This window comes from Starkeya nomas, assembly GCF_902703545.1.
Classification (GTDB): domain Bacteria; phylum Pseudomonadota; class Alphaproteobacteria; order Rhizobiales; family Xanthobacteraceae; genus Ancylobacter; species Ancylobacter moscoviensis.
Genome location: NZ_CACSAS010000001.1, coordinates 1 through 54,418 on the forward strand (window position 1 = coordinate 1; position 54,418 = coordinate 54,418).

General features: G+C 68.1%; 57 protein-coding genes (1 of these 57 cut by a window edge). 36 read left to right on the top strand and 21 right to left on the bottom strand.

Going from position 1 to position 54,418, the window contains the following annotated elements:
• Positions 1 to 55 precede the first annotated feature (55 nt).
• Positions 56 to 589 carry a sulfotransferase family 2 domain-containing protein gene (locus tag STARVERO_RS00005; protein ID WP_159597462.1) on the top strand — a complete coding sequence of 178 codons (534 nt, stop codon included), beginning with the start codon at positions 56 to 58 and terminating at the stop codon, positions 587 to 589.
• Between the two features lie 48 nt (positions 590 to 637).
• On the opposite strand, the gene STARVERO_RS00010 is transcribed toward STARVERO_RS00005, so the two are convergent.
• Positions 638 to 1,252 (bottom strand): carbonic anhydrase, encoded by a 615-nt coding sequence (locus STARVERO_RS00010; RefSeq protein WP_159597463.1) that lies wholly within the window; start codon positions 1,250 to 1,252, stop codon positions 638 to 640.
• 175 nt (positions 1,253 to 1,427) lie between these two features.
• Here STARVERO_RS00010 and STARVERO_RS00015 point away from each other — a divergent pair, with 175 nt between their 5' ends.
• On the top strand, positions 1,428 to 2,339 hold the full coding sequence (locus STARVERO_RS00015) for an MBL fold metallo-hydrolase (RefSeq protein WP_159597464.1): 912 nt from the start codon (positions 1,428 to 1,430) through the stop codon (positions 2,337 to 2,339).
• Positions 2,340 to 2,342: 3 nt separating this feature from the next.
• Here STARVERO_RS00015 and STARVERO_RS00020 read toward each other — a convergent pair whose 3' ends face one another.
• Positions 2,343 to 3,128: a DUF1499 domain-containing protein gene (locus tag STARVERO_RS00020; protein WP_159597465.1), complete on the bottom strand. Its 786-nt coding sequence runs from the start codon at positions 3,126 to 3,128 to the stop codon at positions 2,343 to 2,345.
• 25 nt (positions 3,129 to 3,153) lie between these two features.
• Entirely contained in the window at positions 3,154 to 3,885 is a 732-nt protein-coding gene (locus tag STARVERO_RS00025; protein ID WP_159597466.1) for an HAD family hydrolase, read from the bottom strand.
• Between the two features lie 109 nt (positions 3,886 to 3,994).
• On the opposite strand from STARVERO_RS00025, the gene STARVERO_RS00030 reads away from it, so the two are divergent.
• A complete protein-coding gene (locus STARVERO_RS00030) occupies positions 3,995 to 5,287 on the top strand; it encodes an extensin family protein (RefSeq protein ID WP_244616445.1) in 1,293 nt (430 codons plus the stop codon).
• A 91-nt stretch (positions 5,288 to 5,378) separates the two neighbouring features.
• The gene (locus STARVERO_RS00035; protein WP_159597468.1) at positions 5,379 to 6,761 is read left to right on the top strand and encodes an aminotransferase; all 1,383 of its coding nucleotides are present in this window, start codon (positions 5,379 to 5,381) and stop codon (positions 6,759 to 6,761) included.
• Between the two features lie 201 nt (positions 6,762 to 6,962).
• On the opposite strand, the gene STARVERO_RS00040 is transcribed toward STARVERO_RS00035, so the two are convergent.
• Entirely contained in the window at positions 6,963 to 7,565 is a 603-nt protein-coding gene (locus STARVERO_RS00040; protein WP_186291983.1) for a L,D-transpeptidase, read from the bottom strand.
• A 291-nt stretch (positions 7,566 to 7,856) separates the two neighbouring features.
• On the opposite strand from STARVERO_RS00040, the gene STARVERO_RS00045 reads away from it, so the two are divergent.
• Both STARVERO_RS00045 and STARVERO_RS00050 read left to right on the top strand, forming a co-directional pair.
• A complete protein-coding gene (locus tag STARVERO_RS00045; protein ID WP_144343803.1) occupies positions 7,857 to 8,090 on the top strand; it encodes a hypothetical protein in 234 nt (77 codons plus the stop codon).
• A gap of 232 nt (positions 8,091 to 8,322) precedes the next feature.
• Positions 8,323 to 9,300, top strand: a complete 978-nt coding sequence (locus STARVERO_RS00050; protein ID WP_144343802.1) for a magnesium transporter CorA family protein — start codon at positions 8,323 to 8,325, stop codon at positions 9,298 to 9,300.
• 137 nt (positions 9,301 to 9,437) lie between these two features.
• Here the strand turns inward: STARVERO_RS00050 and STARVERO_RS00055 are convergent, their stop codons facing one another.
• Positions 9,438 to 10,178 carry an SDR family NAD(P)-dependent oxidoreductase gene (locus tag STARVERO_RS00055; RefSeq protein WP_159597469.1) on the bottom strand — a complete coding sequence of 247 codons (741 nt, stop codon included), beginning with the start codon at positions 10,176 to 10,178 and terminating at the stop codon, positions 9,438 to 9,440.
• Positions 10,179 to 10,245: 67 nt separating this feature from the next.
• The gene (pdxH, locus tag STARVERO_RS00060; RefSeq protein ID WP_159597470.1) at positions 10,246 to 10,872 is read right to left on the bottom strand and encodes a pyridoxamine 5'-phosphate oxidase; all 627 of its coding nucleotides are present in this window, start codon (positions 10,870 to 10,872) and stop codon (positions 10,246 to 10,248) included.
• 63 nt (positions 10,873 to 10,935) lie between these two features.
• Between pdxH and STARVERO_RS00065 the strand changes: the two genes are divergently transcribed.
• The 8 genes from STARVERO_RS00065 to STARVERO_RS00100 all read left to right on the top strand — a co-directional run bounded on the left by STARVERO_RS00065 (position 10,936) and on the right by STARVERO_RS00100 (position 17,526).
• Positions 10,936 to 11,433 carry an RT0821/Lpp0805 family surface protein gene (locus STARVERO_RS00065; protein ID WP_244616446.1) on the top strand — a complete coding sequence of 166 codons (498 nt, stop codon included), beginning with the start codon at positions 10,936 to 10,938 and terminating at the stop codon, positions 11,431 to 11,433.
• 168 nt (positions 11,434 to 11,601) lie between these two features.
• A complete protein-coding gene (locus STARVERO_RS00070; protein ID WP_159597471.1) occupies positions 11,602 to 12,564 on the top strand; it encodes a DnaJ C-terminal domain-containing protein in 963 nt (320 codons plus the stop codon).
• A gap of 111 nt (positions 12,565 to 12,675) precedes the next feature.
• Positions 12,676 to 13,491: an enoyl-ACP reductase FabI gene (fabI, locus tag STARVERO_RS00075; protein ID WP_186291997.1), complete on the top strand. Its 816-nt coding sequence runs from the start codon at positions 12,676 to 12,678 to the stop codon at positions 13,489 to 13,491.
• Between the two features lie 26 nt (positions 13,492 to 13,517).
• Positions 13,518 to 14,135 carry a hypothetical protein gene (locus tag STARVERO_RS00080; protein WP_159597472.1) on the top strand — a complete coding sequence of 206 codons (618 nt, stop codon included), beginning with the start codon at positions 13,518 to 13,520 and terminating at the stop codon, positions 14,133 to 14,135.
• Positions 14,132 to 14,722: a histidine phosphatase family protein gene (locus tag STARVERO_RS00085; RefSeq protein WP_144343796.1), complete on the top strand. Its 591-nt coding sequence runs from the start codon at positions 14,132 to 14,134 to the stop codon at positions 14,720 to 14,722. The genes STARVERO_RS00080 and STARVERO_RS00085 overlap by 4 nt, the downstream gene beginning before the upstream one ends.
• A 21-nt stretch (positions 14,723 to 14,743) precedes the next feature.
• Positions 14,744 to 16,123: a leucyl aminopeptidase family protein gene (locus tag STARVERO_RS00090; RefSeq protein WP_159597473.1), complete on the top strand. Its 1,380-nt coding sequence runs from the start codon at positions 14,744 to 14,746 to the stop codon at positions 16,121 to 16,123.
• Between the two features lie 119 nt (positions 16,124 to 16,242).
• Positions 16,243 to 16,593 (top strand): MarR family transcriptional regulator, encoded by a 351-nt coding sequence (locus STARVERO_RS00095; RefSeq protein ID WP_144343794.1) that lies wholly within the window; start codon positions 16,243 to 16,245, stop codon positions 16,591 to 16,593.
• A 66-nt stretch (positions 16,594 to 16,659) separates the two neighbouring features.
• Positions 16,660 to 17,526 carry a C40 family peptidase gene (locus STARVERO_RS00100; protein WP_159597474.1) on the top strand — a complete coding sequence of 289 codons (867 nt, stop codon included), beginning with the start codon at positions 16,660 to 16,662 and terminating at the stop codon, positions 17,524 to 17,526.
• Positions 17,527 to 17,553: 27 nt separating this feature from the next.
• Here STARVERO_RS00100 and STARVERO_RS00105 read toward each other — a convergent pair whose 3' ends face one another.
• Positions 17,554 to 18,414 carry a DMT family transporter gene (locus tag STARVERO_RS00105; protein ID WP_159597475.1) on the bottom strand — a complete coding sequence of 287 codons (861 nt, stop codon included), beginning with the start codon at positions 18,412 to 18,414 and terminating at the stop codon, positions 17,554 to 17,556.
• Positions 18,415 to 18,547: 133 nt separating this feature from the next.
• Between STARVERO_RS00105 and STARVERO_RS00110 the strand changes: the two genes are divergently transcribed.
• Entirely contained in the window at positions 18,548 to 19,918 is a 1,371-nt protein-coding gene (locus STARVERO_RS00110) for an aminotransferase-like domain-containing protein (protein ID WP_244616448.1), read from the top strand.
• Positions 19,919 to 20,162: 244 nt separating this feature from the next.
• Here the strand turns inward: STARVERO_RS00110 and STARVERO_RS00115 are convergent, their stop codons facing one another.
• A complete protein-coding gene (locus tag STARVERO_RS00115; RefSeq protein ID WP_159597476.1) occupies positions 20,163 to 21,119 on the bottom strand; it encodes a LysR family transcriptional regulator in 957 nt (318 codons plus the stop codon).
• 310 nt (positions 21,120 to 21,429) lie between these two features.
• Here STARVERO_RS00115 and STARVERO_RS00120 point away from each other — a divergent pair, with 310 nt between their 5' ends.
• Entirely contained in the window at positions 21,430 to 22,464 is a 1,035-nt protein-coding gene (locus STARVERO_RS00120; protein ID WP_159597477.1) for a helix-turn-helix domain-containing protein, read from the top strand.
• 55 nt (positions 22,465 to 22,519) lie between these two features.
• Here the strand turns inward: STARVERO_RS00120 and STARVERO_RS00125 are convergent, their stop codons facing one another.
• From STARVERO_RS00125 to STARVERO_RS00145, 5 genes are read right to left on the bottom strand one after another with little or no spacing between them, the layout of a single operon-like run.
• Entirely contained in the window at positions 22,520 to 23,407 is an 888-nt protein-coding gene (locus STARVERO_RS00125) for a 2-hydroxy-3-oxopropionate reductase (RefSeq protein WP_159597478.1), read from the bottom strand.
• 29 nt (positions 23,408 to 23,436) lie between these two features.
• Entirely contained in the window at positions 23,437 to 24,201 is a 765-nt protein-coding gene (locus STARVERO_RS00130; RefSeq protein WP_159597479.1) for an aldolase/citrate lyase family protein, read from the bottom strand.
• A 56-nt stretch (positions 24,202 to 24,257) separates the two neighbouring features.
• Positions 24,258 to 25,757 (bottom strand): tripartite tricarboxylate transporter permease, encoded by a 1,500-nt coding sequence (locus STARVERO_RS00135; RefSeq protein ID WP_159597480.1) that lies wholly within the window; start codon positions 25,755 to 25,757, stop codon positions 24,258 to 24,260.
• A 16-nt stretch (positions 25,758 to 25,773) separates the two neighbouring features.
• Positions 25,774 to 26,223, bottom strand: a complete 450-nt coding sequence (locus tag STARVERO_RS00140; RefSeq protein WP_244616450.1) for a tripartite tricarboxylate transporter TctB family protein — start codon at positions 26,221 to 26,223, stop codon at positions 25,774 to 25,776.
• Positions 26,224 to 26,242: 19 nt separating this feature from the next.
• Positions 26,243 to 27,220: a Bug family tripartite tricarboxylate transporter substrate binding protein gene (locus STARVERO_RS00145; protein WP_159597482.1), complete on the bottom strand. Its 978-nt coding sequence runs from the start codon at positions 27,218 to 27,220 to the stop codon at positions 26,243 to 26,245.
• A gap of 164 nt (positions 27,221 to 27,384) precedes the next feature.
• Here STARVERO_RS00145 and STARVERO_RS00150 point away from each other — a divergent pair, with 164 nt between their 5' ends.
• Positions 27,385 to 28,278: a LysR family transcriptional regulator gene (locus tag STARVERO_RS00150; protein ID WP_159597483.1), complete on the top strand. Its 894-nt coding sequence runs from the start codon at positions 27,385 to 27,387 to the stop codon at positions 28,276 to 28,278.
• 133 nt (positions 28,279 to 28,411) lie between these two features.
• Positions 28,412 to 28,804: a (R)-mandelonitrile lyase gene (locus STARVERO_RS00155; protein ID WP_159597484.1), complete on the top strand. Its 393-nt coding sequence runs from the start codon at positions 28,412 to 28,414 to the stop codon at positions 28,802 to 28,804.
• Positions 28,805 to 28,936: 132 nt separating this feature from the next.
• On the opposite strand, the gene STARVERO_RS00160 is transcribed toward STARVERO_RS00155, so the two are convergent.
• Positions 28,937 to 29,977 carry a GlxA family transcriptional regulator gene (locus STARVERO_RS00160; protein ID WP_159597485.1) on the bottom strand — a complete coding sequence of 347 codons (1,041 nt, stop codon included), beginning with the start codon at positions 29,975 to 29,977 and terminating at the stop codon, positions 28,937 to 28,939.
• Between the two features lie 94 nt (positions 29,978 to 30,071).
• Here STARVERO_RS00160 and STARVERO_RS00165 point away from each other — a divergent pair, with 94 nt between their 5' ends.
• The 5 genes from STARVERO_RS00165 (at position 30,072) to STARVERO_RS00185 (ending at position 34,904) form a co-directional block, all read left to right on the top strand.
• Positions 30,072 to 31,124 (top strand): ABC transporter substrate-binding protein, encoded by a 1,053-nt coding sequence (locus STARVERO_RS00165; RefSeq protein WP_159597486.1) that lies wholly within the window; start codon positions 30,072 to 30,074, stop codon positions 31,122 to 31,124.
• A gap of 67 nt (positions 31,125 to 31,191) precedes the next feature.
• Positions 31,192 to 32,235 (top strand): ABC transporter ATP-binding protein, encoded by a 1,044-nt coding sequence (locus STARVERO_RS00170; protein WP_244616451.1) that lies wholly within the window; start codon positions 31,192 to 31,194, stop codon positions 32,233 to 32,235.
• 5 nt (positions 32,236 to 32,240) lie between these two features.
• Complete coding sequence (locus STARVERO_RS00175; protein WP_244616456.1) at positions 32,241 to 33,080, top strand: ABC transporter permease; 840 nt, start codon at positions 32,241 to 32,243, stop codon at positions 33,078 to 33,080.
• Entirely contained in the window at positions 33,077 to 33,871 is a 795-nt protein-coding gene (locus STARVERO_RS00180) for an ABC transporter permease (protein WP_159597489.1), read from the top strand. The genes STARVERO_RS00175 and STARVERO_RS00180 overlap by 4 nt, the downstream gene beginning before the upstream one ends.
• A 19-nt stretch (positions 33,872 to 33,890) precedes the next feature.
• Positions 33,891 to 34,904 (top strand): proline racemase family protein, encoded by a 1,014-nt coding sequence (locus STARVERO_RS00185; protein WP_159597490.1) that lies wholly within the window; start codon positions 33,891 to 33,893, stop codon positions 34,902 to 34,904.
• Between the two features lie 131 nt (positions 34,905 to 35,035).
• Here STARVERO_RS00185 and STARVERO_RS00190 read toward each other — a convergent pair whose 3' ends face one another.
• Positions 35,036 to 36,355 (bottom strand): MFS transporter, encoded by a 1,320-nt coding sequence (locus STARVERO_RS00190; RefSeq protein WP_159597491.1) that lies wholly within the window; start codon positions 36,353 to 36,355, stop codon positions 35,036 to 35,038.
• Between the two features lie 197 nt (positions 36,356 to 36,552).
• Between STARVERO_RS00190 and cyoA the strand changes: the two genes are divergently transcribed.
• Genes cyoA through STARVERO_RS00215 form a run of 5 tightly spaced genes read left to right on the top strand, consistent with a single transcriptional unit; the run spans position 36,553 to position 41,534 of the window.
• Positions 36,553 to 37,755 carry a ubiquinol oxidase subunit II gene (gene cyoA / locus STARVERO_RS00195; RefSeq protein ID WP_159597492.1) on the top strand — a complete coding sequence of 401 codons (1,203 nt, stop codon included), beginning with the start codon at positions 36,553 to 36,555 and terminating at the stop codon, positions 37,753 to 37,755.
• An 8-nt stretch (positions 37,756 to 37,763) separates the two neighbouring features.
• Complete coding sequence (cyoB, locus tag STARVERO_RS00200; RefSeq protein WP_159597493.1) at positions 37,764 to 39,776, top strand: cytochrome o ubiquinol oxidase subunit I; 2,013 nt, start codon at positions 37,764 to 37,766, stop codon at positions 39,774 to 39,776.
• Positions 39,773 to 40,399, top strand: a complete 627-nt coding sequence (cyoC, locus tag STARVERO_RS00205; protein ID WP_159597494.1) for a cytochrome o ubiquinol oxidase subunit III — start codon at positions 39,773 to 39,775, stop codon at positions 40,397 to 40,399. The genes cyoB and cyoC overlap by 4 nt, the downstream gene beginning before the upstream one ends.
• Positions 40,396 to 40,773, top strand: a complete 378-nt coding sequence (gene cyoD / locus STARVERO_RS00210; protein ID WP_159597495.1) for a cytochrome o ubiquinol oxidase subunit IV — start codon at positions 40,396 to 40,398, stop codon at positions 40,771 to 40,773. The genes cyoC and cyoD overlap by 4 nt, the downstream gene beginning before the upstream one ends.
• Before the next feature lie 59 nt (positions 40,774 to 40,832).
• Entirely contained in the window at positions 40,833 to 41,534 is a 702-nt protein-coding gene (locus tag STARVERO_RS00215) for an SURF1 family protein (protein WP_159597496.1), read from the top strand.
• Positions 41,535 to 41,657: 123 nt separating this feature from the next.
• On the opposite strand, the gene katG is transcribed toward STARVERO_RS00215, so the two are convergent.
• Positions 41,658 to 43,835, bottom strand: coding sequence for a catalase/peroxidase HPI (gene katG / locus STARVERO_RS00220; protein ID WP_159597497.1), 2,178 nt, complete (start codon positions 43,833 to 43,835; stop codon positions 41,658 to 41,660).
• A 220-nt stretch (positions 43,836 to 44,055) separates the two neighbouring features.
• On the opposite strand from katG, the gene STARVERO_RS00225 reads away from it, so the two are divergent.
• Together STARVERO_RS00225 and STARVERO_RS00230 are read left to right on the top strand one after the other, a co-directional pair.
• Positions 44,056 to 44,997: a hydrogen peroxide-inducible genes activator gene (locus STARVERO_RS00225; RefSeq protein ID WP_159597498.1), complete on the top strand. Its 942-nt coding sequence runs from the start codon at positions 44,056 to 44,058 to the stop codon at positions 44,995 to 44,997.
• 248 nt (positions 44,998 to 45,245) lie between these two features.
• On the top strand, positions 45,246 to 45,659 hold the full coding sequence (locus STARVERO_RS00230; protein ID WP_144343769.1) for a group III truncated hemoglobin: 414 nt from the start codon (positions 45,246 to 45,248) through the stop codon (positions 45,657 to 45,659).
• A gap of 37 nt (positions 45,660 to 45,696) precedes the next feature.
• Here STARVERO_RS00230 and STARVERO_RS00235 read toward each other — a convergent pair whose 3' ends face one another.
• From STARVERO_RS00235 to STARVERO_RS00245, 3 genes are all read right to left on the bottom strand, one after another.
• Positions 45,697 to 45,894, bottom strand: coding sequence for a hypothetical protein (locus tag STARVERO_RS00235; protein WP_144343768.1), 198 nt, complete (start codon positions 45,892 to 45,894; stop codon positions 45,697 to 45,699).
• A gap of 82 nt (positions 45,895 to 45,976) precedes the next feature.
• Entirely contained in the window at positions 45,977 to 46,372 is a 396-nt protein-coding gene (locus STARVERO_RS00240) for a hypothetical protein (protein WP_144343767.1), read from the bottom strand.
• A 35-nt stretch (positions 46,373 to 46,407) separates the two neighbouring features.
• Positions 46,408 to 47,211 (bottom strand): sterol desaturase family protein, encoded by an 804-nt coding sequence (locus tag STARVERO_RS00245; protein ID WP_159597499.1) that lies wholly within the window; start codon positions 47,209 to 47,211, stop codon positions 46,408 to 46,410.
• Positions 47,212 to 47,398: 187 nt separating this feature from the next.
• On the opposite strand from STARVERO_RS00245, the gene STARVERO_RS00250 reads away from it, so the two are divergent.
• Positions 47,399 to 48,508, top strand: a complete 1,110-nt coding sequence (locus STARVERO_RS00250) for a Zn-dependent alcohol dehydrogenase (protein WP_159597500.1) — start codon at positions 47,399 to 47,401, stop codon at positions 48,506 to 48,508.
• Positions 48,509 to 48,514: 6 nt separating this feature from the next.
• On the opposite strand, the gene STARVERO_RS00255 is transcribed toward STARVERO_RS00250, so the two are convergent.
• Positions 48,515 to 48,877, bottom strand: a complete 363-nt coding sequence (locus STARVERO_RS00255; protein WP_144343764.1) for an antibiotic biosynthesis monooxygenase family protein — start codon at positions 48,875 to 48,877, stop codon at positions 48,515 to 48,517.
• A 306-nt stretch (positions 48,878 to 49,183) separates the two neighbouring features.
• Here STARVERO_RS00255 and STARVERO_RS00260 point away from each other — a divergent pair, with 306 nt between their 5' ends.
• From STARVERO_RS00260 to STARVERO_RS00280, 5 genes are read left to right on the top strand one after another with little or no spacing between them, the layout of a single operon-like run.
• Positions 49,184 to 50,458, top strand: coding sequence for an ABC transporter substrate-binding protein (locus STARVERO_RS00260; RefSeq protein ID WP_159597501.1), 1,275 nt, complete (start codon positions 49,184 to 49,186; stop codon positions 50,456 to 50,458).
• A gap of 9 nt (positions 50,459 to 50,467) precedes the next feature.
• Positions 50,468 to 51,349 (top strand): branched-chain amino acid ABC transporter permease, encoded by an 882-nt coding sequence (locus tag STARVERO_RS00265; protein WP_144343762.1) that lies wholly within the window; start codon positions 50,468 to 50,470, stop codon positions 51,347 to 51,349.
• Positions 51,346 to 52,362: a branched-chain amino acid ABC transporter permease gene (locus STARVERO_RS00270; RefSeq protein ID WP_159597502.1), complete on the top strand. Its 1,017-nt coding sequence runs from the start codon at positions 51,346 to 51,348 to the stop codon at positions 52,360 to 52,362. Before STARVERO_RS00265 ends, STARVERO_RS00270 begins: the two co-directional genes overlap by 4 nt.
• Positions 52,363 to 52,365: 3 nt before the next feature.
• Complete coding sequence (locus STARVERO_RS00275; protein ID WP_159597503.1) at positions 52,366 to 53,193, top strand: ABC transporter ATP-binding protein; 828 nt, start codon at positions 52,366 to 52,368, stop codon at positions 53,191 to 53,193.
• On the top strand, positions 53,187 to 53,909 hold the full coding sequence (locus tag STARVERO_RS00280; RefSeq protein ID WP_159597504.1) for an ABC transporter ATP-binding protein: 723 nt from the start codon (positions 53,187 to 53,189) through the stop codon (positions 53,907 to 53,909). The genes STARVERO_RS00275 and STARVERO_RS00280 overlap by 7 nt, the downstream gene beginning before the upstream one ends.
• Before the next feature lie 66 nt (positions 53,910 to 53,975).
• Here the strand turns inward: STARVERO_RS00280 and STARVERO_RS00285 are convergent, their stop codons facing one another.
• A protein-coding gene (locus tag STARVERO_RS00285) for a GntR family transcriptional regulator (RefSeq protein ID WP_159597505.1) crosses the window boundary here: on the bottom strand, positions 53,976 to 54,418 show its 3' portion. The gene runs 286 nt beyond the window's last position; 443 of the gene's 729 nt are visible here — the last part of the coding sequence; the start codon falls outside the window, past its right edge; it ends in the stop codon at positions 53,976 to 53,978.

Below are 54,418 nucleotides of genomic sequence, written 5' to 3' on the forward strand. Positions count from 1 at the left end.
GCACCGGTCTCCTGCTCCTTCAGTAGTCCGATAATCTGCTCTTCCGTGAACCGCGATGGTCGCATCGTCCGTCTCCGTAATCGACGGACTCTACCCAAATCTGGAGGAAGTTCAGGGTCTCAGGTCATATCTCGGAGACGGCACCGCACCGGCGGCCGGCCAGCCGGCGCTGGTCACCATCTTACGGGATCCCTTCAGCCGCCTGGTTTCGCATTACGACTTCTGGAAAACCCAGATCCAGGACACCGGCCATTATCTCTGGCGGAAAATGCACGAACAGGACTGGAGCCTCGAGCAGTTCGCGCTCAGCCCTGAAATGCAGAATTTCTACTCCCAGCACTTCTCGCAGATCTCGATAGGCCGATTTGCTTATATCGGCATATCCGAAAATATAGATGAATCGATCAGGAACTGCTTCGACGTCATCGGCCTTCGGTCGGCCATGCAAACCCGTCACGACAACCGGAAGGCCGGCAAGGACGAGCGGACGATCGATCCAGGGCTTCGCCGGGCCGTGGAGGAATTCCACGCACAGGACTACCTGATCTACAATTACGCGGTCGCGCGCTTCCATTCCGGAGCGGCTTGACCGCTCGGAACGTCCTTTCCAAGAAATGGCAGCGGAAGAACGCCCCGCTCACGCCGGCGCGAAGGTGCCGTCGGGGCCGAGGTGCTCCAGCACGCCGGTGGCCACGGCGAAATAGGCGCCGTGGAGCACGAGACGCCCCTCGTCCAGCCGCTCGCGGACCCACGGAAAGGTCTCGAGATTGCGCAGCGAGAGCTTCACGCACTGATGCTCGAGAATGGTGCGCCGCTCGGCCGGGTCCGAGCTGAGATTGAGCGCGATGTCGCGCGCCGGGCCGGCGATCTTGATCCAGTCCGGCAGGAAGTCCTGCGCCTGCGGGGGCGCGCCGTCGATGAGCGCCCCCGCGCCCCCGCACAGCGCGTGGCCAAGCACCACGATCTCGCTCACCTCCAGCACCCGAACGGCGAACTCGATGGCGGCGCTGGTGCCGTGATGGGCGTGGTCCGGTGCCGTGTAGGGCGGCACGAGATTGGCGACGTTGCGCACGACGAAGAGCTCGCCCGGGCCGGCATCGAAGATCATGGAGGGGTCGACGCGGCTGTCGGAGCAGGCGATGATCAGTGTCTGCGGGCGCTGCCCGCGCGCAGCGAGGCGTTCGAAGAGCGCCTTGCGCTCCGGCCATGAGGTAGCGCGAAAGCGGCGATAGCCGTCGAGCAGTTTGTCCATCCGTCACCCTTGCGATAGGCAGGCCGCGCCACAGCTGAATAACGATGCTGCGCCCGGCGCGCAAACGGGTCGTGCCCGATCCGGGCGCACGGGAGGCATACTGTCGCGGCGAGGCATACGCCGGCCGCATGGCATAGATTGCCGTACGGTATTCGGAAGCCGGAAGGAGACGCGCATGGCAGAGGACATTCCCTTCGAACGGCGCTTCGACGCCGTGCCGGGCGTCGCCGACGAGGTCGCGCCCGGCGTGCGGCGCGTGCTGGCGCCCAATTCCGGCCCGTTCACCTTCACCGGCACCTGCAGCTATATCGTCGGCGAAGGCGAGGTGGCGATCATCGATCCGGGTCCCGACGATCCCTCCCATCTCGCCGCGCTGCTCGAGGCGGTGCAGGGCGAGCGGGTGACGCACATCTTCCTCACCCACACCCATCGCGACCACAGCGGCGCGCTGGCGGCGCTGAAGGAGGCGACGGGCGCGCCGGCCTATGCCGAAGGTCCGCATCGCGCCGCGCGGGCGCTGCACGCGGAGGAGACCAACACGCTCGACGCGGCCGGCGACCGCTCCTTCCTGCCGGACGTGGCGCTCGCCGACGGGGCACGGGTGGCGGGCGCCGGCTGGGAGTTGACCGCGTTGGCGACGCCCGGTCATACCGCCAACCACATGGCCTTCGTGCTCGAAAAGGAAGGGCTGATCTTCGTCGGCGATCATGTGATGGGCTGGTCGACCTCCATCGTCGCGCCGCCGGACGGCTCGATGAACGCCTACATGGAATCGCTGCGCCGGCTCGGCGAGCGGCCGGAGACGCTCTATCTGCCCGGCCATGGCGGGCCGGTGCGGCAGGGACCCGCCTTCGTCGAGCGCTATCTGCGCCACCGCCACGCGCGCGAGACGGCGATCCTGCGGGCGCTGGAGCGCGGGCCGATGGCGATCCCGGAGATCGTGCGGGCGATCTATATCGGCATCGACCCGCGCCTTTATGGCGCCGCCGGCCTCTCGACGCTGGCGCATATGGAGGATCTGGTCGAACGCGGCGACGTGCTCACCGAAGGCCCCGCCCTGCTTGCCGGCATCTACCGCCTGCCGTGACCCTCACTGGCGGCGGGGGCGGCCCTGCTGGTCGGCGAGATCGGTGAAGAGTTGATCGATGCGCCGGGCGTTCGAGCCAAAGTCGCGGTCGCCGCTGCGGGCCACCGAGCGCATGTCCACCCGCGAGCCGTCGGGCGTGCGGCGCACGCGGATCACCACATCGTCGCGCAGGCCGAAGGGCAGGCTGCGCACCACCGCCTCGATCCGCCCGTCGCGGTTCCCGCGCGGGGCCACCGCGTCGACGACGAGCCATTTCTGCCGCGTCACCAGCGACAGCACCACCCGGTAGATTTCCTCCGGCGGGGTGTCGAAGGAGATCGGCTTGATGCCGGGGTAGAGGTCGAGCTGCCGCTCGGCCAGCTTCTCGCCGGGATAGACGAGGCTGTTGGCGGCACGCGAACGCACCGTGCCGAGCGTGACGAATTCGGGCGGATCGTCCGGGTCGGTGGTCACGTCGGCAAGGCTGGGCAGGCCGACGCTGAGTGCCGCGATGGTCGCGGTAGGCGTGATCAGCATGAGTGCCAGCGCCGCGGCGCCGATGACGCGCCCGAGACCCTTCAGCCCCTCGTTCCAGATGACGACGAAGCCCGCGAGGGCGAGCAGCAGGGCGAGCACCGCCACCCCGACACCCGCCAGCACGGTGTAGAGCGCGCTGCGGAAATCGAGCGTCTCGGTGGCGTAGAACATCACGCCGATGAAGGTGACGGGGAAGGCGAAGATGGCGGCGCGCAGGCTCCAGACCGCGAGCCGCGACATGCGCTCCTCGACATAGAGCCGACGGCGGATCATTGCCGCGTCCTCCCGCCCCCGCCCGTCACGCCAGCTCTCCGGCGACCGGCGCGCGGGTGCCGGCGAAGAGATCAGCGAGATCTTCCACCGAATTGACCACGAGATCGGCCTCGTGCGCGAAGGGGTCGACCGGCGTCGGCCCGCAGCGGACGAGGATCGCCATCGCGCCGGCGGCGCGGGCGGTGTCGAGGTCGTGGCGGGTGTCGCCGACCAGCGCGATGGCCTGCGTCGGCAGGCCCGTCAGCAGGCTGAACGCCTGGATCATGCCGGGCGCCGGCTTCGAGCCATAGCCCGAATCATGGCCGTAAATGGCGCTGAGATAGGGATCGAGGCCGAGCCGGGCCGCCTGCAGCCGGGCGCTGGGTTCGGCGTCGTTGGTGGCGATGCCGAGCAGCAGGCCCTGGGCATGCAGCCGCCCCAGCGTCTCGGCGGGACGGCCGATGGGCGTGAGGCAGCGCGTGCCTTCCTCGCGGAAGAGTTCGTCCATCTCCTCGAAGAAGGCGGCGTCGGCCGGACGGGCGAGAACCTCGGCCCAGAGCGGCCCGTACTGGCGCGAGGAACCGGCGATCAGCGGCGAGGTCTGGAGAAAACGGCCTTGATCGGGCAAATAGTGACTAACGAGGTGGAGACGCTCCAGCACCGCGTCGTCGTCGCCCGCGAAGTGGCGCATGACGGCGCCAGCGGCCGGTCCCCAGGTACGGTCGAAGTCGACCAGGGTTCCGTCCTTGTCGAAGAGAATGGCGTGGGGTGCGTTCACTGTCGGTCGCGAAACGGTTGATAGGGGCACGAGGGGGCCTGATAGCATGGAATTCCGTCGCCTCCCATCGTGGCGCACATCCCGGCACCGTCGCCGGAACGGATTGGCCGTGAAAGGAGGCCCGCTGCCGGTCGCCATCCTCGCGCTGCTCCTCACCGGTGGCCCGCTCGCGGCACAGTCGACGCGAGAGCTGAAGCAGAGCATCGACCAGGCGGGCAACGCCATCAACCGCCAGCTCGGCGAATGGATCGGCGTGGCGCAGGAGCCGCCGCCGGAACGCCCGGCCCGCCCTTCCGCGCCCCGGACCAAGCCGAAGACCGCCCGCGCCGCGCCCGCCTCCATGCCGGCCTCCGCTCCCCTGCCGCCCCGGCGCCCGTTCGAGGCCGACCAACAGGCCGCCCTCGAACCGGACGAGACGCCGGCCGGGAACGACGCCGCGCCGGAGATGCCGGAGGCGGCTCCCGCTCCCCCGCCCTCCCCGCCGCCAGCCGGCAGGGCGGCCAAGCCGGCTCCCGAGGTCGCGCCGACGGGAACGACGGAAGAACCGGCGGAAGCTCCCGCAAAGGGGCGGGCGACGGCTCCCGTGCCACTGCCCCCGCCGGGGCCGAACCGCCAGTTGGCGGCGCTGCCGCCGCCGGAACCGGCCGTCACCACCGGCGCCGCGCCGGAGCCCCCGGCGGACGATGACGGTTCCCAAGGCGCCCAGCCGGCGCCGACTATCTGCCCGGAGCTTTCCAACGAGAATCTCGGTGTGTTCACGCCGGTGTCGGTCGCCGCGAACAACGCCGCCTGCACGGTCGACCGCGGGGTGAGCCTCTCCGCCGTGCGGATGAAGGACGGGCGCATGGTGACGCTGGAGCCGCCGGCGGTGCTGCGCTGCGCGATGGCCGCTGCCGTCGCCCGCTGGCTGCGCGAGGGCGTCGACCCGGCGATCGCCACGCTCGGCGCGCCGCTCGGCACCGTGCTGGTCGCCGCCTCCCAGCAATGCCGGCCGCGCAACCGCGTCCCCGGCGCCAAGATCAGCGAGCACGGACGGGGCAACGCCATCGACACGCGCGGCTATGTGCTGGCCGACGGGCGCCGCTTCGTCATCGGCACGCCCGCCAAGGGCAGCGCGGAGCGGGCGATGCCGCTCGCCTTCCAGGAACGGCTGAAGGCGAGCGCCTGCGCCGACTTCACCACCATCCTCGGCCCCGGCTCGGACGGCTATCACGAGCTTCACCTGCACGTGGACCGGGCCGAGCGCCGAAACAACCTCGTGCTCTGCCGCTGGGCCACCGCCGAGATCCGGGCGGGCGGCGCAGCAGCGAAACCGGCACCAAAGCCGTCATCCAAACCGGATGCGAAGCCCGCCGCGCAGCCGGCGGAAGACGCGCCGGACGACGAAGAAACAAGTCAATAGCGCACCGCTCAGACCAAGGGCGCGCTTCCGGCGCGCCGCGCGCCGATCTAGGGTGAGCGCCGGTTCCACCATCGGCCGGCGGAGTTCTGCCATGCTCACCAATCTTCAGGCTCGCGATGTCGAGACCCTGGTCCACCCCTACACCAATCTCGTCGCGGTGCGCGAGACGGGACCGCTCATCCTCGAGCGCGGCAAGGGCGTGTGGGTGCACGATGTCGACGGCAAGCCCTATCTGGAAGGCATGGCCGGCCTGTGGTGCACGGCGCTGGGCTATGGCAACGAGGAACTGGTCGAGGCGGCGGCGGCGCAGATGCGCAAGCTCCCCTTCACCCACATCTTCGGCGGCAAGAGCCACGATCCCGCGATCGAGCTCGCCGAGAAGCTGAAGGAGATGGCGCCGGTGCCGATCTCCAAGGTGTTCTTCACCTCGTCCGGCTCGGAAGCCAACGACACCCAGATGAAGCTCGTCTGGTACATGAACAATGCGCTGGGGCGGCCGAAGAAGAAAAAGATCATCTCCCGCATGCGCGCCTATCACGGCGTGACCATCGCCTCGGCCTCGCTCACGGGCCTCGCCGGCAACCACAATGACTTCGACCTGCCGATCGCGGGCGTGCGGCACACCACCTGCCCGCACTATTACCGCCTCGCGGAGGCCGGCGAGACCGAGGAGGATTTCGCCACCCGCCTCGCCGCCGACCTCGAAGCCCTCATCATCGCCGAGGGGCCGGAGACGGTGGCCGCCTTCATCGCCGAGCCGGTGCTCGGCGCGGGCGGCGTCATCGTGCCGCCGAAGAGCTACTATCCGAAGATCGAGGCGGTGCTGAAGAAGTACGACGTCTTCTTCATCGGCGACGAGGTGATCACCGGCTTCGGTCGTCTCGGCACCGCCTTCGGCTGCGAGGCGCTGGAGATGAAGCCGAACTCCATCTCCATCGCCAAGGCGCTGTCCTCCGCCTATCAGCCGATCGGCGGCGTGATGATCCCGGAGGACATGTACCAGGCCATGCTGCAGGAGAGCAGCAAGCTCGGCAGCTTCGGCCATGGCTACACCTATTCCGGCCATCCGGTGGCGGCCGCCGTGGCGGTGAAGACGCTGGAGATCTACGAGCGCGAGAGCATCTTCGAGCGGGTGCGGGCGAAAATCCCCCAGTTCGACGCCCGCCGCGCCGCGCTGGAGGACCATCCGCTGGTCGGCGAGGCGCGCGGGGCGGGCCTCGTCGGCGCCGTCGAGCTGGTGGCCGACAAGAAGACCAAGCAGCAGTTCGACCCCAAGCTGGGCCTCGCCGCCAAGTGCGTCGCCTTCTGCCAGGAGGAAGGGCTGATCCTGCGCAACGTCTTCGGCGACGCCATCACCATCTGCCCGCCGCTGGTCATCTCGCCGGCGGAGATCGACGAATTGTTCGACCGTCTCACCCGCGCCCTCGACAAGACGCTGGACTGGGCGGTGCGCGAGAAGCTGCTGGCGGCCTGAACGCCCCCCAACACGGGGAAGACGACATCATCCCCGGGGTTCGCCCCGGGGATTTTCGTTTCAGCCCGCCCCCGCCGCGAAACGCGCGCTATCCGGGGGAAGCTTGCCCGGGCAACCGGCCGAGATTCGAGATATTGTCGAAGCAAACAAAAAGGGCGCTGCCGACGGCAGCGCCCTTTTCGGTTTCCGGTGCGGCGTGCGTCAGAGCACGACGACTTCCGTGCCCTGCGGCACGCGGGTGTAAAGGTCGATCACGTCCTCGTTCAGCATGCGGATGCAGCCGGAGGAGATGGCCTGACCGATATATTCGGGCTGGTTGGTGCCGTGGATGCGGAACAGAGTGTCCTTGTTGCCCTGGTAGAGGTAGAGCGCGCGGGCACCCATCGGGTTGTGCGGGCCGGGACCGACGAAGTCCGGCACGCCGGCGATGCGCTGCTTGATCTCGGGGGTGGGGACCCACTGCGGCCACTCGGCCTTGCGGCCGACCTTGGCCTCGCCCTTGAACGCCAGACCTTCCTCACCGACGGTCACGCCGTAACGGATCGCCTTGCCGTCCTTCTCGACGAGGTAGAGGTACTTCTTGTCGGTATCGACGACGATGGTGCCCGGCTTCTCCTTGCCGGCATACTCGACGATGGACCGCTGATACATGTCCGGCGGCAGCACCTTTTTATAGGGAGTGTTGGCCAGCAGCTTCTTGTCCCGCGGCGTCAGGGACGCCTCCGGCGCCGCCTGGCGCTGCACCTGGCTGCATGCACCCAAAAGAACCGCCAAGAGGACAATGCCCGCCCCGCGCAAAACCATTTTCCAATGCTCCGAATCGCCCTGCACGCCAAACGCGTGTTCTTAGCTCGCAAGTCGATTAACCGAAGTCCGGGCCGCCTTGAAGAGGCCACATGAGTGCCACGTGTTTGTCGGGGCAAAATGTTGCGCAAAAACCTCAGTTCCCTTGGAAGAGGTCGAAAAAGCCCGGCGACGGCTTTCCGGCCCGCAAGAGACCTTATCTCCGACCGCGACTCTGCATATTTTTGACGCAGTCGGCGCTCATTTCATCGGCAATCCGCCGGTGTAAGGCGGCGTGTACTGGAGGAAGACATGTCTACCGAAGAAGAGAGCCCGGCTCCTGAGGGCCGACCGAGCGAACGCTGGGAGCGTTCCCAGCAAACCGCGCACTGGCGCGAGATCGGCATTTCCGCGGTTGCCGCCGCGGCGCGCTACCACAGCGACAAGAAGACGGTATCCGATGCCCCCGTTTCGGGCGCGGCGCGGACCGAAGATGCGGAAGCAAAAATCGTCACGCTTCGCGACGTAGAATATTTCGCGGCCTGACGCCGCCGGCCGGAAGGCCGCCGCGATCACCGCCTCATCTCCCAGAGCCGATGGAAGACGCAACGCTCCCACCAGCGCGATGCCTGCTGCGCCGCGCACGGGACGGGTTTCGCCGGCTGATCGACCCGGGCACCGCACAACGGCCGGACCTTCGCCCATGGCGCAGGGCCGGCTGGAAGTCGGCTGTGTTCCGGCGCATGCTCGGCCGCGTGAATGAAGCGTCGGAGAGGCCATGATCACTGCCTATTGCGTGCGCGGCGGCACGCTCACCTCGGTTCACATCGGCCCCGGGCAGGCCCTCCCGCCCGATACGGTGTGGATCGACCTGCTGCGGCCGAGCGAGGGCGAGGACCGCATCATCGAGGCGGCGCTGGGGATCTCCGTGCCGACCCGCGAGGAAATGGTCGAGATCGAGCCGTCGAGCCGGCTGAGGGTCGAGAACGGCGCCCGCTATATGACGGGCTCCATCGTCTGCAACAGCGAGGGCGAGCGCCCGTCGCTGGCGGAGGTCTCGTTCATCCTCACGGACGGCAAGCTCGCCACCGTGCGTTATGACGAGCCGACGCCGTTCCGGCTGCTGGCCGCCACGCTCGACCGGGCCTGCCCCGGCGGGATGAAGGGCGACCGGCTGCTGTTCGCCCTGCTCGACACCATCATCGACCGCGCCGCCGACATCATCGAGCGACTGTCGGCCGACATCGACGCCGTCTCCCGCCAGGTCTTCGAGCGCGAGCCGACACGCACCGGCGACAGCCAGCGCTTCCGCGTCATCCTGCGCCAGCTCGGCCGGCGGGGCGACCTCGCCTCCAAGGTCCGCGAGAGCCTCGTCTCCATCGGCCGGCTCGTCACCTTCCTCGCCACCGAGGGAGAGGCCCAGCGCTTCGACAAGGAGCAGAAGGCCCTGTTGAAGAGCATGCAGCGCGACGTCGGCTCGCTGAACGACCATGTCAGCTACATCGGCAACAAGATCACCTTCCTGCTCGACGCCACGCTCGGCATGGTCGGCATCGAGCAGAACAACATCATCAAGATCTTCGCGGTTCTGTCGGTGGTGCTGATGCCGCCGACGCTGATCGCCTCGGTCTACGGCATGAACTTCCAGTACATGCCGGAGCTGAACGAGCACTGGGGCTACCCCATCGCCCTCGCCGCCATGCTGGCGGCGGCGGTGGTGCCCTACTGGTTCTTCAAATGGAAGCGGTGGCTGTAACGCTCTGGCGCCGGCCTCGTCATCCCCGGCGGACGCAACTCACGCGACGCCGTGCCCGGCCTTGGGCCGGGCATTCACGACCTGGCTGATGAGGGCCTGGATGGCCGGGCCAAGCCCGGCCATGACGTTCATCTGCCTCAGACGTGCTGACCGCCATTAATGTGGATCTCCGCCCCGTTCAGATAGGACGAGGTGTCGGTGCACAGCACATAAATGATCTTCGCCACCTCGTCGGGCGTACCGAGGCGCTGCATCGGGATCTGCTCGACGAGCTTTTCCGTGCCGGGCGACAGGATCGAGGTGTCGATCTCGCCGGGCGCGATGGCGTTCACCCGCACGCCGAGCGGGCCGAAATCGGCCGCCATCTCACGCGTCAGCCCGGCCAGCGCCGCCTTGGAGGTCGCGTAGGCCGCCCCGGCGAAGGGATGCACCCGCGAGCCGGCGATGGAGGTGACGTTCACCACCGCGCCATGGGTGCGCTTCAGCTCCTCTAAGAGGCCCCGCGCCAGCAGGATGGGGGCGAAGAAATTCACCTGGAACACCCGGCGCCAGTCCTCTTCCGGCGTGTTGAGCGTGCCGAGACGCACGCCGCCCGCCCCCTTGGGCGAGATGCCGGCATTGTTCACCAGCGCGTGCAGCTCGCCATCCGGCAGGCGGCTCTTGATCTCGTCCACCGCCCGCAGCGTGTCGGCGGGGTCGGAGAGATCGACCTGGATGTGGTCTTCCGGCCCCATCTCCCACGGGCAGTTCTCCGGGAAGGGATGGCGCGAGCAGGTGATCACCCGCCATCCGGCGGCGGAGAAGCGCTTGACGGTGGCATGCCCGATCCCGCGCGAGGCGCCGGTGAGCAGGAGGGTGCGGCGGGGCTGGTTGGTCATGATTGTCTTAGCTCAGCGTCAGGCCGTGTCAGGGACAAAGCCGCCCGGACAGGCGGCGCGGAAAGGCTCACGGATAAAGGCGCGTCTTGCTCCAGCCGGCGGCATCGGGCGCGTCGCGGCGGAAGACGATGCGGTCGTGCAGGCGGAACGGCCGGTCGTGCCAGAACTCGATCTGGACCGGACGGATGCGGAAGCCGGTCCAGTGCGGCGGGCGCGGCACGGTGCCCAGCGCATATTGCGCCGTGACCTTGGCGACCGCCGTCTCCAGCGCGAAGCGCCCTTCCAGCGGGCAGGACTGCTGGCTCGCCCAGGAGCCGATCTGCGACAGGCGCGGGCGGGTGTTGAAATAGGCGTCCGCCTCCTCGTCGCTCACCGTCTCGACCGGACCGCGCACCCGGATCTGCCGGCGCAGCGACTTCCAGTGAAAGACGGCGGCGGCCTTCGGCACGGCGGCGAGCTCGCGCCCCTTGGCGCTGCCGGTGTTGGTGAAGAACACGAAGCCGCGCTCGTCGCGCTGGTTCAGCAGCACCATCCGCACGTCCGGCAGCCCGTCGGCGTCGACCGTGGCGAGCGCCATGGCATTGGGATCGTTGGGCTCTTTCCCGGCCGCCTCGGCGAACCACTCCTCGAAGAGACGGAACGGTTCGGTAGCGGAGGTAAAATCACCGGATATTAACTCTTCAGGCGCTTCCATAACGTCATTCTTCGGGCGGGTTGGGCAACAAGACCCATGGATGTGTTCCACAGGTGGCGGACGATGGCGACGCAGGGTGCGGCGCGGCATCGCTCTTCATATAGGCGCACCGCGCCTTTCCACACAGTATCTTTCCGCACGGCGGCGTGCTGGACGACCCTCTTCGCGGGTCTCGCCCTCGCCGGCTGCGCCGGCGCGCCGGCAATCGACACGACGACCACCGGCTCGATCTCGCCCCGCCGCGCCGCCGCCTATGCCAGCGAACCGGTGCCGGAAGGCGTCGCGCCGGACGACTGGCTGGCCGCCCGCACCGCGCTCGCCGAGGCGCTGCGCGAGGACAGCTGGGCACCGAGCGTGCCGTGGGAGAACAGCGCCAGCGCCACGCGCGGCACCGTGACCCCGCTCGACCCGACGGTGGCCGCCAACAACAAGGCGCGGTGCCGCGAGTTCCTGATGAGCTTCGTGCGCGACGCCAACGAGGAATGGCTGCAGGGCGAAGCCTGCCGCACCGAGCGCGGCTGGTGGAAGGTCGATCAGGCGCGGCTGCTGCAGCGCGGCTGACCTCCCGTCCTCCCCGACTTCCGGCTTCCCACCGGTCCGGTCGGCCGGGCTCACGCACCGCCCCGCCGGACGCGCTTCCGCGCGGTTCACGCTTCCGCTACCGTTGCACGCTGGCAACACCATGCCTACATGCGTGGGAGCCGGAACCGCCGGACGAGATCATCATTCATGCGCGATCCCTATGAAATCCTCGGCGTCGCCCGCAACGCCGACCAGAACGAGATAAAGCGCGCCTTCCGGCGCCTGGCGAAGAAGCTGCATCCGGACGCCAACAAGGACGATCCGAAGGCGCAGGACAAGTTCGCCGAACTGAACAGCGCGCACGAAATCCTCTCCGACCCCGAAAAGCGCGGCCAGTACGACCGCGGCGAGATCGACGCCGAGGGCAAGCCGCGCGGCTTCGAAGGCTTCCCCGGCGGAGGTGGCGGATTCAATCGCGGCGCCCATCGCGGCCCGCAGGGCGAGACCATCTTCGAGAGCTTCTCCTTCGGCCCGGAGGGCATGCGCCGCTCCGGCCACGGACCGCACGAGGCCGGCGGCTTCGACGACGTGATCGCCGATATCCTCGGCGGTCTCGGCGGGCGCGGGCGGGCCCGTGCCGGCGCGGGCGGCGGCGAGATGCCGCGCGGCGGAGACATCGAGATCAGCGTGCCGGTGCCGCTGGAGCGCGTGATCGAGGGTGGCCCGGTCAAGGTCCACCTGCCGAACGGGCGCACCGTCGAGGTGAAGATCCCGGCCAAGGTTGCCGAAGGCCACCGCATGCGGATGAAGGGCCAGGGCGAGCCGAGCCCCTTCGGCGGCGCGCCGGGCGACGCCTATGTCGTCGTCGCCTATGCCCCGCACCGGCATTTCCGCGTCGAGGGCACGGACCTGCGCACCGACGTCCCCCTGTCGCTGGCCGATGCCGTGCTGGGCGGGAAGGTGCGCGTGCCGACGCTCGGCGGCGACGTCGAACTGTCGGTTCCGGCGCACACCAATTCCGGCCGCACCTTCCGCCTGCGCGGCAAGGGGCTGCCGAAGGCCGACGGCTCCTCCGGCGACCTGCTCGCGACGATGCGAATCATGCTGCCCGATACCTCCGACGAGGAGCTGGAGGCGCTGCTGCGCCGCCGGCGCGAGGACACCGCCTGAACCGCGCCATCGCACCGTTGCGACCGCTCGCTTGAGCGGGTCTTGCTGCTGTGCGATAGGAACGCACGCCACCGTGAGGGTGGTCGAGGTACGGAGCAGGGCGTGACCAGCATGGCATCGGGCGGATTGATGAGCGGCAAGCGCGGCCTGGTGATGGGAGTGGCGAACAACCGCTCCATCGCCTGGGGCATCGCCAAGGCCGCCCACGCGCAGGGCGCGAAGCTCGCCTTCACCTATCAGGGCGAACCGCTGAAGAAGCGCGTCGAGCCGCTCGCGGCGGAACTCGACGCCACCCTGGTCGGCCATTGCGACGTCACCGATCCCGCTACCATCGACGCCGTGTTCGCCGAGACCGAGCGCCAGTTCGGCGGGCTGGACTTCCTCGTCCACGCCATCGCCTTCTCCGACAAGAACGAGTTGGACGGCCGCTACGTCGACACGACGGCGGAGAATTTCAGCAAGACCATGCTGATCTCCTGCTACAGCTTCACCGCCATCGCCCAGCGCGCGGAGAAGCTGATGACGGAGGGCGGCTCCATGCTGACCCTGACCTATTACGGCGCCGAAAAGTGGATGCCGCACTACAATGTCATGGGCGTCGCCAAGGCCGCGCTGGAGGCGAGCGTGCGCTACCTCGCCGCCGACCTCGGCCCGAAGAACATCCGCGTCAACGCCATCTCCGCCGGCCCGATCAAGACGCTGGCGGCCTCCGGCATCGGCGATTTCCGCTACATCCTGAAGTGGAACGAGCTGAACGCCCCGCTCCGCCGCACCGTCACGGTGGAGGAAGTGGGCGACACCGGCATGTACCTGCTGTCCGATCTCGGGCGTGCCGTCACCGGTGAGATCCACCACGTCGACGCCGGCTATCATATTGTTGGCATGAAGAATCCCGAAGCGCCCGACCTCACCCTCGAGCGCGACTGACGACACGCGGAGCAGGAGCATCCCGCATGAGCAAGGCCCGCCTTTCCCAGCTCTTCCGTTTCCTCCTGCCCGCCGCGCTGGTCGCCACCGGACTGGCGGCAGCCGCGCCCGCCGGCGCGCAGAACGGCCCGATCGTCGTCGGGCCGCCGCCGGGCTCGGGCCTCGGCGGCTCCGGCCTGCCCTACATCCCGCCGCCGGGCGCGCAGGACCGTGGCGTGCCGCCGGACTTCCAGACCTACCCGCTGCTCAACCGCATCTTCGGCACCGGTGGCGCGATCTTCCCCGGCTATGTGAGCCCCAGCAACGGGCGCAACGACAATGACCGGCTCGCCTATCTCACCGGCGGCGGCCAGGGGCGCGTGATCTTCGCCGCCGGCACGGCGGACAGTCTGTGCCAGATGGCGCAGGCGCCGCAGATCAAGGTGCTCAGCGCGCCGCCCAAGGTGAAGATCAGCTTCGACATCGGCTCCTTCACTGCCACCGGCACCGATGCCGGCTCGCGCCGTTGCGTCGGCCGCCAGGCCGGGGGCACGCGGGTCTTCGCCAGCGGGCGGGCGCCGCTGGGATCGACGGTGACGCTGCGCGTCGACTATCCGCTCAACGGCCCCAGCTACACGCACGTCGTGACCCTTCCTTCGAAATGACCAGACGACGCATCTTCCTCGTCCGTCACGGCGAGACCGACTGGAATCTCGCCGGCCGTCTGCAAGGCAGTCACGACATCCCGCTGAACGATCTCGGCCGCGAGCAGGCGGCCGATACGGCGCGCGTGGTGGACCGCCTCAGCGGCGGCGCGGCGAGCCTCGACTTCGTGGCAAGCCCGCTCAGCCGCGCCTCGCAGACCATGGCGATCCTGCGCGCCGAACTCGGCCTGCCGCCGGACGGCTTCCGCCGGGACACGCGGCTGCGCGAGATCGGCTTCGGCCGCTGGGAAGGCGCCACCTGGCCGGAACTGCGCCGGCGCGATCCCGTCAGCCTTGCCGCCCGCGACGCCGACCCGTGGAACTTCACCCCGCCAGGTGGGGAAAGCTATGCCGAACTCTCCGCGCGCGTGCTGGCCGCCATCGACGACTTGACCGGCGACAGCGTGGTGGTGACCCATGGCGGCGTGGTGCGGGCGATGCTGCATGCGTTCGCCGGCATGCCCGCCCCCGAGGCGGTGGAGCTGCCGGTCCGCCAGGGCGCGGTCTACCTCATTGAAAATGGCGGGTTCGAGCTTGCCGTCGCCTGACGGCTCACGGGAGATGTCGCGATGGGCGCTCAACTGATCCGGGCCGAAGAGGCCGTCCACCCCCGCCCGATCTGGTGCGTCACCCCGCAGAACTGGCGCGAGATCGCGGGCGGCATTCCCGCCCCGGCGACCGCCTTCGCCGAGGCGAGCGGCTTCAAGGGCGAACCGGGCGCGCTGCTGGTGCTGCCGGCGGCGGATGGCACCATCGCCGGCGTGCTGTTCGGCGTCGAGGAGACACCGCGCGACCCGCTCGCCTTCGGCAAGCTGGCGACATCCCTGCCGGCCGGCGACTACGCCATCGCCCACGCGCCCGCCGATCCCCGCCTCGCGGCGATCGGCTTCCTGCTCGGCGGCTACCGCTTCACCCGCTACCGCAAGCGCAACGGCGCCGACATCCGCCTGGTCGTGCCGGAAGGCGTCGACGCGGACGCGGTCCTTCGCACCGCCGAGGCGGTGGCGCTGACGCGCGACCTCGTCAACACCCCGGCCAACGATCTCGGCCCCGCGGAGATCGAGGCGGCGGTGCGTGTGCTTGCCGCCCGCTTCGGCGCGCAGGTGAACGTGACCGCGGGCGATGACCTGCTCGCCGCCAATTTCCCGCTGGTCCACGCCGTCGGCCGCGCCTCCCCGCGCGCGCCCCGCCTCATCGACCTCACCTGGGGCGATCCGAACGCGCGCAAGGTGACGCTGGTCGGCAAGGGTGTCGCCTTCGACACCGGTGGGCTCGACATCAAGCCGTCCAGCGGCATGCTGCTGATGAAGAAGGACATGGGCGGGGCGGCCAACGCCATCGGCCTCGCGCAGATGATCATGGCGCGGAACCTGCCGGTGCGGCTGCGCCTCATCGTCCCTGCCGTCGAGAACGCCATCGACGGCTCGGCCTTCCGGCCCGGCGACATCTTCCCCTCGCGCAAGGGCCTCACCGTTGAGATCGGCAACACCGATGCGGAGGGGCGGCTGATCCTCGCCGACGCGCTCAGCCTCGCCGACGAGGAGGCGCCCGAGCTGCTGATCGACTTCGCCACGCTCACCGGCGCGGCGCGTGTCGCGCTCGGGCCGGAGCTGCCGCCCGCCTATACGGACGACGAGACGCTGGCGGCCAACCTCGCCCGCCACGGCGCCGCCGAGGCGGACCCTTCCTGGCGCCTGCCGCTGTGGCGGCCCTACGCCGCGATGCTCGACAGCAAGATCGCCGACCTCAACAACGCGCCGGGCGGCGGCTTCGCCGGCTCGATCACCGCCGCGCTGTTCCTCCAGCGCTTCGTCGAGCGCGCCGGGGCATGGCTGCATCTCGACATCTACGCCTGGAACCCCTCCTCCCGCCCGGGGCGCCCGGAAGGCGGCGAGGCGCAGACGATCCGCGCGCTCGACGCGCTGATCGCCGAGCGTTTCGGGGACTGATGTTTCATATTTCCGGCATTTGTCAGAATCGGTCTGACGTTAAGGAATTTTTCGTCGCGAAGACGCCATAGTCCGGGGAACAATCCGCAACCGTAACGATTGCGGACCGGGGACGGGCCATGGCGGTCGAGTTGCGCCCATCGCAGGCGTTGCGTCTCCTGCACGAGCTGTCGCTCGCGCAGGTCCGCGACGACGCGCCGGACCTCAGTCCGCGCCAGCTGGCGATATTGCTCAGCGTCTATCTGGAAGCGCCGCCGCACACGGTGCGCGGCCTCGCCGCGCGGCTTGGCGTCACCAAGCCGGTCATCACCCGCGCGCTCGACACGATGGGCCAGCTCGGTCTCGTGTCGCGGCGCCGCGACGAGGCGGATCGACGCAACGTCATCATCCAGCGTACGGTGGAAGGCGCGCTCTATGTAGAGCGGCTGGGTGACCAGGTGGTCGCCACCGCCCGCTCCCTGCCAAGATAGGCTGTTATCAAGACCGCTATCAGGATCGCCGCCTGCCGAGACAGCCCCGCAACGATGACCGCCTCCATGAACGCCCTGCTGACACCCGACCTCGACCCCCGCCTCACCCCCGCCCGCCCGGACATCGCCGCGCTTCACCTGCGGGGCGTGGTGACGGCGGAACGCTTCGTCGCCGGCGAGCCCTATGCCGTCGCGCGCCCCAGCGTACCGGTGCGCAAGGAGCCGGACCCGACGGCGCCGCTCACCACCGAGGCGCTGTCGGGCGAGAGCGTCACCGTCTACGAGATGACGATGGAAGGCTGGGCCTGGGGCCAGCTGGACGCGGACGGCTATGTCGGCTGGCTGCCCTCGGAGGCCCTGCTGCCCGCCGGCGCGCCCGCCACGCATCGGGTGCGGGCGCTGCGCACGCCGGTCTTCCCCGGCCCCAGCATCAAGCTGCCGCCCGTCGAGCTGCTGTCCCTCGGCAGCCGGCTCGCCATTATCGGCACGCGCGAGCGCTTCGCGGTGACGGAGACGGGCGGCTTCGTCTTCGCCGATCACCTCGCGGCGCTCGACGAGCCCGACGGCGACTTCGTGGAAGTGGCCGCGCGCTATCTTGGCGCCGCCTATCTGTGGGGCGGGCGCTCCAGCCTGGGGCTCGACTGTTCCGGCCTCGTCCAGGTCTCGCTCGCCGCCTGCGGCATCCGCGCGCCGCGCGACACCGACATGCAGGAGCGCGCGCTCGGCCAGCCGGTCGCCTTTTCCGGCGACGTCGCGACACTCGAGCGCGGCGACCTGCTGTTCTGGCCGGGCCATGTCGGCATCGTCGAGGACCGGGCGACGCTGCTGCACGCCACGGCGCATTTCATGTCGGTGGTGCGCGAGCCGCTGGACGCCGCACTGGCACGGATCGAGGCCGGCGGCACGCCGCTGCGCTCGGTGCGCCGGCTCTGAACACCCGAGCCCGGCGCCGTCCGTCCATCAGGCGAAGTGTTTGGCTCCCGCCACGCAGAGCACGACGAGGCCGGTGACGGCGATCATCGTCCACGCCACCGGCTCGCCGAGCAGCATTCCCGCCAGCGCCAGCCCGAAGAAGGGCTGGAGGAGCTGGAGTTGGCCGACCCCGGCGATGCCGCCCAGCGCCAGCCCGCGATACCAGAAGACGAAGCCGATCAGCATGCTGAAGACCGAGACATAGGCGAGGCCGAGCCAGGCCGGCCCGCCAATGCCGCTCCATGTCGGCGGCAGTGTCGCCAGCGCCATTACCGCCATGAGCGGGAGCGCCACCAGCAACGCCCAGGAGATGACCTGCCAGCCGCCGAGGTGGCGCGACAGCCGGGCTCCTTCCGCATAGCCAAGGCCGCAGAGCAGGATGGCGGCCACCATCAGCAGGTCGCCGGCGAGCGAGGTCGGGCCGCCATAAGCCAGCGCGAATCCGACGACCGAGGCAGCGCCGGCGACGGAGAAAAGCCAGAAGGCCGGCTTCGGCCGCTCGCCGCCCCGGACGACGCCGAAGAGGGCGGTAGCGAGCGGCAGCAGGCCGATGAAGACGATCGAGCGGGCCGAGGTGATGTGCTGGAGCGCCAGCGCGGTGAGCAGCGGAAAGCCGACGACCACGCCGAGCGCCACCACGGCAAGCGGCACCAGATCGCCCCGCGCCGGCCGGCTCTGGCGAAGCGCGAGGAGCAGGGCCGCGCCCAGCACCCCTGCGATGACCGCGCGCGCCGAGGTGAGGAAAAGCGGGGTGAAGCCGCCGACCGCGACGCGCGTCGCCGGCAGCGAGCCGCTGAAGATGATGACGCCGAGCAGGCCGCTGCCCCAGCCTTCCGTTCCGCGCTGCATGTCCGTCTCCCTGGCGTCCATTCCGCGATAGCGCTCCGGGACTGGCGGCGACAGCGACACTCCCATACGGTGGAGCCAAACAGTATGGATAACGGAAGCCATACAGTTAGCGTCCATGGAGACCAAAGAGGCCATGCCCACCCGCACCGAGGCCGTCATGGCGGCGATCCGCCGGCGCGTGGCGAGCCGCAGCCTGACCCCCGGCGAGAAGCTGCCCTCGATCCGGCGGTTCGCCCGCGACATGCAGGTCTCCCCCTCCACCGTCGTCGAAGCCTATGACCGGCTGGCCGCCGAAGGGCTCATCCGCTCCCGCCCCGGCTCCGGCTTCTATGTCGCGGGCAGCCCGGCGCCGGTCGCGCCGCGCGACGTGGAACCGAGGCTCGACCGCGCGATCGACCCCTTCTGGGTGTCGCGGCAATCGCTGGACGCCGGCCCGGAGATGCTGAAGCCGGGCTGCGGCTGGCTTCCCGCCGACTGGATGCCCAATGCGGCGATCCGGCGGGCGATCCGCGCGCTGGCGCGAGCCGACGATGCCGTGCTGACCGATTATGGCGCGACGCGCGGCTCGCCGACGCTGCGCCGCCTGCTCGCCCGCCAGTTCGCGGCGGAGGGCCTCGATGCCGGGCCGGAGCAGATTCTCCTCACGCCCTCGGGCACGCGGGCGGTCGACCTGCTCTGCCGCTTTCTCCTCAATCCTGGCGACACCGTGCTGGTCGACGACCCCTGCTATTTCAACTTCCAGGCCCTGCTGCGCGCCCACCGGGCGAAGATCGTGAGCGTTCCCTACACGCCGGCGGGGCCGGACATCGCGCTCTTCAACGAGGCGTTCGCTACCCACCGCCCGCGGCTCTACATCACCAACGCGGCGCTTCATAACCCGACCGGCGCCACGCTCTCGCCCTCGACCGCGCACCGTGTCCTGACCGCGGCGGCGGCCCACGATCTCACCATCGTGGAGGACGAGATCTTCGCCGATTTCGAGCCGGAGCCCTCCCCGCGCCTCGCCGCGCTGGACGGGCTGTCGCGGGTGATCCGTATCGGCAGCTTCTCCAAGGCGCTGTCGGCCTCGATCCGCTGCGGCTACATCGTCGCCCGGCCGGACTGGATCGAGAGCCTCATCGACCTCCAGGTGGCGACGAATTTCGGCGGCCCGAGCCCGGTTGCCGCCGAACTCGTCGCCGCCACGCTCACCGACGGCAGCTACCGCAAGCACCTCGCCGGGCTGCGCAATCGGCTGGCCAAGCGCCGGCGGGAGATCCTCGATCCGCTGGAGGGACTTGGCGTCGTGCCCTGGACGCTGCCGCGCGGCGGCTTCTATCTCTGGTGCCGCCTGCCGGACGGGCGGGACGCCGCCGAGGTGGCGAAGGCGGCGCTGCGCGAAGGGGTGGTGCTGGCGCCGGGGAACGTCTTCAGCGTCACCCAGTCGGCCGGCGACCTCATGCGCTTCAACGTGGCGCAGATGAACGCGCAGGTGCTGCGCGTCCTTGCCCAGGCCTTGCGCTGAACCGGCCCGACGAGGTCCACCAACCGCGCTCGACGGCGCCGATCCCTCGCGGCGCCCCGGCCTGCCCACAGGAACGCCCCCACCTGCGTCGGCTATATACTGGCGAAATTTGCGTATCGTCTCAATTATTACTTTATCTACTGTATTATAGACAGAAAGAAGTGGAGACGCCCTGCATATAAATGGGACGCGGCGTCATTTTCTATCGGTCACCCGTGGGAGATATTCCGGACCAGACAAACGCTCACGCGGAGCGCATGACATCGACCAGTTCGCCCAGCAGCCACTGCAACCCGCCGTCGCGATCCCCGCGCTGGTGCCAGATCGCCTCGGCGGCGACCTCAAGCGGGTCATAGGGCAGTTCGAGGATCTCATGGGTTCCCGCGTCGGCGATCCGGCGCGCCATGCGCTCCGGCAGCGTCGCCACCATGTCGGTCGCCGACAGGATGCCGGGCACGGCGGCGTAATGCGGCAGCGAGACCGCCACATGCGCGACGGCGTCCTCGTCGCTGGTCTCGATCAGCAGGCGGTCGATCCAGACGCGCCGCCAGACGCCGCGCTCGTCGATGAAGCCTTCGGCCGCCTGCTCGCCGCTGCCGGTGAGTTCCACCACCACGAAGGGGTAGGAGAACAGCCGGTCCCGGTCGATCGGCTGGCCGACGAGCGGATGCCCCCGGCGCACCACGATGGCCTCGCGGTCCACCAGCACCTCGGTTCGCCGCAGATGTTCGGGAAGGTCGGCGAACCAGCCGATGACGAGATCGAGACGGCCTTCGTCGAGGTGCCGGACCACGTCCATCCGGTTGTAGGGGAAGATGCGCAGCTCCAGCTGCGGCGCCGTCTTCGCCAGCCGCTCGATGAGGCGGGTCAGGATGACGGTGGTGCCGTAGTCGGTGGCCGAGATGCGAAAGGTGCGCGCCGAATTGGAGGGCTCGAAGGGCCTGGTCTTGATCGCCTCCTCGATCCGCTCCAGCCCGTCGAGGATCGCCGGGGCGATTTCGCGGGCGCGCGGCGTCGGCTCCATGCCGTTCTCGCCCGGCACGAACAGCTCGTCGCCCACCGCCTGCCGCAGGCGCGCGAGCGCATGGCTCACGGCGGAGGCGGTCACGCCCAGTTCGCGGCTGGCGCCGCTGACGCTTCGGCAGTGGAGCACCGTCTCGAACACCCGGAACAGATTCAGGTCGACTCTCTGTACGGACATGCCCCGCCCCGTGAACGAAATTCATGACCACACTGAAATAACTTCAGCGTTTACGCAATAATTATTCGCTGACAAGGTCGTCCAGAAACAGAACCGCCCTCGTATTTCGACGTACATCCGGACCGCATCGGCCGAACTCTATGAAAATTATACGATTCAATAGGCATCACGCAGGAGGTTTACTGCACGACCACAACCCTCTCCGGAGATGGAACCAGCACCTGATGGTGCATGACGCCCTTCTCCCGCCCCCTCCGCTCCCGGCCGAAATCGCACGGCGCATTTCCGATCCGCTTCCCTCATGATCCCAATGCCACCTGAAGATTCATGCCGGAGGGAAGACGACGCGCCCCTGGAGCCGCTCGAGCTGGCAGCCGATGCGCTTCCCGGAGCCGTCCCGTTCGACGCGTTCCGCGCGGCGTTCAGCGGGGTTGTCGAGCTGCATCTGGTGCGCGGGCGCGACGGCGCCTTCCCGATCCAGCAGACCCTGTGGGACCTCGGAAGGCTGGCCCTGGTCAGCGGGCATCTTCCCGGCCCGGGCTATGCCTTCGGCTGGCGCCATGCGCGCAAATCCACGCTGGAGCACTGGTACGTGCTGCTGCGGGACGACCCCGCCGCGCCGGACACGATCCGGCTGAGCTTCCATTGCCTCGCCGAGCCGTTCCAGACCGAGCTGGAGACGCGCCGGCTGCTGGCCCTGTTCATGCCGCGTGACCTGTTCCCCTCGCTGCACGAGATCAGCGGCATGCTCGACCACCGGCTGGAAAGCGGGGCGGCCCGGCTGCTGGCGGATTTCCTGCTCGGCCTCGACCGGCAATTGCCGCGCCTGCGGCCCTCGGATCTGGCGGGCGTGCTGGGCGCCACGCGCGGGCTGGTCGAGGCGTGCGTCGCCTCCTGCCGCAACGATCCGGCCGCCGAGCGCGGCGCGACCGATGTCCGGCTGCTCGAACGCGCCCGCCGCCTCATCGAGCAGAAGATCGACGACGCCGATCTCTCGCCGGCCTCGCTGGCCGAGGAACTGTTCGTGTCGCGCTCGCGGCTCTACCGCTCCTTCGAGCCGCTCGGGGGCGTGGCGGCCTATATCCGGCGCCAGCGGCTGCTGCGCACGCGCGATGCCCTGCTCGACACGTCCGACACGCGCTCCATCGTCCGCATCGCGGAACAGTGCGGTTTTCCCGACGCCTCGACCTTCAGCCGCGCCTTCAAGCACGAATTCGGCGTTTCGCCCCGCGCCGTCCGCAAGATGGGCTGGACGGGAAGCGGACCGCAGGAGGATGACGGCACGCCGCCGGCCGATGCCGGAGCCTCGCGCCTGGAGACCCTGCTGCGCCGCCCGCGCACCTGACGGCTGGACCGAAAGGCACCGCCGCCTGACACGGCGGCGGTGCATTCACTTCCCGTCAGGCATCGGGGGCGACGGTGTGGTTGGCGAGCATCTCCAGCGCCTTCACCAGCGCCGAATGGTCCCACGCCGCCCCGCCATTCGCCGCGCAGGCGCTGAAAAGCTGCTGCGCCAGAGCCGTCGCCGGAAGCGCCATCTGAAGCTGCCGCGCCCCCGTCAGAGCGAGGTTCAGGTCCTTCTGGTGCAGCTCGATCCGGAAGCCCGGGTTGAAGGTCCGCTTCACCATCCGCTCCCCATGCACCTCGAGGATGCGCGAATTGGCGAAGCCGCCCATCAGCGCCTCGCGCACCTTCGCCGGGTCGGCGCCCGCCTTGGAGGCGAACAACAGCGCCTCGCCCACCGCCTGGATGGTCAGCGCCACGATGATCTGGTTCGCCACCTTGGTGGTCTGCCCGTCGCCATTGCCGCCCACCAGGGTGATGTTCTTGCCCATCTTCTCGAACAGCGGCTTCACCGTCGCGAACGCCTTCTCTGGCCCGCCGACCATGATGGTCAGCGAGGCCGCCTTGGCGCCGACCTCGCCGCCGGAAACCGGCGCGTCGAGATAATCGCAGCCCAGCGCGTTGATCTTCGCGGCGAACTCCTTCGTCTCGACCGGCGCAATCGACGACATATCCACCACGATCTTCCCCGCCGAAAGACCCGACGCGATCCCGTTCTCACCGAAGAGCACCCGGCCGACATCGCCGGTGTCGGGCAGCATGGTGAAGATCACGTCCGCCGCCTGCGCCACCTCCTGCGGGGAGGAGCAGGCGACGGCGCCGGCCTCGATCAGCTCCTGCGGCACGCCGCTGCGCGAATGGGCATGCAGCGCGTGACCCGCGTCGATGAGGTGGCCGGCCATGGGGGTTCCCATGATGCCAAGGCCGACGAAGCCGAGTTTCATGTGTCGATCCTTCGGGAAGTGGATGTGGCTCACGCCTTGAACTTGCGGGCGATCGCCTCGGAGCTGCGGGCGAGCAGGCCGGTGTCAATGCCCACCGCCGTGAAGGTGCAGCCCGCCGCCATGTAGCGCCGTGCGAGGCCTTCGTCGCCCGTGAGAATGCCGGCCGGTTTGCCGGTGGCCACGATGCGGCGGATGGAGGCCTCGATCAACTCGACGATGTAGGGATTGCCCTGGTCGCCGAGATAGCCCAGATCGGAGGAGAGATCGCCCGGCCCGACGAACAGCCCGTCGATGCCCGGCACCGCCGCGATGGCCTCGATGTTGTCGAGCGCCTGCTGCGTCTCGATCTGCACCAGGATGCACAGCTCCTCATGGGCGCGCTTGTGGTAGTTCGCCACCCGCCCGTAGCGCGAGGCGCGCGCCGCGCCGGCGAAGCCGCGGATGCCGTCCGGCGGGAAGCGTGTCGCCGCCACCGCCGCCCGGGCCTGCTCGGCGGTCTCCACCATGGGCACGAGGAAGGTCTGCGTGCCGATGTCGAGGAAGCGCTTGAAGACGATCGGGTCGTTCACCGGGATGCGCACGATCGGGTGCGTGGCATTCTCCATCGTGGCGTGAAGCTGGGAGAGAACGCCGGGAACGTCGTTCGGCGCATGCTCGCCGTCGATGATCAGCCAGTCGAAGCCGGAGCCGGCGAGGATCTCGGTGGCGGTCGGGCTCGCCATGGAGTTCCAGAAGCCGATCTGCTGCTGGCCGGCGATAAGCGTGCGCTTGAACGTATTGACGGGCAGGTCCACGGGGAAGGTCCTTCTGGGTACGGGCATCGGGGAGCGAGGCGGCGGAAGCCGCCGGACTATTCGGCGAGCGCTTCCTTGCGGGTCTTCAGCACCGCCGGGGAAAGCATGGCGATGAGCATGAGGGCGACGATGCCGAGCAGCACGGCGCTGATCGGCCGGGTGACGAACACCGACGGGTCGCCGTCGGAGAGCTGCATCGCACGGCGGAAATTCTCTTCGAGCTGCGGCCCGAGCACGAGGCCCAGCAGCAGCGGCGCCGGCTCCACGCCCACCTTGATGAAGAAGTAGCCGACCACCGCGCAGCCCAGCATCAGCCAGACATTGAAGGCGCTGTTGGAGATGCCGTAGGTGCCGATGCAGCAGAACAGCACGATGGCGGGGAAGAGCAGCCGGTAGGGGATCTTCAGCATCGAGACCCACAGCCCGACCAGCGGCAGGTTGATGATCAGCAGCATGAGGTTGCCGGTCCACATCGAGGCGATGACGCCCCAGACGAGTTCGGGCTGCTCGGTCATGACCTGCGGGCCGGGCTGGATGCCCTGCATCATCAGGGCACCGATCATCAACGCCATCAGGGCGTTGGCGGGAATGCCGAGCGTCAGCAGCGGGATGAAGCTGGTCTGCGCGCCGGCATTGTTGGCCGCCTCCGGCCCGGCGACGCCCTCGATGGCTCCCTTGCCGAAGCGCGAGGGGTCCTTCGCCACCTTCTTCTCCAGCGCATAGGCGGTGAAGGGCGGCAGCGCCGCGCCGCCGCCCGGCAGCACGCCGAGCGCCGAGCCGATGAAGGTGCCGCGCACCATGGCGGGGAACGCCGCCTTCAGGTCGGCGCGCGAGGGAACGAGGTCGCGCAGCTTCTGGCTCACCACCTGCCGCACCTCGGGGCGCTCCAGATTGGCGATGATCTCGGCGAGGCCGAACATGCCCATGGCGACGGGCACGAAATCCAGCCCGTCCGACAGGGCGGGAATGCCGAAGGTCATGCGCGCGACGCCGGAATTGACGTCGATGCCGACGGTCCCGATCAGCAAGCCGAGGAAGACCATGGCGAGCGACTTCGCCACCGAGCCATGGGCGAGGATGACGGCCGCGAACAGGCCGAGCACCAGCAGGCTGAAATACTCGACGGCGGTGAACTTCAGCGCCAGCGCCGCCAGCGGCAGGCTGAGCACCGCGATGACCACCGTCGCCACCGTGCCGGCGAAGAAGGATGAGATGGCGGCGATGGCGAGCGCCGGGCCGGCGCGGCCGCGCTTCGCCATTTCGTGGCCGTCGAGGCAGGTGACGACCGACGAGGTTTCGCCCGGCACGTTCACCAGGATCGCCGTGGTCGAGCCGCCATACTGCGCGCCGTAGAAGATGCCGGCGAGCATGATGAGGGACGAGGCCGGTGCCAGCCCGAAGGTGAAGGGCAGCAGCAGCGCCACCGTCGGGATCGGCCCGATGCCCGGCAGCACGCCGATGGCGGTGCCGATGACCACGCCGATCAGGCAGTAGATCAGGTTGTTGAACTGCAGGGCCGTGGAGAGGCCGAGAAGCAGGTTGTCGAACAGTTCCATCGCTCGCCCGCTCCGCTCACCACGGCCAGATCGCCACCGGCAGGGCGAGCGCCTTCACGAAGAGAAGGACCGCGCCGGCGGTGATGACGAGACCGAACGGGATGACTTCGAGGAAGCGGCTCTCGCGGCTGGCACAGGCCGCGATGAGGATGGCCGCCAGCGAGGCGGCGGCGAGGCCCGCGCCTTCGATCAGCAGCGCGAAGGCCCCCACCGAGGCGCCGACGCCGAGGATGGGGCGCAGTTGCACCCGCGGGATGCCGGCATGGCCACGCAGCAGCCCGCGCCCGGCGAAGAACAGGCCGAAGCCCAGCAGCGCCAGCGCAATGGCCCGCGGCATGTAGCCCGGCCCCATATCGGCCGCCGAACCGCCGGCGAGCCTCCAGGTGGCGGCGAAGGTGCCCGCCGCCACCGCGATGAGGAAGAGGCCGAACAGAAGGTCCGGCCAGTCGAACCTGCGTGTGGTCACGACGCGCACCGCCGCCGGTTCAGTTGGTCTTGATGTCGGCGGCGCGAACGATGTCGCCCCAGCTCTTGATGTTGGTGACGAGCCAGCTCTTGACCGCCTCCGGCGTGCCGGGACGCGGCGAGCCGCCCTGCTCGGCGATCTTCGCCTGGATCTCCGGCAGGGCGAGGATCTTGTTGAGCTCCCCGTTCAGCCGCGCGACCACTTCCGGCGGCGTCTTGCCGCTGGTGAGCAGGCCCTGCCAGGTGCCGGCGTCGTTCAGCGGAAGCTTCGCCTCCTTGAAGGTCTCGACATTCGGCAGCGCGGCGAGCCGCTCGTCGCCGGTGACGGCGATGCCGACGAGCTGCTTGTTGGTGACGAAGGGCAGCGTCGCGGTGGCGCCGTTGATGATGACGTTGCTCTCGCCGGAAACGACGGCCCGCGAGGCGGCGGCGCCGCCCTTGTAGGGCACGTTCTTCCAGTCGATGCCGAGATCGCGGGCGAGCGCGACGGCGGTGATGTGGTTGAGCGCGCCGACGCCGGAATTCGCCACCGCCAGCTTGCCGGGGTTCGCCTTGGCATAGGCGACCAGTTCGGAGACGTTCTTGGCCGGCACGGACGGGTTCACCGCCAGCACATAGGGGCCGAACATCACCATGCCGACCGGAGCGAGGTCGTTCTCGACATTGTAGGAAAGGTCGGGGAACAGGCTGGGGGCGACGGCGAGCGAGCCGATGTCCATCAGCAGCAGCGTATGGCCGTCCGGGCGAGCCTTGGCCACCGCGTCGGCGCCGATGTTCCCGGCGGCGCCGGGCTTGTTCTCCACCACCACCGGCTGGCCGACGGCCTCGGAGAGCTTCGGCGCGATCAGGCGCGCGAGAATGTCGGAGGTGCCGCCGGGCGCGAAGGGCACGACGATGCGCACCGGCCGTTCGAAATTCTGGGCATGGGCGAAGGACGGCGCGAGGGCGCCGCACAGCGTGAGCGCGGCGGCGGCCGCCTTGAGCAGGCGAAGGGTCATGAGCGTTTCCTCCAGAAACGACGGGAAGCGTGGCAACTCGTTTTCTGGCGGACCTTCCGGCCCGCTTTTGGGTCCGCCGGCGCAGCGGTCCGATGATCATCCTAGGGGAGAGACGATGCACGAATGAGTTGTTCTGAGCATTAATCGATGCCAATTTTGGATCGATGTTCGAGCTCAGCCATCTCCGCTGCTTCGTCGCCGTCGCCGAGGAACTGCATTTCGGCCGCGCCGCCGCTCGCCTCAACCTCACCCAGCCGCCGCTCAGCCGGCAGATCCAGCTGCTGGAGCACACGCTCGACGTCCGCCTGCTCGACCGCACGAGCCGCTCGGTGCGCCTCACCCGCGCCGGGGAGAACTTCCTGCCCGAGGCCCGCCGCCTGCTGCGGCTGGCGGAGGGCGCGGCGCTGGCGGCACGGCGCACCGCCAGCGGCGAGGAAGGTTCGATCGCCCTCGGCTTCACCGCCGCGTCCGGCTACGATTTCCTGCCGCGCCTCATCAAGCGCTTCCGCGCCGAGGCGCCGGGCATCGATCTCGTCCTCAAGGAGATGGTCTCCACCGACCAGTTCGAGTCGCTGACCGCGGGACGGATCGACGTCGGCCTCGTGCGCCCCACCTTCAACCGGCGCGAGTTCCAGTCGCTCTGCGTGGTGCGCGAGCCGCTGCTGCTCGCCGCGCCCGACGATCATCCCCTCGCCGCCGCGCCGGAGGTGAGGCTGTCGGACCTCGACCGTCAGCCCATGGTCGCCTATTCGCCCTATGAGGCGCGCTATTTCTACGACCTGCTGGCGACGCTGTTCGCCTCGGCGGCGATCACCCCGCGCTACGTCCAGCACATCAGCCAGGTGCATTCCATCCTCGGGCTGGTCAAGGCCGGCATCGGGCTGGCGCTGGTGCCGCGCGCGGCCCGCAATCTCGGCTTCGAGGGCGTCATCCTGCGCCCGCTCGCCCTCGGCGCGCCGTCCATCGTCGAGCTTCACGCCATATGGCGGCCGACCAGCGCCAACCCCGCCATCGACACGCTGCGCCACACCCTGCGCCAGCTCACCGTCACCGCCTAGCCGCGGCCGAGGACTGGCGGCTGCGCGGCATTCATGAAGCCCCGACATAACGTCATGCCGTTTACGCCGACTAATTCACCAGAACCGCTCTGATAAGCAGGGCGAGACATCGGCCCGAACCAGGAGAACCGCCATGGACATCACGCGCGCCGGCTCGCCCCCTCCCCGGCAGGGGCCGGACGAGTATTTCACCGGTCAGGTCAGCATCGCCGCCCCCTTCGCCGGTGCCGGCGGACTGAGCGCGGCGACCGTCACCTTCCAGCCGGGCGCGCGTACCGCCTGGCACACCCATCCGCTCGGCCAGACCCTGCTGGTGCTGTCCGGCACCGGGAGGGCGCAGCGCGAGGGCGGGCCGGTGGAGGAAATCCGCGTCGGCGACATCGTCTGGTTCGAGCCGGGAGAACGGCACTGGCACGGCGCCGCACCCAACAGCGCGATGACGCATCTCGCCGTGGCCGAGATGAAGGACGGCAAGGCCGTCGACTGGCTGGAGAAGGTCAGCGACGCGGAGTATCTCGGCCGGTGACCGGTTCGTGGCCGTAAACGCGGCGGGGCCATAATTTTCCGACACCGTCTACCGGAGCCGCACCCGGTAGACGGACCGACCCTCTCGAACCGAGCGGCGGCGGAGAGATGCGCGAGCCGAGCGGCGGCCGGCCTAGCGGGAGCCCACGCGGGCGGCGCGGTACTGGCGGGGTGAGACGCCGAAGGCGTTGCGGAACTCGCGCGAGAAATGCGCGGCATCGGAAAAGCCGCAGTCGAAGGCGATCTCGGTGATGCTGCGCGGGCTGTTCTCCAGCATCCAGCAGGCGTAGTCCTTGCGCAGCTGGCGCTGATAGGCCGCCGGCGAGGCGCCGAGCGCGGCGCTGAAGGCACGCTCCAGCTGGCGGCTCGAACAGCCGACATAGCGGGCGATGGCGTCCATGGAGGGCGGGTCGTCGAGCCGCTGCTCCATGAAATGCACCGCCTGATGCACGCGCGCATCCGCCACTTTCGCGAGATCGGCGAAGAAATGCGGCTGCGGCAGCGTCGGCGGGCGCATGCCCTGCAACATCATGTGGCGCACCGCCTGGTTGGCCTTGCCGCTCCCGCAATGGCGGGTGACGAGATAGAGGCCGAGATCGATGGCGGCGGTGGAGCCGGCGCAGGAGAGCAGGTCGCCCTCGTCGACGAACAGCTTGTCGGTGACGGCGTTCAGCGTCGGGAACTGCGCCCGGAAGGCTTCCAGCACGTTCCAGTGTATGCACAGCGTCCGCCCCTCGGCGACGCCGGCCTGCGCGATCGCGAAGGTGCCGGTGCACACGCCGATGAGCCGGACGCGCCGGGCGGCCGCCTGCTGGAGATAGTCGAGCAGCGCCGGCGGCTGGTGCTCGTTGAGGTAGTCGTTGCCGCCGCAGACGGCGATGTAGTCGAACTGGGTCGGGTCGAGGAGCCGCGTGCTGTCGGAGATGACCACGCCACAGCTTGCCCGGCGCGGCGCCGCCTCCAGGCTCATCACCTTCCAGGAGGCATGGATCTGCCGGCTGCGCCCGCCATGGTCCGCCGCGAGGCGCAGCGCGTCGATCAGCCCGCCGAAGGCCGCGAGGGTGAACTGGTCCAGCAGGACGAAGCCAACGCGCAATGGCGAGGTACGGGCGGCCTGCAGCACCGAGGTCGGGATCTCCGCGGCATCGGGCGTCGGGGGTGGCTCATGCAACATGTCGCCCATATCAAAGTTTCTGGCCCGATACTGCAAGCGGCCGCTGCGTCAGGCCGTCATGATCCCGCCGCTGCACATGAGGGGAGAAAACAACATGGCACGCATCCATGGTCTCGCTACGGCGTCGGCGCTCGCGCTGGCCGCCACGCTCGCGCCGGCATCGGCGCAGGACGCAGGTAAAGGCGCCCTGCACGTCGCCTGGTACGGCGGCAACTGGGGCGACGCCTTCAAAACCTGCGTCGCCGATCCCTTCACCAAGGCGACCGGCGTCCCGGTCGTGCCGGAGGTCGGCACCTCCACCGTCACCCTTTCCAAGCTGCAGCAGCAGAAGGATGCCCCCACCATCGACGTCGCCTGGATGGATGGCGGCGTGAGCGAGCTGGCGGAAGCCGCCGGCGTGCTTGAGCCGATCACGCAAGGCGGCGTGCCGAACCTCTCCGCCGCGCTGCCGCAGGCGGTCTACGAGAACGCCAACGGCATCTACGCGGTCGGCACCGGCTACTACTCGCTCGGCCTCACCTACAACACCAAGGAAATCAAGGCGCCGCCGACCTCCTGGAACGATCTGTGGAAGCCGGAATATGCCGACGCGGTGACCATCCCCTCCCCGGCCAATTCCTCCGGCGTGCCGTTCCTGTTCTTCCTCCACAAGATCTGGAACGCGCCGGCCGGCGATTTCGGCCCGGTCTTCGCCAGGATCAAGGAACTGAAGCCGGCGCTGTTCTTCGACTCGTCGGGCGCGGCCTCCAATGCCTACCAGAGCGGCGAGGCGATCATCGGCGCGCACTTCAACGTCGGCGCCTTCGACCTCACCGCCAAGGGCCTGCCGATCGGCTTCACCGTGCCGAAGGAAGGGGTGTGGGCAACGGATGCGCGTCTCCACCTGGTGAAGAACGCGCCGCGCAAGGAACTCGCGCAGAAATTCATCGACACCGCGCTCACCACGGACGCCTCGCGCTGCCTCGCCGAGAAGCTCTATCTCGGCCCGTCCGTGAAGGGCGTCACCGTCTCCCAGGAAACGGCGTACCGGCTGCCCTGGGGCGTGGACGGCACGGTCGAGAACCTCTTCCTGCTGGACTGGAACGAGGTGAACGCCAAGCGCGCCGCGCTCGTCGACACCTGGAACCGCGAGATCGCCCGCAAATAGTCTGGCGTATCCGACACGGGACGGCCGCCGGATGCGGTCGTCCCCCTTCCCAGCCAGGAACGACCACGTGCAGCCACTCCTCTCCATCGAAACGGTCTCCAAGCATTTCGCGGCGCATCAGGCGTTGCGCGATGTCGAGCTGATGGTCGGCGCCGGCGAGTTCATCGCCCTGCTCGGCCCCAGCGGTTGCGGCAAGACCACGCTGCTGCGCTGCATCGCCGGCTTCCTGACGCCGGACGCCGGACGCATCCGCATCGACGGCGAGGACATCACCAGGGCGCCGCCCTACCGCCGGCCGCTGAACACCGTCTTCCAGAGCTACGCGCTCTTCCCGCATATGAGCGTGCTCGACAACGTGGCCTATGGCCCGCGCCGCGCCGGGGTCGCCAGGGCGGAAGCGCAAGGCCGGGCCCGCGAGGCGCTGGCGCTGGTCGGCCTCGAGGAAATGGGCGCCCGCCTGCCGCGCGCGCTTTCCGGCGGCCAGCAGCAGCGCGTGGCGCTGGCCCGCGCCATCGTCAACCGGCCCAAGCTGCTGCTGCTCGACGAGCCGCTCTCCGCGCTCGACCTGAAGCTGCGCCGGCGCATGCAGATCGAGCTCAAGCACATTCAGGAAAAGCTCGGCATCGCCTTCATCTTCGTCACCCACGATCAGGAAGAGGCCATGGCGATGGCCGATCGCATCGTGGTGATGCATGGCGGGCGCGTCGAGCAGGTCGGCACGCCGGCCGAGATCTACCGGGCCCCCGCCTCCCGCTTCGTCGCCGAATTCGTCGGCGAGCCCAACCTCATTCCGGCCGAGCCCGCCGGGCCGGGGCGGATACGCCTCGCCTTCGCCGGGCTGGAGCTGGCCGCGCCTGAAGGCACGCGCTGCGCGATGATCCGGCCCGAGGACGTCGTGCTTGTGGAGGGCGCGGCACCGGCCGATCTCGCCACCGCCGGCGGGACGGTGGAGGAAGTGGTCGCCATCGGCCCGATGACGACCCTCTTCGTGCGTTGCGGCGATGTTCTGCTGAAGGTCGCGCGGCTCGGCATGTCGGGCGCGGAGCTGCATCCCGGCGCCGGCGTGACCGTCGGGCTGCGCCCGGCGGCGCTGCACCTCATCGCGGAGTGAGGCCGGTGACCGCCTCCCGCACCACGCTGGCGCTCCTGCTCTTCGCGCCGCTCGCCTTCTTCGCCGCCTTCTTCCTGGCGCCGATGGCGGTGGTGGCGATCTCCAGCGTCACCACCAGTGACGGCGCTCTCACCGCCGCCCATTACGCCCGCGTGCTGCTCGACCAGTACCATTGGGACGTGCTGTGGGTGACCTTCCGCATCGCGCTCGCCACCACGGCGATCTGCGTGCTGGTCGGCTTCCCGCTCGCCTGGTACCTCGTGCGCATCGTGCGCTGGCGGGCGTGGCGGCGAGCCTGCGTCATCCTCATCATCGTGCCGCTGTTCACCTCGAACATCGTGCGCTCCTTCGGCTGGATGGTGCTGCTCGGGCGCACCGGCCTCGTCAATCAGGGGCTGATGGGCCTCGGGCTCACCGAACGGCCGATCCGCTTCCTCGGCACCGAAACCGGCATCCTCATCGGCCTCGTCTATATCCTCGTGCCGTTCGTCGTACTGTCGGTGGGCAACGCGCTCGCCAAGATCGACACGGTCTACGAGGACGCCTCGGCCGATCTCGGCGTCGGGCCGGCGCGTACCTTCTGGTTCGTCACCCTGCCTCTCTGCCTGCCCGGCGCGATCTCCGGCGCCATCATGGTGTTCGCGCTGGCGGTGAGCGCCTATGTGACGCCGGCGCTGCTCTCGGGCGGGCAGATCACCGTCTTCTCCATGCTGATCTTCCAGCAGTACTCGACGGTGTTCGACTTCCATTACGGCGCGGCGTTGAGCGTCACCCTGCTGGTGCTCACCCTCGTGCTGGTGAGCATCGCCGGGCGCATCGGCGATGGCGGACGGAGGGCGGCATGATCGCGCGGCTCCTCATCCGCATCGTGGCGCTCGCGGCGATGGCCTATCTGGTGCTGCCGCTCGTCGTCATCATCGGCGCGTCGCTCACCGAGACCAGCTATCTCGCCTTCCCGCCGGAGGGCCTGACGCTGAAATGGTTCGGCGTGCTGTTCGAGGACCCGTCCTACGTGTCGGCCTTCGTCACCTCGACGCTGCTGGCGCTGGCGGCGACCGCCGTCGCCATCGTGCTCGCCGTGCCGGCCAGCCTGGCGCTGGCGCGCTACGTCTTCGCCGGGCGGGAAGGCGTGTCGGCGCTGCTGCTCTCGCCGCTGGTGCTGCCCTATGTCGTGCTCGGCGCCGCGCTGCTGCAATACGGCTCGGCGATCGGCATGGCGCGCTCCTTCGAGGCGCTGCTGGTCGGCCATGTGATCATCGTCACGCCCTTCGTGCTGCGCTCGGTGCTGCCGCTCCTCACCCCCGAGCAGCGGGCGCTGGAAGAAGCCTCGATGGACCTTGGCGCCGGGCCCCTCGCCACCTTCTTCCTGGTCGTGCTGCCGCAGATCCGCGGCGGCATCGTCTCGGGCGGCCTCCTCGCCTTCATCTCCTCCTGGATCAACGTCGAGCTGTCGATCTTCAACACGACCGCCGCGCTCAACACCATCCCGGTGAAGATGTTCAACTACGTGCAGTACACGATCGATCCGACCATCGCGGCCGTGTCCGCGATCACGATCGTCGTCGCTGCGCTCGTCATCATCCTCCTCGATCTGCTGATGGGCCTGGACATGCTGTCCGAGCCGCATCGGTCCTAATTCCAACGGAGCCTTCGCGATGCGCAAGCAGGATAGTTTCGACGTCATTTACACGCACACCGAGGGCGAGCCGCTGTGCATCATCCACAGCGGCATCCCCTACCCGGCCGGCTCCTCCATCCTCGAGAAGCGCGCCTTCCTGGAAGCGAACTATGACTGGGTGCGCGAGGCGCTGATGCGCGAGCCGCGCGGGCACCGCGACATGTTCGGCGTGTTCCTCACCCCGCCGTCCTCGCCAGAATACGATGCCGGCCTGATCTACATCGACGGCACGCAGTACTCGCACATGTGCGGCCACGGCACGATCGCCGTCGCCATGGCGATGGTCGCGCACGGCTTCGTGCGCCGCGCCGATGACGGCATCACCAAGATCCGCTTCGAGACCACCGCCGGCCTCGTGCAGGCCGAGGTGGCGACCGACGGCGAAGAGGTGCTGTGGACCCGCTTCGAGAACGTGCCCGCCTATGTGGCGGCGCAGGACGTCGCCTTCGACCTGCCGGGCGTCGGCGCGCTGAAGGCCGACATCGTGTGGGGCGGCAACTATTTCGGCATCATCGACCTGCGCGGCACCTCGCTCAAGATCGGCCCGGAGAACGGCTCCGAGCTGTCGCGCCTCGGCATCCTCGCCCGCGAGGCTATCCGCGAGAAGGTGAAGATCCAGCACCCGACCGCCGGCCACATCAACAACTTCAACTTCATCACCTTCTGGCACGAGCCGACCATCGAGGGCGCGCTCTACAAGAACGTGCACGTCTTCAGCGCCGGCCAGCTCGACCGCTCGCCGGGCGGCACCGGCACCAGCGCGATGATGGCGATGTTCGAGGCGCGCGGCGTGATCGGCCTCAACCAGCCGATCCGTTCCGAGGGCCTGCTCGGCACCGGCACCTTCGAGGGCTGCCTCGTCGGCGAGACCACGCTCGACAATGTGCGCGCGGTGCGCCCCACGGTGAAGGGCACAGCCGGCCTGCTCGGCACCGCCCGCTGGATCATCGACCGCAAGGACCCGGTCGGCGCCGGCTTCCTCGTCGCCTGAGACAGGGCCTGAAATGAAAGGTGACCGGCGGCCGTGCAGGCCGCCGGTCGCTTCATTCGTATCGGCGCCGCGTCTCGGAAATCGGGCTCGGCGTCACCCCCGCCCGCTGGCCCCCTCCGTTGCGGCTAGGGTCAGCTGCTGGCGGCAAGTTCCAGCCGGTTGTTGAAGCGCAGCGCCAGCAGGGTGCACACGGCTCCCGACAGGAGATAGGCGCCCGAAGCCAGCAGGCCGAAATGGCTTGAGAGCAGCAGCGCCGCCAGCGGCGCGAAGCCCGCGCCGAACAGCCAGGCGAGATCGTTGGTCAGGGCCGAGGCGGTGTAGCGGAACTTCGGCGAGAAGTTCGAGGCGACCACGCCCGAGGACTGGCCGAAGGACACGCCCAGCAGGGCGAAGGCGAGAACCATGAACACGGTCTCGCCGACCACGCCGCCGGCGAGCAGTTGCGGGGCGAAGCCGCTGAACACCGCGATCGCCACCGCCGAGACGCCCAGCAGGCGCCGGCGCCCGATCCGGTCGGCGACCATGCCGGAAGCGAACACGGCCAGAAGGCCGCAGAAGGCGGCCGTCGCCTCGATCAGCAGGAATCGCGTCGGCCGCTCCTCGGTGAAGAGGAACACCCAGGAAAGCGGGAACACCGTCACCATGTGGAACAGCGCGAAGGTGGCGAGCGGCGCGAAGGCGCCGATCAGGATGCCCCGGCCTTCGGACTTCACGGTGTCGCTGATGCGCTGCGGCTCGAGATCGCCGCTTTCGAACAGCTCGACATATTCCGGCGTCACCGCCATGCGCAGCCGCGCGAACAGCGCCACGACGTTGATGGCGAAGGCGACGAAGAAGGGATAGCGCCAGCCCCAGCTGAAGAAATCCTCCGCCGAGAGATTGCCGAGGAAGAAGGCGAACAGCGCGCTCGCCACGATCAGGCCGATCAGCGCGCCGAGTTGTGGCAGCATGGCGTACCAGCCACGCCGCGCTTCCGGCGCGATGATCGCCAGCAGCGGGGCGAGACCGTCCCAGGTGCCGCCCCAGGCGAGCCCCTGGCCGATGCGGAAGGCCGCGAGCAGCCAGATCACCGTCGCACCGATGTCCTCATAGGAGGGTAGAAAGGCGATCGCGACGGTGGAGGTGCCGAGCAGGAACAGCGCCGACGTCAGCTTGGCCCCTCGCCCGTAATGGCGCTCGACCGTCATGAACAGCGCCGTTCCGAAGGGGCGCGCGATGAAGGCAAAGGCAAAGATCGCGAAGGAATAAAGCGTGCCCGTCAGGGCGTCGGTGAAGGGGAAGACCAGTTTCGGGAACACCACCACCGAGGCAATGGCATAGACGAAAAAGTCGAAGAACTCGGATGCACGGCCGATCACCACGCCGACGGCGATCTCGCCCGGCTGCACATGCTCCTCACGGGCATGGAGCTGTGCGGCATCGCGCTCGAATGTCGATGCGGGAGTGGTCATAGTTCTTACCCAAACTAGAATAAATTAAAATCTGCGATTTGCGCTGATCGCGTCTTTCATATTCGCACGCCCCAGTCTACCCCCGGGCTAAACTGGTTTCGATGCGACAATTCGGCATTGGACAAATTGTCCGATGTTTCCATTGCTGCGATGCAGCTATTAGCATCCATGGGCGAGATTCAGGGATACATCTTACGTTGCGTCGGCTTCATCTCATAGCACTGCTTCCGTTGGCGGCCGCTCTCGGCGGGTGCAACTTCGTCGTGCTCGACCCGAGCGGCGATATCGCGGCGCAGCAACGCGATCTTCTGGTCATCTCCACGCTGCTGATGCTGCTCATCATCGTCCCGGTGATGGCACTCACGGCCTTTTTCGCCTGGAAGTACCGGGCCTCCAATACAAAAGCCCGCTACGAGCCCGAATGGAGCCACTCCACGCAGATGGAGCTGGTGATCTGGTCGGCCCCGCTGCTGATCATCATCTGCCTGGGCGCGCTGACCTGGATGGGCACCCATCTGCTCGATCCCTACCGCCCCCTCGACCGCATCGCCGCCGGCAAGCCCGTGCCGGCCGACACGAAGCCGCTCGACGTCGAAGTCGTGGCACTCGACTGGAAATGGCTGTTCATCTACCCCGAGCAGGGCATCGCCACGGTCAACGACCTCGCCGCGCCGGTGGGCCGGCCGATCCGCTTCCGCATCACCGCCTCCTCGGTGATGAACGCCTTCTACGTGCCGACGCTCGCCGGAATGATCTACGCCATGCCGGGCATGCGCACGGAGCTGAACGCCGTCGCCAACGCGCCGGGCGAGTCGCGCGGCTTCTCCTCGAACTACAGCGGCGCCGGCTTCTCCGGCATGTTCTTCCGCTTCCAGGCCCTCTCCGACGCCGATTTCAACGCGTGGACCTCGGAGGCGAAGGCGAGCGAGGAGCGGCTGACCCGCGCCGCCTATCTCGAGCTCGAACGCCCGAGCGAGAACGTGCCGGCGCGCCGTTTCGCCGACATCGACCCGACCCTGTTCGACGCCATCCTCAACATGTGCGTCGAGCCCGGCAAGATGTGCATGAAGGAGATGATGGCGATCGACGCCAGGGGCGGCCTCGGCCTGGAGGGCGTCGCCAACGTGCTGCCGCTGACCTATGACAAGCATGCGCGGCGCGGCACGGTGTTCGGCGGCGCGCCCAGCTATGTGGTCGGCATCTGCACGCCCGAGGAGCTCGCCACCGCGCTGACGCTCTCCGCCGCCCGCCCGGCGTCCCGCGACACCGCGCTGGTGCGCGGCGCGGGCCTGCCGCTCCCGGCGCTTTCCGGCTCCCTGCCGGCCTTCACCCCGATCAGCCTGCCGTCGAGAGAGCCGAGGGAATCCCTTCTCGGCCCGCGCCGGCCCTCCAACTCCTGACGGCCCCCATGACCGAAACGCCCTTCATCGAGCCGAGCTTCCTGTTCGGCCGGTTCAACCTTCAGGCGATCCCCTATCACGAGCCGATCCTGGTCGTGACCTTCCTCGTCGTCGCCATCGGCGGCCTCGCGGTGCTGGGCGCGATCACCTATTTCCGGCTGTGGGGTTACCTCTGGCGCGAGTGGTTCACCAGCGTGGACCACAAGAAGATCGGCATCATGTACATGGTGCTGGGCATCATCATGCTGCTGCGCGGCTTCGCCGACGCCATCATGATGCGCCTGCAGCAGGCCTGGGCCTTCGGCGGCAGCGAGGGCTACCTGCCCGCCCACCACTACGACCAGGTGTTCTCCGCGCACGGCGTGATCATGATCTTCTTCGTGGCCATGCCGATGGTCACGGGCCTGATGAACTACGTGGTGCCGCTGCAGATCGGCGCCCGCGACGTCTCCTTCCCGTTCCTGAACAATTTCAGCTTCTGGATGACGGTGAGCGGCGCGGTGCTGGTCATGACCTCGCTGTTCGTCGGCGAGTTCGCGCAGACCGGCTGGCTCGCCTACCCCCCGCTCTCGGGCATCGGCTACAGCCCCTATGTCGGCGTCGATTACTACATATGGGCGCTGCAGATAGCGGGCGTCGGCACATTGCTGTCGGGCGTGAACCTCATCTGCACCATCGTGAAGATGCGCGCCCCCGGCATGACCATGATGAGGATGCCGGTTTTCACCTGGACGGCGCTGTGCACCAACGTGCTCATCGTCGCCGCCTTCCCGGTGCTCACCGCCGTGCTGGCCCTGCTCGCCGCCGACCGCTACCTCGGGACCAACTTCTTCACGAACGACTTCGGCGGCAACCCGATGATGTACGTGAACCTGATCTGGATCTGGGGCCATCCGGAGGTCTACATCCTGATCCTGCCGGCCTTCGGCATCTTCTCCGAGGTGACCTCGACCTTCGCCGGCAAGCGGCTGTTCGGCTACACCTCGATGGTCTACGCCACGGTGGTCATCACCATCCTGTCGTATCTGGTCTGGCTGCACCACTTCTTCACGATGGGCTCCGGCGCCAGCGTGAACTCCTTCTTCGGCATCACCACGATGATCATCTCGATCCCCACGGGCGCGAAGATGTTCAACTGGCTGTTCACGATGTATCGCGGGCGCATCCGCTTCGAACTGCCGATGATGTACACGGTCGCCTTCATGCTGACCTTCGTCATCGGCGGTATGACGGGCGTGCTGCTGGCCGTTCCCCCGGCCGACTTCGTGCTGCACAACTCGCTGTTCCTCGTCGCGCACTTCCACAACGTGATCATCGGCGGCGTGCTGTTCGGCCTGTTCGCCGGCATCGCCTTCTGGTGGCCGAAGGCGTTCGGCTTCAAGCTCGATCCGTTCTGGGGAAAGTGCTCCTTCTGGTTCTGGGTCGTCGGCTTCTACTTCGCCTTCATGCCGCTCTACGTGCTCGGGCTGATGGGCGTGACGCGGCGCCTGCGCGTCTTCGACGATCCCTCGCTGCACATCTGGTTCCTGATCGCGGCCTTCGGCGCCTTCCTCATCGCGCTCGGCATCGCCTGCTTCCTGATCCAGATCGGCGTCAGCATCCTGCGGCGCGAGCAACTGCGCGACACCACGGGCGATCCGTGGGATGCGCGCACGCTGGAATGGGCGACCTCCTCGCCGCCGCCGGCCTACAACTTCGCCTTCACGCCGGTCGTGCATGATCTCGACGCCTGGTGGGACATGAAGCAGCGCGGCTACACCCGGCCGCTCGCCGGCTTCAAGGCGATCCACATGCCGCGCAACACCGGCGCCGGCGTGATCCTCGCCGGCCTCAGCTTCGTGCTCGGCTTCGCGCTGATCTGGTACATCTGGTGGCTGGCGGCACTGTCCTTCGTCGCGCTCGTCGGTACCGCCATCGGCCACAGCTTCAATTACAACCGCGACTTCGACATCCCCGCCGATGAAGTCGCCCGCACCGAGGAGGCGCGCACGAAGCTGCTCGCCGCAGGGGTGAACGCATGAGCGCCTCGGTGACGAACGCGAGCGAGACGCCGGTCTTCTACGAGATCGACGAGCACCCGCATCCGGAAGGCCACAGCACCGCGCTGGGCTTCTGGGTCTATCTGATGAGCGACTGCCTCATCTTCGCGGTGCTGTTCGCCACCTTCGGCGTGCTCGGCGGCAACTATGCCGCCGGCCCGGGGCCGCGCGACCTGTTCGACCTGCCGCTTGTGGCGCTGAACACCTCCATGCTGCTGTTCTCGTCCATCACCTACGGCTTCGCCATGCTGGCGATGGACAAGGACCGCAGGGCGCAGACGCAGCTGTGGCTGATCATCACCGGCCTGTTCGGCCTCGCCTTCCTCTCGATCGAACTCTACGAGTTCCACCACATGATCGAGATCGGCGCCACGCCGCAGCGCAGCGCCTTCCTGTCGGCCTTCTTCACCCTGGTCGGCACCCACGGGCTGCATGTCACCTTCGGCATCATCTGGCTCGTCACCCTGATGGTGCAGGTGCAGCGGCGCGGGCTGATCGCCGCCAACAAGCGCCGGCTGATGTGCCTTTCCATGTTCTGGCACTTCCTCGACGTGGTGTGGATCGGCGTCTTCACCTTCGTCTATCTCATGGGAATGCTGCGATGAGCTCACACGACACCGCCGCTCACGGGCATCACGACGATCACGGCGCCGCGCACGGCTCGCTGGGCGGTTATCTCATCGGCTTCGGCCTGTCGGTCGTGCTCACCGCCATTCCCTTCTGGCTGGTGATGACGGACACGCTCGGCGACGCCACCCTCACCGCGATCGCCATCATGGCCCTCGCGGCGGTGCAGATCGTCGTGCACATGATCTACTTCCTGCACATGAACTTCCGCTCGGAAGGCGGATGGAACATGATGGCCATGGTGTTCACGCTGATCCTGGTGGTGATCACGCTGGCCGGCTCGCTATGGGTCATGTACCACCTCAACGCCAACATGATGCCCGGCGCCCACGACATGAGGCAGATGTTGTGAGCCGCGCGCCCGCGCGGGCGCAGGGGGCACCGAAAGGCAGAGAGCCACGCCGAGCGAGGATGCTCCTCCTCGCCCTCTGCGCCGGCCTTGCCGTGCTGTTCGCCGGTCTCGGCGTCTGGCAGGTGAAGCGGCTGTTCTGGAAGCTCGACCTCATCGCCCGCGTCGAGGCGCGCATCCATGCGGAGCCGGTCGAGGCGCCGGAGCCCGACGCCGTCTCGACGGAAGACGAGTACCGTGCGGTTTCCCTCACCGGCCACTTCCTCAATGACCGAGAGACGCTGGTGCAGGCCGTCACCACGCTGGGCGGCGGGTACTGGGTGCTCACGCCCTTCGTGACGCGCAGCGGCTTCATCGTGCTCGTCAATCGCGGCTTCGTGCCGCCCGAGCGCCGAGCGCCGGAGAACCGCCCGCAAGGGCAGACGGACGAGAATACCATCCTGACCGGATTGCTGCGTCTTTCCGAGCCGGAAGGCGGCTTCCTGCGCAGCAACGATCCCGCCGCCGACCGCTGGTACTCGCGCGACGTCGCCGCCATCGCGCGGGTGCGCGGATTGGAGAAGCGGGTCGTGGTCGCGCCCTATTTCGTCGATGCCGATGCGGCCCCGGTTCCCGGCGGCTTTCCGGTCGGCGGACTGACGGTGGTGCGGTTCACCAACAACCACCTCGTCTATGCGCTGACCTGGTTCGCGCTCGCCGCGATGTGCGTGGGCGCCGGCGTCCTGCTCTGGCGCCACAAGGAAGGCAGCGGACGCAGGCGATAAGAAAAAGCCGCAGCGGCGCGAACCGCTGCGGCTGATACCCTTCCCGGACGCCGCCGGGAGATCTGTCCGACACAAGGTATTGCCGGCGCCCCGTTCGGGGCGACGGCCGGGAGCCCGGCAGTCTCAGGCCAGGTCGAAGCGGTCGAGGTTCATCACCTTGGTCCAGGCCGCCACGAAGTCGTCGACGAACTTCTTCTGCGCGTCCGAGCTGGCATAGACCTCGGCCAGCGCGCGCAGCACCGAGTTCGAGCCGAACACGAGGTCGACGCGGGTGCCCGTCCACTTGACCTCGCCGGTCTTGCGGTCACGCGCCTCGTAGAGGTTCTTGGACTCGTCGGTCGCCTTCCACTGCGTGCCCATGTCCAGCAGATTGACGAAGACCTCATTGGTCAGCGCGCCGGAGCGGCTGGTGAGCACGCCATGCGCGGAGCCGTCGCTATTGATGTTGATCGCGCGCAGACCGCCGACCAGCACCGTCATCTCCGGCGCAGTCAGGGTGAGAAGCTGCGCCTTGTCGATCAGCGCCACCTCGGCCGGAACCTTCAGCGAGGGCTTCTGGTAGTTGCGGAAGCCATCGGCCAGGGGCTCCATCACCGCGAAGGCGTGAATGTCCGTCTCGTCCTGCGAGGCATCGGTGCGGCCGGGCGTGAACGGCACCGCCACGTCATGGCCGCCGGCCTTCGCCGCCTGCTCGACGCCGGCATTGCCGGCCAGCACGATCAGGTCGGCCAGCGCTACCCGCTTGCCACCAGTAGCACTGAGGTTGAACTCCGCCTGAATCCCTTCCAGCACCTTGAGCACCTTGGCGAGTTGCTCGGGCTGGTTCACCTCCCAGTCCTTCTGGGGCGCGAGGCGGACGCGTGCGCCATTGGCACCACCGCGCTTGTCGCCGCCACGGAAAGTGGACGCCGACGCCCACGCCGTGCCGACCAGCTCGGACACGGTGAGGCCGGAGGCCAGCACCTTGGTCTTGAGCTCGGCGACGTCTGCGTCATCGATCAGCGGATGGGTGGCGGCCGGCACCGGATCCTGCCAGATCAGCACTTCCTTCGGCACTTCCGGGCCGAGGTAGCGCGCGCGGGGGCCGACATCGCGATGAGTCAGCTTGAACCAGGCGCGGGCGAAGGCCTCGGCGAAAGCCTGCGGGTTCTCGAGGAAACGACGCGAGATCTTCTCGTAGATCGGATCGACACGCAGCGACAGGTCGGTAGTGAGCATGGTCGGCTTGCGCTTCTTCGACGGATCATGGGCGTCGGGGATGATCGCCTCGGCGTCCTTCGCCTCCCACTGGATCGCCCCGCCGGGACTGCGGGTCTGCACCCATTCGTACTTGAACAGGTTCTCGAAGAAGAAATTGCTCCACTGCGCCGGCGTCTGCGTCCAGGTGACCTCGATGCCGCTGCCGATGGCATCGGCGCCGGAGCCGGAGCCGAAATTGCTCGCCCAGCCCAGGCCCTGAGCCTCCAGCCCGGCGGCTTCCGGGTCCGGCCCCTTATGGGATTCGGGCGCGGCGCCATGGGTCTTGCCGAAGGTGTGGCCGCCGCCGATCAGCGCGACGGTCTCCTCGTCGTTCATCGCCATACGGGCGAAGGTCTCGCGGATGAAGGCCGCGGCGGAAAGAGGATCGCCGTTGGCGTTCGGGCCTTCCGGGTTCACGTAGATCAGGCCCATCTCGGTGGCGCTGAGCGGCGCGTCGAACTTGTCGAGGCCGCGATGGGTCAGCCAGGCGGTCTCCGAACCCCAGTTCACGTCGAGGTCCGGCTCCCAGGTGTCCTCGCGGCCGGCGGCGAAGCCGAAGGTGCGGAAGCCCATGGTCTCCAGCGCGACGTTGCCGGTCAGGATCAGCAGATCGGCCCAGGAGATCTTCTGGCCGTATTTCTGCTTGATCGGCCACAGCAGGCGGCGCGACTTGTCGATGTTCACATTGTCCGGCCAGGAGTTGAGCGGGGCGAAGCGCTGCTGGCCGCGACCGCCGCCGCCGCGCCCGTCGCTCAGGCGATAGGTGCCGGCGCTATGCCAGGCCATGCGGACGAACTGCGGACCGTAATTGCCGAAATCGGCCGGCCACCACTCCTGCGAATCCGTCATCAGCTTGCGCAGGTCGCTCTTGAGCGCCTCGTAGTCGAGCTTCTTGAACTCCTTGCGGTAGTCGAACGCCTGATCCAGCGGATCGGACTTGGACGAGTGCTGGCTCAACAGATCGACACGGAGCTGGTTCGGCCACCAGTCGCGGTTCTGGGTGCCGCTGGTGCCATGTGCGACCGGGCATTTCCCGGTGCTCCCCTCAGTCGTCGCGCTCATGCTTTTCTCCGATCGAGTCCGTGTTCGTTATCTGGTCAGCCCGTCGAGCCGGCCGTCTGCCGGGAACATGCCTTGCAGGGGCGTGGGCTGCCCGCGGGGTCGGTATGTGCGCGGCCGAGACGGTTCCGGCTTCGGTGCTGCCGATCATCGCAAAGGCTCATATCAAAAATGCTTCATTAGATTAATTCCGATTTATTGATCGTCGTGATAAGTTGTTCTTATGAAGAACGTAACTTTCAAGCAGCTCCGCTATTTCGACGCGCTGGCCCGGCACGGCCATTTCCGGCGGGCGGCGGAGGCCTGCGGTATCTCCCAGCCGGCCCTGTCGATGCAGATCAAGGAGCTGGAGGAGGAAGTCGGCATCGAGCTGTTCGAACGCGGCCCGCGCCAGATCCGGCTGACCGGGTTCGGCGAGGAGTTCGCTCCCCGCATCCGCGACATCCTGCGCTCGGTCGACGAGCTGGGGGATCTGGCCCGTGCCTCGCGCGACCGGCTGGTGGGACGCCTGCGCATCGGCGTGATCCCGACGGTCGCGCCTTATCTGCTGCCGACCCTGCTCGGCAATCTCAGCCGCCTGCATCGGGGGCTGGACATCCACGTGCGCGAGACCCAGACGCCAAGGCTCATACAGGAGCTGGAGGAAGGCCGGCTCGACACGGCTATCGTCGCCCTGCCGGTGTCCGAACCGGCCCTGACGGAAGTGCCCCTGTTCACCGAGAATTTCGTTCTGGTCCGGCCGGGCGAGGACAAGGGCAAGCCGGTTCCCGGCCCTGAAGCCATTCGCGAGATGCGGCTGCTGCTTCTGGAGGAAGGGCACTGCTTCCGCGATCAGGCCCTGTCGTTCTGCAACGTCGACATGCGGGCGGCGCCCCCGCGCGATGTCCTCGACGCCAGCTCGCTGTCCACGCTGGTGCAGATGGTCGATGCCGGCATCGGCGTGACACTCATACCGGAAATGGCGGTGGCGGTCGAAACCCGCTCGGCGTCCGTCTCCGTCGTACGCTTCCGGGATCCGCAGCCGGCACGGACCATCGGCATGGTCTGGCGCAAGACCAGCCCGCTCGCCCCGCAGCTTATGCAGATATCCGAGGTGGTCCGCCGCTCGACCGCCGCGCTGCGCCAGCAGCAGGAGGCGTCACTGCACGAGCCGCCGCAGGACTGATGCCGCCGTGGTTTGTGCCTGACTTGCTGTCCCGCGCAGTGGCAAACGGGCGGCCGCCACTGAAGCCGGATCAGGCGTCGAGTCCACCGATGATTGCGCGAAACGGATGGCCCGCACCCGTTCGGAAACCTCATTCCGGGCAGACACGCAGGTGAGGCGCATGGACGCGCCCTTAAATGATGCATTTTGTTTACATGTTTTTCAGGCCATATGGACGCTCGTGACATGAATGCTCTGGAGGGCTGACGATGGCTCAACGGGAACTCGACGAAAGCAGCTTGCGTGAACTCGTCGACGCCTTCTATGCGCGCATCCGCGCCGATGCCGCGCTGGGCCCCATCTTCAACGACGCCATTCATGATTGGCCGGAGCACCTCGAAAAGCTCGCGGCGTTCTGGTCTTCGGTGATGCTGGCAAGCGGTCGCTACAAGGGCCGGCCGGTGCCGGCCCACATGAAGCATCGCGACCGCATCACTCCGGAACTGTTCGACCGCTGGCTCGCGCTCTGGGCACAGACCACGAATGAGCGGATGGCACCTGAAGTCGCCCACGCACTTCAGGCCAAGGCCGCCCGCATAGCGGAAAGCCTCCAGATCGCCATGCTGCTGCGGCTCGACCTGCCGCCGGCCTCCCGGCCCGGGAACGAGCACGCGGTGCCATGATCACCACCGGGTAGCCAGCCGGCACGCACGCCCCGCGTCACGACTTGGCGGCGGAACCGCGTATTTCCTTACGATTGACCTCCGGGAACAGCCACATGGCGATCACCATGAAGGCTCCCAGAAAGATGACCGCGTATTTCGGGCCGACCTGCCCGAGATGCGCCTGCAGGGCATAGCCCGCAGCCGCGACAAGGACCACGATCAGCGAGATGGTGAGTTTGACAATGGTGGGCATGGTCGGCTCCGTTGGGCTGAAGGGGCGTTGCGGACGGGGTGGCGGCGCTGGGCTTCATGACGCGGTCTCTCCCCGATCCGACCTAGACGAGTGGGGCGAACGCGTCGCCCCCGATGCGGTAGAGCGCGGCGAGCGCGCCGATCTGGGCCAGCGCCATGATGGCGAGCACGGTGCGCCCGTCCTTCCAGCGCTCCGGCCAGATCTCGAAGGAGGCCGGAGCGAACAGGAAGGCGAGGCCCGCCACCACGATCACGCTGGTGAGCTGCAGCTCGACCAGACCGAAGGCGAGCGTGAGCCCGCCCAGCGCCAGCATCAGCGCGCCGTTGACCAGCGCGAGGACGGGGCTTGAGGCCTGCCCCCGCTCGCGCAGGGCGTTGAGCGGGAACGAGCCCGACAGGATGAGGAAGCCGACGCAGCACAGCGTCGAGAACAGGGCGAACCAGGCAAGCGCGACGACGTTCGGCTCGAGTGCAGCCATGACGATCTCCTTGAAACGGAAGGGAAGGCAGCCTGTTATTCGGCAGGCTGCCGGGTCATGGAGCCGGCGGCGGCATCGGCGGGTCGGGGCGTGCGCGAGGTCTTGCGCATGTTCTGCTTGATGTAGCGGGTGTCGTAGCCGTTGAAGAGATGGCCGATCAGGCCGCGATCAAGGTCGGAGGTACCGAACAGCCAGTCCATGATCGGGAAGGTGAGGTTCATGTTCCTCTCCATCATGATCGACTGGTTGTGGTGCGCGGCGTGGTGGCGCCGGTTGGTGTTGATGAACGGCACGTTCCGCACGAACCAGTTCTCGTCGATATGCGTGGTGAAGTGCATGAACTCGTAGAGCAGGTACACCGAGGTCGTGGTGGCGATGAACAGCCAGCCGACATTGGGAGAGATCAGCCAGGACAGCACCACGGCGCCGGGGATCGACATGAGCGTGAACGTCACCAGCGCATAGGGCGGGAAAAAGGTGACGCGCCAGTCGTGGTGGCCAGCGAAGCGCATCTCCTCCTCGGTGAAGAACTGGTGATGCATCAGCGTGTGGCGGTTGTAGACCGCGCGCAGCAGCGGGATGCGCGAGGGCCGGTGCATCACGTAGCGGTGCAGCGCCCATTCGAAGAAATTGCAGAACAGGAACACCACGGGGACGGTGAGCCATTCCCACCACGCCACGTCGTGGATGTTGGAGACGTACACGTAAAGGGCGGTGAAGCCGATCGTGTAGATCACCGCGATGTGCAGCCAGCCATTGTACCAGCCGGCAACCCGCTCGCGGTAGGTCGCGCGGTATTTCCGCTGGCGGTCGGTCATCGGGCTGACGGGAAGTTCCATGTCGTCCTCCTTGGGCGGTCGTTCCTTCGGGGCGGCGCGTGGCGCCTGTTGCCCTATGACAAGAATGCATCTAACATATCAGTGTTACATTAGTTGGCAAGCGACTTGATCGAGGTCGCCGCAACAGCCGTCAGGACAAGGCGTTCCCGGGCAGGTCCCGCGGGACCCGAGAGGCCGGGGATCCAGAATGAGCCTGAACTATCGAGCCGCCGTGCTGCATGAGGCCGGCGGGCCGCTTGTCATCGAGAGAGTCGTCGCCGAGCCCCTGCGCCCGCACGACGTGCGCGTGAAGATCAAGGCGGCGGGGCTCTGCCATACCGACCTCGAGGTGATCGAGGGCGGGCTGCGCTACCCGATGCCGATCGTGCTCGGCCACGAGGCGGCGGGCATCGTCGAGGAGGTCGGCCCGCAGGCTCGCGGCGTGGCGCCGGGCGACCATGTGGTGCTCTCCTGGAACCCGCATTGCGGCGGCTGCTTCTACTGCGACCGCTCGCTGCCGATCCTGTGCGAGGACTATCTGGAGCAGGGAGCGAAGGCGCTGGCGTTCGATGGCAGCCCGCGCGCGCGGCTCGCCGACGGACGCGAGCTGCGCCAGCTGATGTTCCTCGGCGCCTTCGGCGACTACTGCATCGTGCCGGACCAGCAGGCGATCCCGGTGCCGCGCGAGATCCCCTTCGACCGAGCCTGTCTCATCGGCTGCGGGGTGATGACCGGGGCCGGCGCGGCGATGAACGTCGCCGCGATCCGGCATGGCGACACGGTGATGGTGCTGGGCTGCGGCGCCGTCGGCCTGTCCGCCGTGCAGGGCGCGCGGCTCGCCGGGGCGCAGGAGATCATCGCCGTGGACCTGAACGAGGCCAAGCTCGCGCTCGCCGGCGCCATGGGCGCGACCCGGCTGGTGAACGCGGCGCATGAGGAGCCGACGGAGGTGGCGCGCAAGGCGACCGGCGGGCGCGGCGCCGACGTCGTGCTGGAATCCGCCGGCAACCCCGCCGCCTTCCGGGTGAGCGCCGAGGCGGTGCGTCCGGGCGGCGAGATCGTCTGGCTCGGCAAGATCGACGTGGACAAGGATGTCGCGTTCCGCTGGGGCTCGCTGATGGGCGAAAAGCGGATCCGCCGCTCCTCCTATGGCGGGGCCCGCCCGCACCGGGATTTTCCCCTGCTGGCGCGGGCCTATCTCGACGGGCGGCTCAAGCTCGACGAACTCATCACCGCCCGAATCTCCCTCGATGAGGTCAATGACGGCTTCGACGCCCTCCGGCGCGGCGACGCCATACGAAGCGTCATCATGTTCTGACGCCGCTCAGATGGCGAGGTCGGCCGGACGGTGCGCCTGCCGGCTGTCGCCGGGCGCCTGCGTCCGGTCGGTCAGCGTGTAGTCGCGCGACACCTCGGCGATACGCAGCCGGTAGTCGCGGAACACGCCGCTGCGGCCCTTCGCCTGCGCCGCACGGTGGTCGGGGCGGTTGCGCCAGCGGCGGACCGCCTCCTCGTCGCGCCAGAAGGAAAGCGAGAGCATCTTCTCCGGCTCGGCCAGGCTCTGGAAGCGCTCCACGGAGATGAAGCCGTCGATCTCGAGGAGATCGGCGCGCAGCGCGGCAGCGATGTCGAGATAGTGCTGGCGTTCGCCCTCGGCAGGCCAGACTTCGAAGATGACGGCGATCATGACAGGCTCCCGGTTGCTGCGATCCCTCATCCTGCACACGAGGCAGGCAACGCGTAAAGTCTGCCGAACATAAAATATTCCATAGATATATCACTGTGCCGTCGGGGGGCCGCATTCACGCTCCCGGAGGCGGCGCGTCCGGAGCGACAAATGAGACCTGGAGCGGGTTTCCGCCGACCTCTCCCCTGTCGCACCCTCATCACAAATTGATCTAAGTCAAAATTATCTGTTGCAGACATTCATTTTGCATATTTATGATATGTCAGACCTAGGACGGGCGTCAGACCCGCAGGGGAGGAAATCACGATGAATCTCAACCGCCGCTCAGTGCTGCGGGGGATCGGTGCTGCCGGTCTGTCCGCGTCCATGCCGGGCGTCTTCGCGCCGGCCATCGCCCAGTCGAAACCTGTCCGCATCGGCATTCTCGCTCCGCGCTCCGGCGCCATGGGAACGGTCGGCGAATGCGGTATCCGCGCCGTGCAATGGGCCGCCGACCGCATGAACAAGGACGGCGGCATCGCCGGGCGTCCCGTCGAGCTGATCTTCGAGGAGGAGACCTCGCCCAAGGACACCATCGAGCGCTTCCGCCGCTTGGTGCTGCAGGAGAAGGTCGACTGCGTGCAGGGACTGATCTCCACCGGCGTGTCGATGGGCGTCGCGCCCGTCGCCGAGGAGGAGCAGGCGCTGCTCATCATGTGGGACGGCACCACGCAGGACGGTGTGAAGGAGGCGATGCCCGACGCGCGCTACGTGTTCCGCTCCACCGACAATGAGTGCGAGGCGGTCATGTCCTCGCTGCTGTCGGTCAAGTATTTCGGCAACAAGATCAAGCGCGTCGCCGGCATCAATCCCGACTACTCCTACGGGCGCAACAACTGGGAGGCGTTCCGGCAGATCCTCACCCGTGCCGGGGTGCAATACGAGGTGGTGGCCGAGCAGTGGCCCAAGGTCGGCACCATGGACCTCACCTCCCACATCGCGGCGCTGAAGGCGGCCAAGCCCGACTTCATCTTCTCCTCCATGCTGTTCGCCGACCTGCCGGTGTTCATGAAGCAGGGCAGCGCCGCCGGCCTGTTCGAAGGCGTGAACCTCGCCCTGCCGGCCGCCGGCTGGCAGCTCAACCAGCTCAAGAAGAGCTTCATGCCGGAGAACATCGTCTTCGGGCACAACACGCTCTACTTCGCGCTGCCCGACGCCTCGCCGCTCCAGAAGGCCTTCGTCGAGGACTACATGGAGCGCTACCAGCAGGCGCCGCACTGGGAGGCCGACCGGGCCTATTTCGCGCTGGCCGCCTACAAGGCCGGCACCGAGGCCGCCGCCAAGGCCACCGGGCGCTGGCCCAAGCTCGACGAGATCATCGACGCGATCCCCAGGCAGGAAGTGCAGAGCCTTGGCGGGCCGGGGCGCTTCCGCGCCGACAAGATCGCCGAGCAGGTGTTCTACCAGGGCCTGTCGACCAACGATAACGCCTACGACTTCCCAACCCTGCGCACCGTGAACGCCTACACCGCCGACCAGCTCCAGAAGCCGCCGGGCATGGATTTCTGGGAATGGCTGAAGACCGCGAAGCTGCCGGTCTGAGGGCGCACCATGAGCATGTATGTCGACATGATCCTCGGTGGCGTGTTCCACGCCGCCGTGGTCTTCCTCGTGGCTGCCGGGCTCCAGCTGGTGTTCGGCGTCCAGAAGATCGTCAATCTGGCCTGCGGGTCCTTCTACGCGCTCGGCGCCTATTTCGGCATCACCGCCGTGGCGGGCGCCGCGGCGATGGGGCTGCCGAGCGTCGTGGTGCTGCCGGTGCTGCTCGCGGCAGGGCTCGCCATCGGCCTCATCGGCCTGCCGGTGGAGCGGCTGCTGCGCACGGTCTACCGGCGTGACGAGAGCCACCAGCTGCTGCTGACCTTCGGCCTGCTGCTGGTCTTCCAGGACGTGATGCGCTTCCTCTGGGGGCCGACGCCGCTGACCCTCGACAACGCCTATCTCGCCTACGGCACCGCGGAATTCGCCGGTGTCCGCGTACCAACCTACAACCTGCTGGTCATCGCCGCGAGCATCGCCATCGCCGCCGGGCTCGGCCTGTTCCTGCAGCGCACGCGCACCGGGCGCATCATCCGCGCCACCGCCGAGAACCGCGAGATGTCCGAGGGGCTCGGCGTGAACTCCAACCGCGTCTTCGCGGCGGTGTTCACCGTCGGCTGCATGCTCGGCACGGTGGGCGGCGCGCTGGTGGTGCCGGCCTCCGCCGCCTCGCTGGAAATGTCGGTGGAACTGGTGGTGGAAGCCTTCGCCGTGGTGGTGATCGGCGGGTTGGGCTCGATGCGCGGGGCGATGGCCGGCGCGCTCATCGTCGGCCTCATCCGCGCGGTGGCGATCATGGTGCTGCCGGAAGCTGAAATCCTCTCGATCTACGTGGTCGTCATCGCGGTGCTCATCCTGCGCCCAGCCGGCCTGTTCGGAAAGGCGATGGCATGAGCGCCCCCCATATCGTCGAAAGCACCGCCCTCGCACGCCCGGCCGCCGAAGCCTCCCGCGCTTCCGGCCTGTGGGCCTTCCTGGTGATCGTGGCGGCGATGGCGGCCCTGCCGTTCTTCGCCTCCACCTACACGCTCACCCTCATGGTGCCGTTCTTCGCGCTCGCCATCGCCCTGCTCGGGTTCAACCTGCTGTTCGGCTATACCGGGCTGCTGTCCTTCGGCCATGCCATGTTCCTCGGCATCGGCGCCTACAGCGCGGCGGTGATGACCTCGAAGCTCGGCATCCTGTCGTTCGAACTGATCCTGCTGGTGTCGATCGCCGCCTCGGTGATCATCGCGGTACCGGTCGGCTTCCTGTGCGTGCGCTACACCCGCATCTTCTTCGGCATGCTGACGCTGGCCTTCGGCATGCTGTTCCACTCAGTGCTGTACAAGTTCTACGGCATCACCGGCGGCGACCAGGGCATGCGGGTGCTGCGCCCGCTGCTGTTCGGCATGGAGTTCGAGGGTGGCAAGACCGCCTTCCTCACCGGGCCGTTCTACTACTACGCCCTCGGCCTGCTCACCGCTCTCGGCCTGCTGATGTGGCGCATCGTGCGCTCGCCATTCGGCCTGCATCTGCAGGCGATCCGGGAGAACGCGCAGAAGGCGTCCTATCTCGGCGTCGAGGTCACCCGCATGCGTCTGTCCGCCTATGTCATCTCCGGCGTCTATGGCGGCATCGGCGGCGCGATCCTCGCGATCACCATCGGCCTCGCCGACCCGGAGATCGTGTACTGGACCCAGTCCGGCAACCTCGTCTTTATGGCGGTCCTCGGCGGTTCCGGCGCCTTCATCGGCCCGGTGGTGGGCTCCCTCGCCTTCGTGCTGCTGCAGGACATGGTGATGTCGGTGACGCAGTACTGGCGGTTCGTCATGGGTGCGGTGCTGATCCTGCTGGTGGTGTTCTTCCCCGGCGGCCTTTCCGGCATCGCCGGCGGCCTGTTCACTCGCTTCAAGCGCGGGAGCTGAGCTATGACGACACTTCTCGAGGCCCGCACGGTCTGCAAAAGCTACGGCGACTTCCACGCCTTGACCGATGTTTCCCTCTCGGTCGCCGACGGCGAGTTCATCTCCATCGTTGGCCCCAACGGCGCGGGCAAGAGTACGCTGGTGAACGTGCTCACCGGCCTGCTCCGGCCCACCTCCGGCCGGGTCGCGTTTCGCGGCACGGACATCGGCGGCATCGGCCCGGTGGAACTGGCGCGGCGCGGCATGGCCCGCGGCTTCCAGCTGGTGAACGTCTTCCCCGAGCTCACCGTGCGCGAGACATTGGGAGTCGCGGCCTCCTCGCGGCTCAAGCGCACCGGCAACCCGCTGCGCAGCCTCGCCCGCGACCGCGAGGTCGCCGATGCGGTGGAGGAAGTGGCGGAGATCTTCAACCTGCGCCACCGGCTCGACCAGCCCGCCCGCGCCCTCTCGCAGGGCGAGAAGAAGCTGCTCGACGTCGCCAGCGCCTTCGCGCTCAAGCCCGAGCTGATCCTGATCGACGAGCCGACCTCGGGCGTCTCCACCGGCGACAAGCATTCCATCATGGAACTGCTGATCGATGCGTGCCGGAAGGCGGGCGTGCGCGGCATCATCCAGGTCGAGCACGACATGGATCTCGTCGCGCGCTACTCCGACCGCATCGTCGCGCTGCAGGCCGGGCGCGTGCTGGCGGATGAGAAGCCGGAGGTGTTCTTCAAGGATCCGGCGCTGATCGCGGCGGTGGTCGGCACCCGGCCTCCGCAGCTGCGGCCCAAGGCCGCCAATCTCAACACCTCGTCCGAGACGGCCAGCCAGAGGAGCGCGGCATGCTGAAGATTTCCGGCCTCAAGGTCGACATTGCCGGCAGCCGCATCCTCAACGGGCTCGACCTCACGGTGGAGCCGGGTGAGCTGGTCTGCCTGATCGGCCGCAACGGCGCCGGCAAGACCACGACCTTCCGCACCATCATGGGGCACCGCCAGCCGGTCGCGGGCTCGATCAGCTTCAAGGGGCAGAACCTCGTCGGCCTGCCGACCTACAAGATCGCACAGCTCGGCATTGGCTATTCGCCGGAGGAATCCGACGTCTATGGCGACCTCACCGTGGCGGACAACATCGCGCTGCCGACCTGGACGCGCCCCTCCCCGCTCTCGGAAGAGGACCGGATCGAGCGCTCGCTGAAAGTCTTTCCCAAGCTGCGGCAATATCTGGCGCGCGGCGGCCAGCAGCTCTCCGGCGGCGAGCGCAAGATGGTGTCGGTCGCCCGGGCGCTGGCGCTGGACCCGAGCCTGCTTCTGCTCGACGAGCCGTTCGAGGGCCTGTCGCCAGCGATCATCCCAGTCATATCCGAAGGCATCGCGTCGATCCGCGCCATGGGCGAGGCGGTGCTGATGGCGGAGTCCAACGTCCACCATCTGCCCGATTACGTCGACCGGCTCTATGTGGTGGAGCGCGGCGAGATGATCTTCGAGGGCACGCTGGCGCAGGCGCAGGCCGACCGCGCGGTGATGCGCGTCATCGCCGGCGAGGTCGAGCTGGAGCATGCGTGAGGCAGAATGCGAAGGCCGGCGCCCGCATGCGGAGCCGGCCTTTCGCATCGGCCGTCCAGCGTCCTGTCAGTCGTCCAGCGTCTTGCGGGCGAAGGATTCGATATAATCGATCAGCTTGTCGGAAGCCTCGCCCGCCTTGGCGCTGTCGCGCACCGCAATGGCGGCGGCAAGCTCGGCGTGCAGATGCGCCGCCAGCGGCAGGTCCGCCACGCGCTTGTAATGCTGGTACCAGAAGCGGCGGGACAGGGCGTGCATCAGCCCCATGGAGCGGCTGGCGAACTCGTTGCGCGCCGCCTCGGACACCAGCGTGTTCAGCGCGCGGTCGAGCCGCATGAACTCGATGCCGTCCGCCCGCTCGGCCGCCGCGCGCATGCCGTCGGCGATCTGGGCGAACTGCTCGCGTTCCTCGTCGCTGGCCCGCTCGGCCGCGAGCTCGGCCATCAGACGCTCCAGCACCCGCCGGGTCTCCAGCAGGCGGAGCTGGGTGCGCAGATTGATCTCGGAAACCA

Excerpts from the sequence above, each read along its gene's own strand:
- STARVERO_RS00155 (WP_159597484.1), top strand. The coding sequence starts at position 28,412 with ATGGACATCACGCGCGCCGGCTCGCCCCCTCCCCGGCAGGGGCCGGAC.
- STARVERO_RS00125 (WP_159597478.1), bottom strand. The coding sequence starts at position 23,407 with ATGAAACTCGGCTTCGTCGGCCTTGGCATCATGGGAACCCCCATGGCC.
- STARVERO_RS00185 (WP_159597490.1), top strand. The coding sequence starts at position 33,891 with ATGCGCAAGCAGGATAGTTTCGACGTCATTTACACGCACACCGAGGGC.
- STARVERO_RS00260 (WP_159597501.1), top strand. The coding sequence starts at position 49,184 with ATGAATCTCAACCGCCGCTCAGTGCTGCGGGGGATCGGTGCTGCCGGT.
- STARVERO_RS00100 (WP_159597474.1), top strand. The coding sequence starts at position 16,660 with ATGAACGCCCTGCTGACACCCGACCTCGACCCCCGCCTCACCCCCGCC.
- STARVERO_RS00135 (WP_159597480.1), bottom strand. The coding sequence starts at position 25,757 with ATGGAACTGTTCGACAACCTGCTTCTCGGCCTCTCCACGGCCCTGCAG.
- STARVERO_RS00180 (WP_159597489.1), top strand. The coding sequence starts at position 33,077 with ATGATCGCGCGGCTCCTCATCCGCATCGTGGCGCTCGCGGCGATGGCC.
- STARVERO_RS00235 (WP_144343768.1), bottom strand. The coding sequence starts at position 45,894 with ATGCCCACCATTGTCAAACTCACCATCTCGCTGATCGTGGTCCTTGTC.
- STARVERO_RS00045 (WP_144343803.1), top strand. The coding sequence starts at position 7,857 with ATGTCTACCGAAGAAGAGAGCCCGGCTCCTGAGGGCCGACCGAGCGAA.
- STARVERO_RS00165 (WP_159597486.1), top strand. The coding sequence starts at position 30,072 with ATGGCACGCATCCATGGTCTCGCTACGGCGTCGGCGCTCGCGCTGGCC.
- STARVERO_RS00215 (WP_159597496.1), top strand. The coding sequence starts at position 40,833 with ATGCTCCTCCTCGCCCTCTGCGCCGGCCTTGCCGTGCTGTTCGCCGGT.
- STARVERO_RS00095 (WP_144343794.1), top strand. The coding sequence starts at position 16,243 with ATGGCGGTCGAGTTGCGCCCATCGCAGGCGTTGCGTCTCCTGCACGAG.
- STARVERO_RS00085 (WP_144343796.1), top strand. The coding sequence starts at position 14,132 with ATGACCAGACGACGCATCTTCCTCGTCCGTCACGGCGAGACCGACTGG.
- STARVERO_RS00065 (WP_244616446.1), top strand. The coding sequence starts at position 10,936 with ATGGCGACGCAGGGTGCGGCGCGGCATCGCTCTTCATATAGGCGCACC.
- STARVERO_RS00105 (WP_159597475.1), bottom strand. The coding sequence starts at position 18,414 with ATGCAGCGCGGAACGGAAGGCTGGGGCAGCGGCCTGCTCGGCGTCATC.
- cyoB (WP_159597493.1), top strand. The coding sequence starts at position 37,764 with ATGACCGAAACGCCCTTCATCGAGCCGAGCTTCCTGTTCGGCCGGTTC.
- STARVERO_RS00280 (WP_159597504.1), top strand. The coding sequence starts at position 53,187 with ATGCTGAAGATTTCCGGCCTCAAGGTCGACATTGCCGGCAGCCGCATC.
- STARVERO_RS00055 (WP_159597469.1), bottom strand. The coding sequence starts at position 10,178 with ATGACCAACCAGCCCCGCCGCACCCTCCTGCTCACCGGCGCCTCGCGC.
- STARVERO_RS00010 (WP_159597463.1), bottom strand. The coding sequence starts at position 1,252 with ATGGACAAACTGCTCGACGGCTATCGCCGCTTTCGCGCTACCTCATGG.
- STARVERO_RS00120 (WP_159597477.1), top strand. The coding sequence starts at position 21,430 with ATGCCACCTGAAGATTCATGCCGGAGGGAAGACGACGCGCCCCTGGAG.
- STARVERO_RS00160 (WP_159597485.1), bottom strand. The coding sequence starts at position 29,977 with ATGTTGCATGAGCCACCCCCGACGCCCGATGCCGCGGAGATCCCGACC.
- STARVERO_RS00020 (WP_159597465.1), bottom strand. The coding sequence starts at position 3,128 with ATGATCCGCCGTCGGCTCTATGTCGAGGAGCGCATGTCGCGGCTCGCG.
- STARVERO_RS00230 (WP_144343769.1), top strand. The coding sequence starts at position 45,246 with ATGGCTCAACGGGAACTCGACGAAAGCAGCTTGCGTGAACTCGTCGAC.
- pdxH (WP_159597470.1), bottom strand. The coding sequence starts at position 10,872 with ATGGAAGCGCCTGAAGAGTTAATATCCGGTGATTTTACCTCCGCTACC.
- STARVERO_RS00270 (WP_159597502.1), top strand. The coding sequence starts at position 51,346 with ATGAGCGCCCCCCATATCGTCGAAAGCACCGCCCTCGCACGCCCGGCC.
- STARVERO_RS00090 (WP_159597473.1), top strand. The coding sequence starts at position 14,744 with ATGGGCGCTCAACTGATCCGGGCCGAAGAGGCCGTCCACCCCCGCCCG.
- STARVERO_RS00050 (WP_144343802.1), top strand. The coding sequence starts at position 8,323 with ATGATCACTGCCTATTGCGTGCGCGGCGGCACGCTCACCTCGGTTCAC.
- STARVERO_RS00070 (WP_159597471.1), top strand. The coding sequence starts at position 11,602 with ATGCGCGATCCCTATGAAATCCTCGGCGTCGCCCGCAACGCCGACCAG.
- STARVERO_RS00145 (WP_159597482.1), bottom strand. The coding sequence starts at position 27,220 with ATGACCCTTCGCCTGCTCAAGGCGGCCGCCGCCGCGCTCACGCTGTGC.
- STARVERO_RS00110 (WP_244616448.1), top strand. The coding sequence starts at position 18,548 with ATGCCCACCCGCACCGAGGCCGTCATGGCGGCGATCCGCCGGCGCGTG.
- STARVERO_RS00240 (WP_144343767.1), bottom strand. The coding sequence starts at position 46,372 with ATGGCTGCACTCGAGCCGAACGTCGTCGCGCTTGCCTGGTTCGCCCTG.
- STARVERO_RS00015 (WP_159597464.1), top strand. The coding sequence starts at position 1,428 with ATGGCAGAGGACATTCCCTTCGAACGGCGCTTCGACGCCGTGCCGGGC.
- STARVERO_RS00265 (WP_144343762.1), top strand. The coding sequence starts at position 50,468 with ATGAGCATGTATGTCGACATGATCCTCGGTGGCGTGTTCCACGCCGCC.
- STARVERO_RS00080 (WP_159597472.1), top strand. The coding sequence starts at position 13,518 with ATGAGCAAGGCCCGCCTTTCCCAGCTCTTCCGTTTCCTCCTGCCCGCC.
- katG (WP_159597497.1), bottom strand. The coding sequence starts at position 43,835 with ATGAGCGCGACGACTGAGGGGAGCACCGGGAAATGCCCGGTCGCACAT.
- STARVERO_RS00255 (WP_144343764.1), bottom strand. The coding sequence starts at position 48,877 with ATGATCGCCGTCATCTTCGAAGTCTGGCCTGCCGAGGGCGAACGCCAG.
- STARVERO_RS00250 (WP_159597500.1), top strand. The coding sequence starts at position 47,399 with ATGAGCCTGAACTATCGAGCCGCCGTGCTGCATGAGGCCGGCGGGCCG.
- cyoC (WP_159597494.1), top strand. The coding sequence starts at position 39,773 with ATGAGCGCCTCGGTGACGAACGCGAGCGAGACGCCGGTCTTCTACGAG.
- STARVERO_RS00225 (WP_159597498.1), top strand. The coding sequence starts at position 44,056 with ATGAAGAACGTAACTTTCAAGCAGCTCCGCTATTTCGACGCGCTGGCC.
- STARVERO_RS00190 (WP_159597491.1), bottom strand. The coding sequence starts at position 36,355 with ATGACCACTCCCGCATCGACATTCGAGCGCGATGCCGCACAGCTCCAT.
- cyoD (WP_159597495.1), top strand. The coding sequence starts at position 40,396 with ATGAGCTCACACGACACCGCCGCTCACGGGCATCACGACGATCACGGC.
- STARVERO_RS00275 (WP_159597503.1), top strand. The coding sequence starts at position 52,366 with ATGACGACACTTCTCGAGGCCCGCACGGTCTGCAAAAGCTACGGCGAC.
- STARVERO_RS00150 (WP_159597483.1), top strand. The coding sequence starts at position 27,385 with ATGTTCGAGCTCAGCCATCTCCGCTGCTTCGTCGCCGTCGCCGAGGAA.
- STARVERO_RS00115 (WP_159597476.1), bottom strand. The coding sequence starts at position 21,119 with ATGTCCGTACAGAGAGTCGACCTGAATCTGTTCCGGGTGTTCGAGACG.
- STARVERO_RS00245 (WP_159597499.1), bottom strand. The coding sequence starts at position 47,211 with ATGGAACTTCCCGTCAGCCCGATGACCGACCGCCAGCGGAAATACCGC.
- STARVERO_RS00035 (WP_159597468.1), top strand. The coding sequence starts at position 5,379 with ATGCTCACCAATCTTCAGGCTCGCGATGTCGAGACCCTGGTCCACCCC.
- STARVERO_RS00040 (WP_186291983.1), bottom strand. The coding sequence starts at position 7,565 with ATGGTTTTGCGCGGGGCGGGCATTGTCCTCTTGGCGGTTCTTTTGGGT.
- fabI (WP_186291997.1), top strand. The coding sequence starts at position 12,676 with ATGGCATCGGGCGGATTGATGAGCGGCAAGCGCGGCCTGGTGATGGGA.
- STARVERO_RS00005 (WP_159597462.1), top strand. The coding sequence starts at position 56 with ATGGTCGCATCGTCCGTCTCCGTAATCGACGGACTCTACCCAAATCTG.